Origin of the sequence: Sphingomonas sp. Ant H11, from assembly GCF_000797515.1 — a bacterium.
GTDB lineage: Bacteria > Pseudomonadota > Alphaproteobacteria > Sphingomonadales > Sphingomonadaceae > Sphingomonas.
Genome location: NZ_JSBN01000057.1, coordinates 1 through 45,095, shown reverse-complemented (window position 1 = coordinate 45,095; position 45,095 = coordinate 1). Strand labels below are relative to the sequence as shown.

Genomic DNA, 45,095 nt, shown 5'->3' with positions numbered 1-45,095 from the left:
GCGGTCCCGACCGCGGCGCCGGCGCCGAGCTGCGGACCGCCGGACACCAGCCCGTTGGCGATGCCGGGCCCGAAGATGCCGAGGCCGAGCAGCGACAGTGCGGCGAGCACGATGGCCATGGCCTCGTCGATGGTCGGATTGGCGCCGCCGAAACCGGCCGTGAACTCGGAGAACAGCGTCGAGCCGATGCCGATGATGACGGCGAGCACCAGGACCTTGATGCCCGACGAGATGACGTTGCCGAGCACCCGCTCGGCCATGAAGGCGCTCTTGCCGAACAGGCCGAAGGGGATAAGCACGAAGCCGGCGAGCGTCGTCAGCTTGAACTCGATCAAGGTGACGAAGAGCTGGATGGCGAGGATGAAGAAGGCGAGCAGCACCAGCGCCCAGGCGAGGAACATGCAGGCGATCTGGATGAAATTCTCGAAGAACGACCAGTAGCCCATCAGGCTGGAGATCGAGTCGAGCAGCGGTCGACCGGCATCCAGCCCGGTCTGCGCGACCTTGCCGGGGCGCAGCAGATCGGCGGTAGTGAAACCGGTGCCGGAGGCCTTCAGGCCGAGGCCGGCGAAGCTTTCGAAGACGATCCGCGCGAGGTTGTTCCAGTTGCCGATGATGTAGGCGAACACGCCGACGAACAGGGTCTTCTTGACCAGGCGCGCCATGATGTCGTCGTCGGCGCCCCAGCTCCAGAACAGGGCGGCGAGCGTTACGTCGATGACGATCAGCGTGGTCGCGATAAACGCGACCTCGCCCCCGAGCAGGCCGAACCCGCTGTCGATGTAGCGGGTGAAGACCTCGAGGAAATGGTCGATGACGCCGGTGCCGCCCATGATGCTATCGGGCCTCGTCCAGCTGCGGCGCCATTTCCTTGCGGATCGGATCATCCGGCATGGAGCGAATTCCAGCCGCGTCGGGCGGCGTCGGCGGAACCTCGGTGGCCGGGGTGGTGCGCACGCCCGGCCGCGCGCCGGGAGCAAGGAACCGCTCGCGGCTTTCCGCCCAGGCGGTGAGGCAGGCCGGATCGCGGGGACCGGCTTCGCCGAGGCGCTGGCACCGGATCAGCTCCGCGCGCAGTGGGTCGGTCGCCGCCGCGACGGCGGCGCGCGCGAACGTTGCCCCCGGTTCTTCCTCTTTCCGGGTCATCTCGATCGCCGTCGCGGTGATTGCGACCGCGACGAAGACGATGGCGCCCACCCGTGCGAAAAGCTTGCCGTCCATGAGCTCGCCCTCAGTTGCCGCTTGGGAACATCCGGGCGTTGCCGGGTTGATAGCCGACGCCGGGGGTCAGGAACCGTCGGCGCTGCTCGCGGCCCTGTTCGGCGGCCGCCGCGCGTTCGGCTTCCGAGAGCGATTGCGCGCGGCCGTTGGCGGCGACGACGGCGGTGAGATCGGCGAGCTGTTGCGCCTGGAGTGCGAGGAGCTGGTTTCCGGCCTGGGTCGCCTGCAACGCGCCGGTGGCGCCCTGGCTCTGGCCGACCAGCGCCGACATCTGCGTGCGGTTGGTGTCGATATTGCCGACGACGCCCGCCTGCACCCGCATTGCGTCCTGCAAACCGCCGACCGTGTTCTGCCAGCGCTCGCGGGCTTGCGCGACGAGCTGGGCGTCAGACGCGGAGAGTGAGGCGTTGCCGTAGGTCGACTGGAAGGCGCGGTCGACCTGCTGGACGTCGAAGGCGATGTTTTGCGCCTGATTCAGGAGCTGCTGGGTCCGCTGCACGGACTGTTGAAGCTGCTGCAACGAGGAGTAGGGGAGGCTGGCCAGATTGCGCGCCTGATTGATCAGCGATTGCGCTTCGTTCTGCAGTGAGGTGATCTGGTTGTTGATCTGCTGCAGCGCGCGCGCCGCCTGAAGGACGTTCTGGGCGTAGTTGGTCGGATCGTAGACCACCCACTGCGCAGCGGCCGGGGTGGTGAGGACCGGCGACAACGCGACGGGCACGGCGAAGATGCTGGCGGCCAAAAGGGCCGCGCGCGAGCGACGAAGGATCATGGTCGGGTCTCCAGGTTGGTGAGGCCGGGGATCAGGTCGGCGGCCCAGCCGACGCCGCGCAGGCGCAGCCATTCGGCGAGGAAGGCGTCGCGGCCGTGCTCGGCGAGGACGCGCTCGATGGCGGCCTGGTCGGTCTTGGAAGACGCGGCGCAGAGCGCCAGCGCGACCTCGCCGAGGCCGAGCTCGAACAGCCGGTTGCCGCGGCGGGACTGGCAGTAATAGTCGCGCTTGGGCATGGCCCGGGCGAGGATCTCGATCTGCCGGTCGTTGAGGCCGAAGCGCCGGTAGATCGCGGTGATCTGCGGCTCGATTGCCCGCTCGTTCGGCAGGAGCAGCCGGGTCTGGCAGCTCTCGATGATGGCGGGCGCGATGGCCGATCCATCGATGTCCGACAGCGACTGCGTGGCGAATACGACCGAGGCGTTCTTCTTCCGGAGCGTCTTCAGCCATTCCCGAAGCTGGCCGGCGAATCCCTTGTCATCGAGCGCCAGCCAGCCTTCGTCGACGATCAGCAAGGTCGGGCTGCCGTCGAGGCGGTCCTCGATGCGGTGGAACAGATAGGCGAGCACGGCCGGCGCCGCGCCGGTGCCGATCAGGCCTTCAGTCTCGAACGCCTGCACCGATGCTTGCCCGAGATGCTCGCTTTCGGCATCGAGCAGGCGACCATAGGCGCCGCCGATGCAGTAGGGTCGGAGCGCCTGCTTGAGGTCGTTCGATTGCAAGAGGACGGCGAGCCCGGTAAGCGTGCGCTCGACCACTGGCGCGCTCGCCAGCGAGGTCAAGGCCGTCCAGAGATGTTCCTTCACCTCGGGCGAGATGGTCACGCCCTCGCGCATCAGGATGGCGACGATCCAGTCGGCGGCCCAGGCGCGCTCGGGCACCTCGTGGATGCGGGCGAGCGGCTGCAACGACACGCTGTCGGCCGCGGCTTCGGTCAAGCTGCCTCCCAGATCGTGCCAGTCGCCACCACAAGCGAGCGCGGCCGCACGGATCGAGCCGCCGAAGTCGAAGGCGAAGACCTGCGAACCGGGGTATCGCCGGAACTGCAGCGCCATCAGCGCCAGCAGGACGGACTTGCCGGCTCCGGTCGGGCCGACCACCAGGGTGTGGCCGACGTCGCGACGTGAAGGGAAAACCGGAACGGGGTGGAGCCTTCGGTCTTGCCGAACAGCAAGGGGGGCGCACCGAAATGCTCATCCCGTTCCGGCCCCGCCCACACCGCTGACAGGGGGATCATGTGGGCAAGGTTGAGTGTCGAGATTGGCGGCTGCCGGACGTTGGCGTAGACGTGGCCCGGCAGGGAGCCGAGCCAGGCATCGACGGCGTTGACCGTCTCAGGCATCGCCGTGAAGTCGCGACCCTGAATGACCTTCTCGACCAGGCGCAGCTTCTCTGCCGCGACGCGCGGATCGGCGTCCCAGACGGCGACGGTCGCCGTCACATAGGCCTGGCCGGTGTAGTCGGCGCCGAGCTCCTGCAGCGCGAGATCGGCATCGGCCGCCTTGTTGGCGGCATCGGTGTCGACCAGCACGGAGGCCTCGTTGGTCATCACCTCCTTCAGGATCGCGGCGATCGACTTGCGCTTGGAGAACCATTGCCGCCGGATCTTTGTCAGCAGCTTGGTGGCGTCGGTCTTGTCGAGCAGCACCGCGCGCGTCGACCAGCGATAGGGGAAGGCGAGGCGGTTGAGATCGTCGAGCAGGCCGGGCGTCGTCGCGGTCGGGAAGCCGACGATGGTGAGCACGCGCAGATGGGCCTCGCCGAGTCGCGGCTCGAGGCCGCCGGTCAGCGGCTGGTCCGCCAGCAGCGCGTCGAGATACATCGGCGTCTCGGGCACGCGCACGCGGTGGCGTTTGGTCGAGACGGTCGAATGTAGGTAGGTGAGCGTCTCGCCATCATCGAGCCAGGCGCACTCGGGCATGAAGCTCTCGACGAGCTGGAGCACGCGGTTGGTGCGATCGACGAAGCCGCGCAACGCCTCCCAGGCGTCAACGCCCTTATCGGCCTTGCCTTCGTAGAGCCAGCTCTCGGCGCGCGCAGCGTCTTCGGCCGGGGGGCAGGAAGACGAAGGTGACGAAGTAGCTCGACTCGAAGTGCGAGGCGTCTTCCTCGAAGTCGGCCTGGCGCTCAGCGTCAACCAGCGCGGACGCGGCCTCGGGAAAGCGGCTTGCTGGATAGGCGCCGACGCCGTGCCGCTGCGCCTCGACGAAGATCGCCCAGCCGGAACCCAGCCGACGGAAGGCGTTGTTGAGCCGGCCGGCGACGGCGACCAGCTCGGCCGGCACCGCGGAGTCGAGATCGGGCCCGCGAAAGCGAGCGGTGCGCTGGAAGCTGCCGTCCTTGTTGAGGACAACGCCTTCGCCGACCAGCGCCGCCCAGGGCAGGAAATCGGCGAGGCGGGTCGAGGTCCGGCGATATTCGGCGAGGTTCATCATCGGCCGGCCTCAGACGTTCAGGAAAACGGGGAGGCGCAGGTGGCGGCGCACCACGTCGACGAACTGCGGATCGCGCTTGGCCGCCCAGACGGCGGCAAGGTGCCCTACCGCCCAGAGGCCCAAGCCCACCAGCCAGAGGCGCAATCCGAGGCCGAGCGCCGCCGCCAGCGTGCCATTGAGGATGGCGATCGAGCGCGGCGCGCCGCCAAGCAGGATGTGCTCCGTCAAGGCGCGGTGCACCGGGACGCTGAAGCCAGGCACTTCGCCGGCGCTGTCGGCAAGGCCCGTCATCAAACGAGCGCCCCGCCGCCGAAGGAGAAGAACGACAGGAAGAAGCTCGAGGCCGCGAACGCGATCGAGAGGCCGAAGACGATCTGGATCAGCCTGCGGAAGCCGCCGCTGGTGTCGCCGAACGCGAGCGTCAGGCCGGTGACGATGATGATGATCACCGCGATGATCTTGGCGACCGGTCCTTCGATGGACTGCAGGATCTGATTGAGCGGTTGCTCCCACGGCATGGACGAGCCGGAGGCGTGGGCGGCCGGCGCGAACGCAACGCTGAAAAGCGCGAGACTGACCGCCGTTGTGAGGCGGCGACGTAGGGCCAAGGACCGGCGGATCATGCGGGATCTCCTGAGGGGGGCTGGGTTGCGGGGGTTACGTGGTAGTCGCCGTCGGGACGGAGGCCCTCGATCCGGGCGAGTTCGGCCAGGCGGCGATTGGACCCGCGGCCGCTCAGCACCGCGACCAGATCGATCGTCTCGGCGATCAGGGCGCGCGGGACGGTGACGACGGCTTCCTGGATGAGCTGCTCGAGGCGGCGTAGCGCGCCTAGCGCGGTGCCGGCGTGGATTGTGCCGACGCCGCCAGGGTGGCCGGTGCCCCAGGCCTTCAAGAGGTCGAGCGCCTCGGACCCGCGCACCTCACCGATGGGGATACGGTCTGGGCGCAGGCGCAGCGACGAGCGGACCAGCTCAGAGAGGGTGGCGACGCCATCCTTGGTGCGCATCGCGACCAGGTTTGGGGCCGCGCATTGCAGCTCGCGCGTGTCCTCGATCAGGACGACGCGGTCGGCGGTCTTTGAGATCTCGGCGAGCAAGGCGTTGGTGAGCGTGGTCTTGCCGGTCGAGGTGCCGCCGGCCACGAGGATGTTGCGCCGATCGGCCACGGCGCGACGAAGGACGTCGGCCTGATCCGCCGACATGATCGCGGACGCGACGTAGTCCTGCAGCGTAAAGACCGCGACGGCGGGCTTGCGGATCGCGAAGGCCGGCGCCGCCACGACGGGCGGCAACAGCCCCTCGAACCGCTCTCCGGTTTCGGGCAGCTCGGCCGAGACGCGTGGTGCGCCGGCATGAACCTCGGCGCGACGTGATGCGCCACCAGGCGCACGATACGCTCGCCGTCGGCGGCGGACAGGCACTCTCCCGTATCAGACAGCCCCTCGGACAGGCGGTCGATCCAGAGCCGCCCGTCGGGGTTGAGCATCACCTCGACGACTGTGGGGTCTTCCAGGAATCCGGCGATGGCGGGGCCGAGCGCGGTGCGCAACATGCGCGCGCCGCGTAAGCTCGCCTCGGATCGCTGGTGAGAAGCCGCCATGTCGTCCCCGTTCGTGAAAGGACCGCGGACGAGCGGCCCTGGATCGGGGATGAGTAGAAGAGGCAGAAATGTGGGCGCGGCAACAAGGGAATGCGTTCGTAGAACCGTAGCGTAGAAATACAGGGAAAAGGCGGACCTGCGGAATAGCTTGCGATCCTTCGCCGGTCAGCGTGCCCAACTTTGGAAATCGTCCAATGGCGCTAAAGAGATATCTCGAATGTGCTGTAGCTCTCGAACCCCGTACTCGATCACTTCCGCGATCATATCGCAGAGAGCTTCTGGGCACTCTCATGGCCAGGATCGCTTGTAAGAAAGACCGTCTGCGATTGGGTGCGAATACGTCGGAATCGGATAGATCGCGCGCAGTACCACGCGACCTTACGTCGCGCGCGGACGCGCGTCGGACATCCTTCTCAATTTCGAAGTCGACGATGTTGACACCGTGCATGGCCAGGTTGTTGCCGACGGGATCCCTATTCTCCTGTCCTTGCGCGATGAGGACTTCGGCCAGCGCCACTTCATCACCAGCGACCCCAACGGGGTGCTGATCGACATCATCAAGCCGATCCCGGCCAGCGCGGAGTTCGCAGCTAGCTATGTTACTGGGGTTTCGCCGAGGTAGCGAAATCGACCGCGGACAAAGCCTTGCGCAGCTCCAGGCTGCCGGGAACGCGACGGAAGCCAATCGAGGCGTTGAGCCGAAGCGCCGCGGTATTGGCGTCGAGGTTCGTTGTCCGCATCGTCGTGATGCCCGACATTTGCGCCGCAGCGATCAGGCGCAGCTTGAGCGCGAGGCCGACATGCATGCTGCGCCAGTCGGGCAACACGCCAGTGAAGTAGGAATAGATCTCCTGGCCCAAAGCGTGACCGATGGTGAGGCCGACGGGTCTGCCGTTAAACCGGGCAACAACGACCCATTCCGGTCGCGAGGCCGGAGTCTCGCGCAGTACCGAAAAACAGCGCGCCAACGTCCATGACGGGAGGTCTCGCATGTCGGGCGCATCGGCGATGAGGGTCTGCAACAGCATCGCCACCGCCTTCCACTGCGCCTCGCTGGCTCCGGTCATGTCCGAGAGCGTCACCCCCGCGGGCACTGCCGACTGACGTCGAAGGTCCGAAGGTCGAGCAGACTGTCGCAACGCAGCGCGTGGCGCTGAAACCCGCGTGCCTCGGCCCAGGCCTGCGGACCGGATGCTGCCTCAGGTATCGTGGCGACAAGCCCCCGAAAACCGCGCCCGATGGCTTCGCTCTCCACAAGGCCGAGCATGGTGCTGCCTCTCCCCCGGCCGCGATGATCGGGATCGACAGCGACCTGCACGGCAAGATGATCAGATGGCGCATAGGGCGAGTTGGCGATCTGCCCGAAGGCAACGGCCCGGTCATTGTCGTAACCAAGCCAGCGCAGACGCAGATCGCCCGCCGGCCATCGTGCCTCGCGGTCCAGGAACTCGGGCAGGCTGATCGGCGTGAGCCGAAGCAGGTTCATCAGGCGCAATGCGTCTTCGGCGCGATCCATCGTGAAGGGCACGATCCTCACCTTGGCGTCTCCGCAGGTATCTCAACGCCATCGACGAAGATCCGTCCGCTTGGGGCAAGCGCCGCGCGAATTCGCGGCCAGGCGCGAGCGCCGGCCGCGGGATGACGGCCGTCGAGCGCGCCGACGCGGACCGCCACGACAAGATCGAACGGCGCCTCGCCGGGTCCCATCACGAAATCCTCGGCCGCCACCGTTCGGAATGACAGACGGCCGGCAGCGATCTGCTCCTTGGAGCCTGCGATGGCCTGCGCGACGGCCCGGTCTGACCGGTCGATCCCGAGCACATACCCGCTGCCGATCGCCGACGACATGGCGCGCGTCAGCGCTCCGGGACCGCATCCCACCTCGAGCACGCGTATACAGGGCGAGAGAGGCAGGGCTTCGAGGATCGCCTTCAGACGTTGGGACAGCCGTTCAGTCACTTTTCTCCTCCGGACAGGCTCGGGGGCTTCGACGGGTTTGGTGCGACGACGTCGTCCGTGTCGTTTGGTTTCATCATGACCTTCGCTCCGCCGGATGGAAGACACCTTTCCATATGGCTAGGTATCTTGACGAGCACTGTGCCAAGTCAATAGATAGCCATATGGCTAACCTTGATTCGATTTTCCACGGACTCGCTGATCCCACCCGCCGTGCGGTGATCGCCCGGCTGGCGGCCGGCCCCGCGCCTGTCTCTGAGCTGGCCGCGCCGCATGACATGGCGCTGCCGAGCTTCCTCAAACACCTGAAGGTGCTGGAGGCGGGCGGATGGATTGAATCCGACAAGGCCGGCCGCATCCGTACCTGTCGGCTCAAGGCTGAAACGGCGAAAGCCGCCGAAGGCTGGCTGGGCCAGCAGCGGTCTCTTTGGGAGGCGCGTCTCGACCGCCTCGATGCATTTCTAGCGAATCTACCCGGTGAAGGAGAAAACAATGACGCATGATGCCAAACTCGATCTCGTGCTGGAGCGGACGGTCAGCGCCGCACCCGCCCAGCTCTGGCGCGCGTGGACGGAGCCCGACCTGCTCAAGCAATGGTTCGCACCGAAACCCTGGACGGTAGCGCGCGTCGCGATCGACCCCCGCGCCGGGGCAATCTTCTCGGTCGTGATGGCGTCGCCGGACGGCGCCGAAATGGATGAAACGCCAGGCTGCGTGCTGCTGGCAGAGCCTCGGAAGCGTCTGGTATGGACCGATGCGGTCGGGCCCGAGTTCCGTCCGAATTCCGAAACCTTCATGACCGCCGACATCACGATGGAGGCGGTGGAAGGCGGCACCCGCTATCGGGCACTGGTGCGCCACAAGTCAGACGCAGACCGTCAGAAGCATGAGGAGATGGGCTTCCATGATGGCTGGGGCACGTGCCTCAGCCAGCTCGAAGCCTTGGCCGGAGGGCTCTGATGACGGGCAACCCGATCAAGCACGGAAGCTTCACCATCGAACGGAATTACTCTGCGCCGCCGGCCAAGGTTTTCGCGGCGTTCGCGCAGGCCGACGCGCGGCGCAAGTGGCTGGTCTTCGCCGACGGCTGGACCATCCATGAGTATCGGCCAGCCGAACCGACCGTGGCAGGCGCCGTCGAGTTCAGCCGGTTCAGCCCCCCGGGAGCGGACGTCGTCCTCACGAACGCCACGACCTGGCTGCACGTAGATGAGGGCAACACGCTCATCTACGCCTACCACATGACACTGGAGGGGACGCCGCTGTCCTCTTCGCTCGTCACCATCAGCTTCAATTCCGATGGCGCCGGTACGCGTTTGGAGCTGACCGAACAGGGCGCCTACTTCGACGGCGACATCGCTGGCCGGGAAGCAGGTACGAGAGCGCTCCTCGATGAAGTGGAGAAGGTGCTTTGAAAGGAGGATCGCTGAACAGCCCGACGCAATCAGCGAACGGAGTGGTCGAATGATGCGTGCCAGCGATGAGGTCACGCTGGCCGGGATCATGACCGAAGCGGCGCAGCGTAAGGGGCTGCCCTTGATCGTCGCGGTTGATGGCAGAAGCGGTGTCGGCAAATCGACGTTGGCGAGGACGCTCGCCGAGCGGGTCGAGGCCTGCGTGATCGAGGGCGACGACTTTTATGCGGGCGGGATCGAGCTTCGGGCGGATAGCGCCGTAGCGCGCGCAGCGGCCTGCATCGATTGGACGAGACAACGATCGGTGCTCGAAGGCCTTGCGGCCGGCCGGGAGGCATGTTGGCGCGCCTTCGACTGGGACGCTTTCGATGGACGGCTGCGCGATGAGCCGACGCGGATCGGCCCAAGGCCGATCGTGATCCTGGAAGGGGTCTATGCGGCGCGCCCGGAACTGGCCGACCTGCTCGATCTGCGCGTCGCGCTCTTGGCGCCGGACGATGTGCGCTTGGCGCGGTTGGCCGCTCGGGAAGGAGCGATCGGACCTTGGGAGCGGCAGTGGCATGAAGCTGAGGATTTCTACTTCAAGAGCGTGATGCCCCCTGACGCGTTTGACGTGGCCATTAATCTCACCCCCTGAGCCCGAGCGTCGCAAACCTGGTCGCGTAGCCGAGGTGGTCCCGGCACCGATCAATTGCCGCCTGCAGGAACGTCCTCCGAGATTTCCTGTCGCAGCTTCGGGCCCTTGGCGAGTCGCCGGCCGAGGGCCGCGACGAACGCATCGTAGCGCTCGCCGGCCTGTGCGCGGGCGGCGGCTTGGGCCGGCTCAGGCAAGGGTGGATTGGTCGTAAGCCAGAAGCGCACGAAGACCGCCAGTGTCTCGACCGAGATACCGAGGTCGCGTTCCATGCGCGTCATGCGCCGATCGAGTTGATCGAGCCGCTTGGTCGTGGCCGCCTCCTGCCGCTCGGCGGCGTCGGGAGACAGGAAGGACGCGATGGCCGCCTCCGCGACGAGAGAGCGCGAATGATCCCGGCGCGCGGCATAATCCGCCAGCGCCTTCATGACCTCCGGGTCGAGGTAGACGGACACGCGCTGTTTTTTCGAGCTTGATGCCATCGCCGCCTCTCACAGCTCCATGCCGTCGTTGGGATCAAGCGACACCTGCCGGGCCACGCCCTGCACGAGCCGGTTCATCCGGCTGATCCGGGCGCTGTCGTCTTCGGCGTCATCATCGAGATCTGCCGCAAACTCGTTCTCGATCGGGACCTTCTTCTCGACCGCCCGGGCGTGGCTCAATTCGGGCTGGTGGCGGCGCTCCGATCCCGTCGGATCCTCACCGTCAGTCCCGCCCTGCTCGACGGCTGGTTCGGTTTGCGGTGACGGCGGCAACGGCAAGGCGCTCCAATCGTCGGGATTTGCCTCAGGCGACTTCGCCAAAGAGGGCGGTGGCAGGATGCGCTCCTGGAAGCGCCGATCCTCGAAATAGCGCGCCTTTTTTGCGCGGATCGGCGGCGTCCCAGCCACCATGACGATCTCATCGGCCGGTGGGAGCTGCATCACCTCGCCGGGGGTGAGCAGCGGCCGCGCCGTCTCCGAGCGCGAGACCATAAGGTGGCCGAGCCAGGGCGAGAGGCGGTGCCCGGCATAGTTCTTCATCGCGCGCATCTCGGTCGCGGTTCCGAGCGCATCGGAAACCCGCTTGGCGGTACGCTCGTCGTTTGTCGCGAAGCTGACCCGGACATGACAGTTGTCGAGGATCGAGTTGTTCGGCCCGTAAGCCTTCTCGATCTGGTTCAGCGACTGCGCGATCAGGAAGCTCTTCAGGCCGTAGCCGGCCATGAAAGCCAAGGCGCTTTCGAAGAAGTCCAGGCGTCCGAGCGCGGGAAACTCATCGAGCATTAGGAGCAGCCGGTGGCGTCCGCCTTTGGCCTGCAGGTCCTCGGTCAGCCGTCGGCCGACCTGGTTGAGGATCAGGCGGATCAGCGGCTTGGTGCGCGCGATGTCGGAGGGCGGCACCACCAGATAAAGCGTGGTGGGTCGTTTCCCCCCAATGATATCCGTAATGCGCCAGTCGCAACGGCGCGTGACTGCGGCGACGACGGGATCGCGGTAGAGGCCGAGGAACGACATCGCGGTCGAGAGCACGCCTGACCGTTCGTTGTCCGATTTGTTGAGCAGCTCGCGCGCGGCGCTGGCGATGACCGGGTGGGGACCGGCCTCGCCGAGATGCGCGGTCTTCATCATGGCGGCCAGTGTCGATTCGATCGGTCGCTTCGGGTCGGAAAGGAAAGCGGCGACACCGGCCAGCGTCTTGTCGGCTTCGGCGTAGAGGACATGGAGGATGGCGCCGACGAGGAGCGCGTGGCTGGTCTTCTCCCAATGGTTCCGTTTCTCCAGGCTCCCTTCCGGATCGACCAGGATGTCGGCGATGTTCTGGACGTCGCGTACCTCCCACTCGCCGCGGCGGACCTCGAGCAGAGGATTGTAAGCGGCCGACTTCGCATTGGTGGGATCGAACAGCAGCACCCGGCCGTGCCGGGCGCGAAAGCCCGCAGTGAGCTGCCAGTTCTCACCCTTGATGTCGTGGACGATTGCGGAGCCCGGCCAGGTCAGAAGCGACGGAACGACGAGGCCGACGCCTTTGCCGGACCGAGTCGGAGCAAAGCAGAGCACATGCTCGGGTCCATCATGACGGAGATAGGCGCGGTCGAGCTTGCCGAGCACCACGCCATCGGGTCCGAGTAACCCGGCGGACCTCACCTCGTCCGGGCGTGCCCATCGCGCCGAGCCGTAGGTCTCGACGTTCTTGGCCTCGCGTGCCCGCCACACCGACATGCCGATCGCGACCGCTATCGAAATGAAGCCACCCGATGCGGCGATATAGGCGCCTTCGACGAAGATCGGCGGCGCATAGGCATCGTAGAAATACCACCACCAGAAGAGGGCCGGTGGGTAGTAGATGGGCCAGCCGAACAGCTCGAACCAGGGTGAGCCGAGCTGCGGCTGGAAGCCGAGCCGCCAAGCCGTCCATTGCGTCGCCGCCCATGTGGTCAGGAGCACGATCAGGAAGACGGTGAGGATCTGACCCCATAGGATTTTCGTGGCAGACAAGCAGATTTCCTCGACGGTGACTGCATCGACGTCAGTGCTTGGCCGGCCAGATTGCAAGACGCGTTTTTCGGGGATCGCATTGCCGGCAACCTTGGCGCGCGAATACAGGTCTTGGCGTAGAAAGTTTCATTGTCCGAGACCAGCGCCCGCATGACACCTGACTCCGTATTGCGCTGGGGCAGGCATTTCTCGCCATCGGCCGGTTCGCGATGATCGCCTGGGGCCGGACTTCTAGCCCGTGCCAAAGGCGGCGCTACGGATAGGCAGCTTTTGCCATATCGGCGACGGGAGGCTGACTGACTATTCGGGCAAACCCCAAGGTGAGCATTTGAACGGCGCGCTCAGCAGCCGACTCCCTGCGGAGTCCGGAATGTCGGCCTTTGCGACAAGAACCGATTGAACCGGAGGCTAGAAATAAGGCCCGTCGCTCAGGCGCTGCGAGACCCACCATATGTTGCCTGAGGGATCTCTGATGCCCCCCTGCCGATCTCCATACGGCATGTCGGCCGTATCCATGATCTTGTCGGCGCCAGCCCCCAATGCTTTGTCCATCGCTGCATTGGCATCGTCGACGTAAAGGTAAAAGGCAGCTGAGCTCGCTGGAAAACCCTCGGACGCTTCGCTGATCATGATCGTCGCGGTGTCGAATCTCATCTGGCAATTGGCGATGCGCCCGTCGGGAGCGATGCTTCTACCGATTTCGCGCGCGCCGAATGCGGCCTCGAGGAAGCGCACATATTCCTCGGCCCCATCTACAAAAATGTACGGCGTCACCACCGCGAAACCTTCTGGAACGGGCATGTCACTCTTCCTTTGGGTTCGGAGTACGATGCCCACCTCGGCCTTTGAGGTCAACGCGGAAGCCTACGTTTGGCGGAAACGTCATCACCGCGGTCGAACGCTGTCAGTGTGCCAGCCTGTCGCGACGCCATCCAGGTGGCGGCACGCTCGCCGGCCAGGCCAGGCTGGCCCCCTGTCAAGCGAGGAGGGTCTAGGCTTCCGGTAAGCACACCATCACCAACTCCAACTAGAGTCCGAGGCCCCGCTTGCGGCCGAAACTCCAGTCGACGCCGCCGTCGCCGCGCGACACGCCGGAGACATGCTGGCCGAGCTGCCTTTCCAGCGAGGGGGACCAAGGCACGAGTTGGAAGCCGAGCCCGTCGTCGATCATCGCGAACCGGCCCGACGCGAGCGTGAAGCGCTGCCGATAGGCCCCGGCGACATACTCGCCTGCCGCCGCGCGGGTCAGCGGGCGGCCGGTTTCGGTGGCCAACTGTTTCGCGATGGCGTCCAGCTCACGCTGGCGGAGCGTCTCGATCAGCCCGGGTCGGAAGCTGACGCCGCGGGCCTGGCGTTCGGCGAGGCCCTGCCCGATCAGATGTTCGCGCGGGCGTCCAGCGCTTGGCGAACCTCCGCGCCGAAGCCTCCACCGCCGAGCGCGACCGGCTCGCGCGCGATCGCCTGCCGGTCCAGCCAGGTGGCGCCGCTCGCGGTAATCTGCTGGTCGATCGCCAGGTCCGAGCGGACCGCGAGCGCGACGCGTCGCTGACCCCGCGCGTCGTCGAATTTGCGGAGTTCGACGATCGAGCCCGGCGCACTGTCGCCGGCGCGTCGAGGTCGGCGAGTCTGACGTGGTGGGTGCGGCCATCGACGCCGTCGATCACGGCGAAGGCTGTGCCCTTCAGCTCGTCGTCGAGGCCGCGGGCGACCAGCCGGCCGACGACGGGATCGTCGAGGCTCTCGCCGGCCAGGACGTAGCTCGCCGCGCCGCGCTCGATGCCGCGCTCCGAAAGCCCACGATGGATGCGCTTGATGATGTCGCCGCGCTCGCCGAGCTCGCGCAGCGTCGCCTCGGCCTTCTCTGACACGGACCACTGGCCGGGGCCGATCTGGTCGCGAGTCCCAGCGACTCCAGCTTGCGCAGCCGTCCGACCTTGAGGGCATGGAATTCATCGGGCTGGCGGTTTGGATGCGGCGCGAGGTCGATGACGCCGGTCCGGTTGCTGTCGCGCGCGAGCTGGCGATCGAGAGTGGTCCAGCGCTCCGCCGTGATCTGGCGTTCGAGCGTGCGGCGGATGTCCTGGTCGGTCCGGACTCCGAGCTCCTGGGTGATCAGGTCGCGCGCACGATCGCGCATGCCTTCCTTGATGTAGTCACGGGAGATGACGAGGTTTTCGCCGTCGTCGCGCACGCCGCGGACGATCAGGTGCACGTGCGGGTGTTCGGTATTCCAGTGGTCGACGCCGATCCACTCGAGCCTGGTCCCGAGATCCTTCTCCATCTGACCGACGAGCTCGCGGGTGAAGCCTCTGAGGTCGGACATCTCGACGGCGTCGTCGGGCGAGACGATGAAGCGGAAATGATGGCGGTCCTCCTCGCACCGTGCCGAGAAGGCCTTGGGATCGGCGTCGTCGCTTCCGGGCCCGAACAGCCGGGCCTTCTCTCCATCCCGGGTGACGCCCTCGCGGCGCAGATAGCCCAAGTGCGTGGCGAGCGGCGCACCGCGCCCGGCATGACGCACCACGCGCGCCTTGATCACGGCGCCCCGCGATCGGGCGGTGATAAAGCGATTGGCCTGGACCGAGGCGCGCTGACCGCGGCCGAAGCGCGAGCGATGGCCGGGTCCGATCGCGCCCTTGCGTGAGACCGATCCGCCGGCGCGCTGGGCGGCGGCCAGCGCCTGGGCGATGAAGGGTCGCGCCCGTTGCGCGCTGGTCGAGCGGATGCGGCCCGGCCGGATGCGGAACTCGTCCTCGCCGCTCATTGTGCCCAGCCCGCACATCGCGCGATCGCGCTGATTTGCTGAGGAGAATACCGAAGTCGCAGGCTGCGCCTCTCAGGCGCACATCGCGAATTTGCCGCATAAGTCCCTGAAAAAGCACGACCGACCCGAAGCGCACATCGCGCCCCTTTATCCTGCCATCGTGCGGTTGTGTTGCATGCTTCTCCTCCCGAAGGTCGCCAGAAAACGCCGGGGCACGCTAGACTGCGAGAACGGCTTGGTGCGGTCATCGCGGGCCTCGACCATCGGGTCGTGCGACGAACAGGCCGGACGACTGCGGCGCCGACGCGGACGCTTCGCGCACTGGAGCGGTCGCCAAAACCTCGGTCGGTCGGCTTTCGGTCCGCGCCGGATCGGCAGCCGTCGTGCTCCCGCTGTGCGCGATGAACAGCGGCGCCCGCGTCCATGCGAGCGGATCGGCGGCCGCGACATTGATGGGGCCGGCGATCTCTCCGCCGCCCACGACGGGCGCCAGCGCGGCGACATAGGCCCGAGTCTCAGCCGGCAAGGCTCGGCCGCTCGCGAGGTATTCGTCGTAGCGGCCGGGACCGGCATTGTAAGCCGCGAGGAAGCCGGGCGAGCCGTAGCGGTCGTGCATTTCGCGCAGATAGGCGGCCCCCGCCAGGATGTTGTCGCGGGGGTCGTAGGGGTCGCTCCCGAGCCGGTGACGGGTACGCAGATCGACCCAGGTCGTGGGCATGATCTGCATCAACCCCATCGCGCCCGCCGGAGAGATCGCGCGCACCTCGCCGGCGCTTTCGACGCGCATGACGGCGCGGATCCAGCTCTCCGGAACGCCGAAGCGCTGCGCCGCTTCGGTGACGAAGGCGGCAAACGGATCGGCTGGAACCGAGCGGACGATCTGCGGTGTCTGGCCGAGTGCGGCTGCGGGCGGGCCGAGCTGGATCAGCAGGCCGGAAACGAGAAGCGGGGAGAGACGCCGGGCGGCGCGTAACCGCCCGGTGTCCGTCGAGGGCTCATGCGAGCGGCGAAATCTCCACATCGGCTCAGTCCTGCTCGTTGCGCTTGGGCGGACGGCTCCAGTTCAGGCCCCAAGCCGATTTGTCGTCGCCCGACTGGAACAGGTTGGCGCGCATCGGGCGTGCCAGCGTGGGATCGTCGAGCAGCAGCGAGACATAGTCGCCGGCCTTCTCGCCGGTGCGTTTCCAGCCGGCGCCGACCTCCGGGCCGTCCTCATCGCCGAGATGGACGCGGAAGTCGGGCGCATTCTCGGCGTCGGACGGATCGGCCGGGAGGAGGACGAGTGCAGCATCCAGCGTGAGCGTTCGGATGTGGCCGGAATAGCCGGACTTGGTGCGGGTGAAATGACCGATCAGCGCCATGGAAAGGCTCCTTCTGCTGGTGGTGGGGAAGAGGATCGGCGCGCGGTCATCGTGTTGCGCGCGCCATTCGAAACGGCCGCTGCCGTCTTCGTCGGTCCACACCGGCATCGCGCGGCCGATGATCGTGCCCGTGGGAAGCGGACCGAAGTAGCGGCCGTCGAGGCTGTCCTCGACGGACCAGTTCATGAGGAAGATCTCGCCCGCCTCGATACGGCGGCAGCCCTGCCAGATCGGCAGTCGCGACCGAGCCGGTCGCGCGCCAGCGCGTCTCCCATCGGCACGCCGTCGACGCTGACCTGCGCGCCGGCGCGGCAAACCCGTTGCCCGGGAAGGCCGGCGACGCGCTTCAGGAGCGGCACGCCGCGGGGCAGATAGCCACGCCCGGCGAGGAAGGACGCGAGCGGTTCCGGGGCGTCCACGGCGACGAGGTCGGTGACCTCAAGGCGCGGCGAGCGCTCGATCGCATAGAGGCCGATCGGCGTGCTGGCGGAGGCATTCCAGATCAGCCTCGGCGCGATCGGCAGCGCCGAGAGCCCGCCGATCAAGATCACGGCCAAGACCGTTGTCACCACATAGTCGAAGCGCGTCATGGCGCGACGCTCACGCGCAGGCGGAACGCGCCGTGCCGCGCGGCGGTATAGGTCCGCGGCTCCAACCCGGCGGCGAGCCGGTTGTGGACATGTCGCCAGTAATCCGGCGCGGCGTCGGCAGGATCGAGGCCGCGGTGCTCGACGGCGTCGATGGTCTGCAGCACGCGCTCGACTTTCGGCCATCCATCCACCGTCAGCAGGATGTCCGCGCCAGGACGCACCGATGGCAGCGTCTGAAAGGCCTCGCCGCGCCCCACGGCCCAGGCAATGGAGATGTTGGAGAGGATCGTGCCGAAGTCGTTGGCCGCCCACCGGACCAGGGCAAACGTACTTCCGGGTGGGAAGCTGACGACCCGTCGGCGGCGATCGAGAATCTGTTCGCGCGCGTGGCGGCCGAACCGGATCCAGTCCTCCTGCCGCTTCTCGATCCAGGTCAGCTCGACGTGGGTGAGCGGGTCGGATGCGGCGTCGGCGGAGCTCTGGTCGCGCCTCGCGGGGCTGGCGTCGGGGGCGATCATTGATCACCTCCTGCGTTCTCGGGATACTCACGCGCGAGCAGCGCGCGCAGCATGTCGGCGACGGTTTGCGCACGCTGGAACGCGGCGATCTTGATCCGTCCGCGCAGCTCCGGCGTGACGTCGATGGTTAGCCGGGCCGTGAAGGCGGCGGCATCGCCGCTTCGCGGCCGTTGCGGGTCGCAGGCCTTGATCCAGCTGTCCGGATCAGCGGGACGCTTGGCGAAGGCACGCTTCGACGACCGCTCGGTCACCATGTGATCCTCCCGATTTCGGCGCAGAGGGCGGTGATCTCGCGCGCCGCTCGGCTGTGTCCGTCGACCTCCGAGACGAGCCGTCCGGATTGGGCGGTGTCGGCGAAGGCGACGCGCTGGCCGATGGTGGAAGCCAGCAGCGGCGGATCGTGGTCGGCGAGCGTCTCGGCGGTGTCGCGGGCGATGACGGTGCGCGCGGCGCAGCGGTTGAGCACGAAGCGTGCGGCGAGATGCGGGCGGTAGATGCGCGCCTCGCCGAGCAGCGACAGCATCTCGGCGGACGCCCAGCGTCGAACGGCGACGGTTGTACCGGGATCAGGATCAGATCGGCGGCGAGCAAGGCCGATCGCATCAGCCCGGCGACGCGCGGCGGGCCGTCGATGACGATGTGATCGGCGTCCCGCGCCAGCTCGGGTGCTTCACGGTGGAGGGTGTCTCGCGCCAGACCGACGACGCCGAACAGGCGCGGCAGGCGTTCACGGGCGCGCTGCTGCGACCAATCGAGCGCGGAGCCTTGCGGGTCCGCGTCGATCAGGGTGACGCGCAGGCCGTGGCGTGCCCATTCGCCGGCGAGATGCAAAGCGAGCGTTGTCTTGCCGACGCCGCCCTTCTGGTTGAGGAGCGCGACGATCATGACGCGCTCCGGAGCAGGGCCTGGTGGTTATCCGCAGGCGTGCAAAACGGCGGCCGCGTTAGAAAGATTCCGAAGGAATCTAGGTTAGGTAAGTTACGGGCCCCAAGCTGCTGAATCGAAACCTGGAATCGGCGATTCCGGTCCCCGATAGCACGAGAATCGGGTCCCCGATGGCACGATAGGGGCGGTCCCCGATAGCACGAGACGATTCACAGCTTATCCCCTGATCGAATTGGCGACCGGCGGTGACGCCGCGGTGTCCCGAGCGCGTCGGGATCGGTGGTGACGAAGGACAGGATTTCAGGGCCGCCGGCGCACGGCTCGATGCGCAAGCGATAGCCGGGCAGCGGCTGGCGGCGGACGATGTCGCGCAGGTCGTAGGCGAAGTGCTTGAGCGGCGAGAGGCTGCCCGACTTGGCGTGGAGGTGCGCGAAGTCGAAGCGCCAGCCGTGCTCCTGGCGACCGCCATGCTTGCGGACGAGCCGATAGAGCCAGCGCTCAAGGCCCCCGGTGAGGTCGAAATAGGCGCGGTCGATGGTCAGCACGAGCGCGTCGTCGAGCACCGCGGCGTAGAACCAGTCGGGCACGATCAGTTCGAGGCCGTGCGGCCGGCCGCGCGCGTCGGCCTTCTCCTTCCACTCGTTGATCCAGGAGAAGCGGTGCATCCGCCGCTCATTGGGCTGGCGGATCGAAGTCGCGATCGTGGTCGATTGCAGCCGGTCGAGCGCCGCCTTCAGGCGGTCATAGTCGCGTAGAGACACGCCGCGACCGATGAAGTTCAGGATCTCGTAGGGCGTCGTCCCCATCAGCCGCGACGGGCGCAGGCCGGCATCACGCGCCTCGACGATCTGGCTCGCGGCCCAGATCAGCACGTCGGCGTCCCAGATGGTCGCCATGCCGTGCTCCGGCACGGCTTCGACCCGGATGACGACCGGACCCGCCTTGAAGGCGATCGGCGCGAGGCGCTTCGATTTGGCGAGCGAGAAGAACGGATAGGCCATGAGATCCTGCGCATCCCTGGGCGCCAGGCCGCCGGGCAGCGCTCGGAAGAGATCGAGCTGCTCGCGTTCGTGGCGTGGGCGAGGCGGTGACATCCGGGGACGTCTCAACGGGCCTGGCGGCCGGCGCGGACCGGCGCCGCAGGTTCATGGCGCTTGGCGGGAAGGACGCTCCCGCGCGGGTCGGAGGTGGAGGTGACCGCGCCGCGATCGGCCCAGGCCTGCAGGTCGTCGACGGCGTAGACGACACGGCCGCCGAGCTTGCGATAGGCGGGACCAGTGCCATAGGTCCTGTGTTTTTCCAGGGTGCGGCCGGACAGACCGAGGAAACGTGCGGCTTCGGGTGTGCGGAGATAGCGCGGCGGCAAGCCGGCTGCGTTGGCGGACATGATCGGGCCTCCGGGGCGTTCGGTGAGGCCGCTGGCGATTAGCGGCGAGCGAAGGCCATGGTGGCGAAGAGCTGCCGCGCGGGGGGATGGCGAAGATGGGTGGGCTTAAATCGCACCCCTTTGGGCGTTCAGGTACGGCGTCGGCTGCGCAGCAGCTTGCGATAGCCGCCGGCGATCAGCGCTGCGCCGTCCTTGACGAGGTCGATGGTGCTGTCTCGAAGCGCGGAGGTCTTCCACGCGGCCTCGCCGACCCGTGAAGCACCGTAGATCGCGGCGGCGATCTCGCGATAACTTGCGCCGTTCATGTGCCCGTCAACCGCTTGCAGCATGTAACGCAGCCGGCGTCGCTGCTGGGCGGTGAGACGGCCGTCCGGCGGTACGGACCGCTTGTTGAGGGCGCGCCATAGCCGTGTCACAGCTTCGATCCGGTCGAGCCCGTCTGCGCCGAGGGGGACGAGCGCCGCGAGGGGCTGGGTGGGAACGGCAGCGTCGACAAGAAGGAGGCGGACGGCTTTCGGTCCGCGTCCGTAGACCATGCTGAGCCCGTCGACGCCTGCACGGGCGTCGCCAAGCTCTCGGCCAGAAGACAATCCGCCGTCCAAACCCGGGATCGGCGGAACCGCTGCTACAATGACGCTGCCTGGATCAATCTCCGGCGCCCAGAACACCGTCGTCTCAGTTGCGTTGAGGATCGGTGGGACGGGGAAATCGCAACCCCCATCGCAGGCGCACTCCCTCGGTGATGATCTGCAGGCTGGTGGCGGGCCGCTCGGTGTCAGCGTAATCGCGTTGATAATCGCGGTTGCGGCGCAGACATTCCCAGGCGAGGTCCGGGGCAATGAGTTGGTCGAGGAAATCGTAGCCGGGTGAAGTGCGCCACCCGGACGTGTCGGGCGTCATCGGTATCCTCCTGGTCGCACGCGTGCGGGACGGGGAAGAGACGATCCACGGTTGAGCGAGGCGCGGGAAGTCAGCGCGTCGGCAATGGGTGATGCCGCGGCGGCATCGCGCTTAGTGATGGCCTTCACGGACGAGCTGGCGGTAGCCGTGCTCGGTCATCCAGCGCGCGCGCGCCAGGTGGCTGTGGTGAACGCGTTGGGCCCGTTCGGGCTCGCGGTCCGGATCGATGCCGAACAGCAACGCGACCGCCTCTCGCCAGTCGGCTCCATCGGTGTCGGCGTCGAGCAGGCGCAAATAGAGCTTCACATGCGTGCGGTCGTAGGCGGTCAGCGCCGGGCTCTCCGGCGGCTGATCAAGGAATTCTTGCTGGGTCATGCGTTCCCCCCGCCGTGATGAGCGCCGCTGAATCAGCGGTTAACCATATCCAGAATTCTGCGACATGCGAGGGGCGATGGGGGACATCACCCGATGAACGCGCGGCATCACCGCCGGGTCGCCAGGTAGGGCGCACCTCAAGTTGCTGAGCCGATCTTCGCACGGACAAGCATGACTCCTTCACCCTGGTCGGAGGTGAGGAGGACGATGCCGCTTCGTTCCAGGGCCCGACGGACCTGATCGCGCGTGCTTTCGAACACCTCGAGACCGTTGACGGATTCGAGGCGTTTGAGCGCGGTCAAAGAAACCTGGGCCTTGTCAGCGAGCGTCTCCTGGTTCCAACCGAGCAGCGCGCGTGCGGCCCGCGACTGTCGGGCGGTGATCATGCATGATCACCTCCCACCGACACGAACGTGCACGCCAGAACTACGACTATAATAGTCGTCCTGGTGCCAGAGCCGCCAGTGTTTTTCCGTTTCGGGGCACCTTTTCCGGGTGGAGCGGCCGACCTGATTCGGTCGCCTGATCCGTTGCTGATGTCTGGCCCAGTGGATCAGATGAGCCGTATCGTCAGACCCCTAGGTATGAGCGCAAATCGACTGTTCTCGGAGGGGGATCGAGCCGTCCGCCTCCACAAGCCCAAGGAGGATTCAGCGCACCAGAATGGCGGTGGGCGCGCGCCGAATTGCCGGTCGCCGCCGCGCCGGCGCTTGCGGATCTGCTTAGTTCACGACATAGGTTAGACCCTGGCGTCGGGCGTAGGCGACCGCGGATTCGAGAGTCGGAAACCGGAGCTCGACCTGCGTCAGCGGATCGTCACCACCCGTCCAACCCATCAAAGGCTCGATGAAGGGTGGGGTTCGCCGTTCGAAGCGGAGAATCCAATGCTTCGTGCGCGCCTTGCCCGAGGTCATGACCGAGCGTGAGGGGCGAAAGATCCGAGCGACGGCATCGGGAGGAAACACCGAGTCCGGGTCGTGCGCACGCGGCGCCCGGCGGCCGAGGTCGGTGCGACTTGTCTCGGGCAGGGGCTGCGCGGGTTCTATTTCTCTCCAAACATAGCTCACGACCTGTCCCTCCCGCGAACGGCGAAGGAAAGGCCGGGGGGGACCCGGCTGGGTCTGCCCCCTGGCCTCGTCAGGCTTACTGCGCCTGGGCGCCGCCGTTGATGGCGATGCGCTTGGCTTTGGACTGAGCCCTTTCGGACTTCGGCAGGGTGACGGTCAGCACGCCGTTCTTGAAGTCGGCAGCGACCTTCTCCTCCTCGACGTCGAAGCCGAGCCCGATGCGGCGCTCGAAGCGGCCATAGGTCCGCTCGCTGAACTGCCGCGCCGCGTCTTCGGTGTGGGAGCGCTTTTCGCCGCGGAGCGTCAGGACGCCGTCCTCGATCAGGACCTCGACGTCCTTCTCCTCCAGGCCGGGGAGTTCTGCGGCGATACGCACGTCCTTCTCGGTCTCCGTCACCTCGACGCTTGGCCACGCCGGGGTGCGGCCGAAAAGACCGGGCGCGCCGAAGTCGCGGAAGGCCTCATCGAACAGGCGGTTCATGTCGCGATGGAGCGACAAGAACGGGCTCGGGGTCCCGCTCCGATAGGCGGTCGGGGTCTGATCGGTTTCCCGACCCCAGTGGATCAGATCACGCACGTTCATCGTCATGTCCTTTCTCAAAGCAACATGGTTGAATGAGGTGCGCCCGGAGCGCGGACGCCCCTCGGAGCCGGACCTCAATCGAGCGTCCGGCGCGCCAGAAATTTGGGAATGGGGCGGCCGGAGGTCAAGAACCACACGGTCGTGGTTGGGCAACTTTTCGATGAAGAAACAGCTTCGTCGGGCTGATCGCGACCTTTGGGCGACGCGCAGTCCCAGACATCTGCAAGATCAGGCAAGCTTGTTTGAACCAAACCGGCTTTGTAAAGTTACAGGCTGCGATGGAGTCTTGCGCCAAAGGGGCTGGCCTTGTGACGAACTGAGGTCGTGCGACCCGGCCGCGCGCTCCAAGCGCGTTTGCACCGGGGGAGCGTCGACCGTGGAAGACCGACCGCAACTGGATCGCTTGGCCGCGAGTGGCATCGCCGGTTTCGATTCCGTCGTGCATGGCGGGTTGGCGCGCGAACATATGTACCTGGTCGAGGGCACCCCGGGCTCCGGCAAGACCACGCTCGCGCTGCAGTTCCTCCTGGAAGGCGTCCGGTCGGGCGAGCGATGCCTCTACATCACGCTGTCGGAAACCGAGCGCGAGCTGCGCGCCACCGCACTTAGCCACAGCCTCGACCTGAATGGCTTGACCATCCTGGAGGTCGCGCCGCTGGAAGCCGACCTGGAGCAGCAGCAGGGCATCATCCACGCCGCCGAGGTCGAGCTCGACCACACCGTCGGTCTGATCATCGACAAGGTGAAAGCGCTCCGGCCGGACCGCCTGGTCATCGATGCCCTGACCGAATTGCGTCTCCTCGCGCTCGACTCTTTAAGCTACCGCCGCCAGCTGCTGACCTTGAAGCGTTTCTTCGCCGATCAGCAATGCACCGTCCTGGCGCTCGATGATCTCACCGACAACGCGCAAGGTCTTCAGTTGCACAGCATCGTCCATGGCGTCGTCACCCTCGAGCAGCGGCGGATGCAATACGGCGTGTTTCGCCGCCGCATGTGCGTCGCCAAGCTGCGCGGTGTCGATTACCGCACCGGCTATCATGACTATGCAATCTGCAAGGGCGGTATTTTGGTGTACCCGAGCCTGATCGCGGCCGAGCATCGGACCGAGTTCACGGCAGATGTGCTGCGGAGCGATGTCGGGCCGCTCGATGAGATGCTCGGCGGAGGGCTTCAGCGCGGGACCAGTACGCTCCTGCTCGGTCCGTCGGGGGTCGGCAAGTCGTCGCTCGCGCTGCAGTACACGATGGCGGCGGCGCGCCAGGAGCAGCGGGTGGCGATCTTCGCTTTCGACGAGAACTACCGCACCGCCGAGGCGCGAGCCGCAGGGCTCGGCATGGAGATCGAGGCGGCGAGAGAGAGCGGAACGCTTGTCTGGGAGCAGATCAACCCGGTGACGCTGTCACCGGGCGAGTTCGTCGACAAGGTGAAGCGCAACGTCGAGGCGGGCGCGAAGCTGGTCGTGATCGACAGCCTCAACAGCTATATGGCGTCGATGCCGGAGGAGCAGGCGCTCATCCTGCATATGCACGAGCTGCTGGCGTATCTCGGGAATCAAGGGGTGGTCACCATCCTGATCATGGCCCAGCACGGCATGGTCGGCGACGTGGCGGCGCCGATTGATCTCAGCTTCCTCGCCGACGGCATCGTCCTGCTGCGTTACTTCGAGGCTGAAGGCGAGGTACGCAAGGCGATATCGGTCTTGAAGAGCCGCAGCGGCCGGCACGAGACGACGATTCGCGAATATCGTCTGATATCTGGCGAGGGCGTCAGCGTCGGTCCGCCAATTCGTTCATTCCGTGGGGTCCTGTCGGGCGCGCCCACCCTCGTTGATAGCAAGCAGGCCATGCCGGACGCCCGTGATGACGCAAATCCCGGGCGCTGAAGAACGTGATGAGCGCGTCCTGATCTTGGCGCCGTCGCGTCGGGACGGTCCCACCGTCGCGGCGATCTTGGAGCGAGCAGGACTTGGGACGCAAACCGTCGCCACGCTCGCCGAGCTCTGCCGGGCGATGGAAGAAGGGGTTGCGCCGCGATCGTCGTCGAGGAGGCGGTATCACCGCCGCCGGCCATGGCCATGCTTCAAGCCTGTCTTGAGCGGCTGCCGGCGTGGTCGGAACCACCGATCCTCGTGGTCACCGCCAGCGGCTCGCGCGGCAGCGCCGGGTTCGGACGCGGCAGTGAACACTTCGCAGGCTTCGGCAATCTGGTGCTGCTGGAGCGGCCGCTTCGCTCTGTAACGCTGGTAAGCACCCTGCATTCGGCGCTCCGGGCGCGACGGCGGCAATATCAGGTGCGCGACCATTTGCGCGAGCGTGAGCGTGCTGAGGCGCGGTTGCGCGCGCAGGAGCAGGACCTGCGCGATCTCAATGAGACGCTCGAAGAACGGGTTCGCGAACGCACCGCAGAGCTTGAGGCGACGAACCGCAGGCTGGCCGTCGAGATGGAACAGCGGCAGGAGGCCGAGCGGGCGCTCCGCCAGGCGCAGAAGATGGAGGCGATCGGCCAGCTCACAGGCGGCGTCGCCCACGACTTCAACAACCTCCTGATGGTGGTCTCTGGCGGGCTGGACATGTTGGGGCGGGCGCCGACCCGGAGCGCCGCGAGCGGATCGTCTCCGGCATGCGCCAGGCCGTCACGCGGGGTGCGTCGCTGACGCGCCAACTGCTTGCCTTCTCCCGACGCATGTCATTGGCGCCCGAGGCGATCGATTTGCGTGCCCGCTTCGACGATATGCGCATCCTGATGACAGGCGCTCTGCGCGAGGATATCGCGCTCGAGGTCGAGCTTGCGGAAGACCTCTGGCCGGTGATGGCGGACCAGACGCAGCTCGAGCTTGCCATCCTCAACACGGTCGTCAACGCGCGGGATGCCATGCCGCAGGGCGGGACCGTGACGATCTTCGCTGGCAATGCGCGACTGGACGGCCGTGGCGAAAGTCGTCTCACCGGTGATTTCGTGCGGATCGAAGTTCGTGACACCGGCACCGGAATAGCACCCGACGTCTTGGATCGGATCTTCGATCCCTTCTTCACGACCAAAGAGGTCGGAAGCGGCACCGGTCTCGGCCTCAGCCAGGTCTATGGCTTCGCCAAGCAGTCGGGGGGACATGTGAAGGTGCGAAGCCGTGTCGGGGAGGGGACGAGGATCATCCTTCACCTGCCGCGCGCCAACAGCCTTCCGCTCGCGGCGGCTGTCGAGGCGAGTCCACCCGCGATTCCGGTACCAGGCCCGAAGGGCGAGCGCCGGATTCTCCTGGTTGAAGACAATGACGAGGTCGCGGAGCTGGCCGGCCAGATGCTGGAGGGGCTCGGCTTCACGGTTCGCCGGGCGGAGAGCGCGCCAGCCGCGCTCGCGCAATTGGAGAACGGCCACGCCGCCGATCTGGTGTTCTCCGACGTGGTGATGCCGGGCGGCATGAGCGGCATTGAACTCGCCCGCGAACTCGCGCGCCGCCGTCCGGGCCTGCCCGTCGTGCTCACGAGCGGGTTTAGCGACGGCCAGCGGGATGGCGACGCAGACGGCTTGAAATTGTTGCGCAAGCCCTATCGGCTCGACGAGTTGGAAGCGGCTCTCGCGGCCGCCTTGGGAGCGCATCTCTCTTCCGGCTGAAACGACCGGGGCGGCACGCCAAACCTGCCCGAGAGCTGAAAAGACGCCCCGCCCGGGTTGCCGGGCGGGCGCTTGCGGGGCGTCTCAGTCGCCGTTGCGGCGGCTGGGGCGGGACCAGATGAGGCTGAAGCCGTCGCCTTCCTCGTCGTCGAAGAGATTGGCGTAGATCGGAGCGGTGAAGCTCGGATCGTCCAGCTTGAGGCCGAGATAGTTGCGGCCCTCGTTGGAGCGCTTCGACCAGGCGGCCCCGATCTCGGCGCGGCCGACGAAGACGCGGTGGCTGGGGGCGTTCTCGCCGCTGGTCCGGGCTTCGGGGACGATGCGGACGTTCTTGGTCTGGACGCTGAGGGTAACGATTTCGCCGGTGTACTCGTTCGAGCCGGTCTTCTTGAAGGTGCCGATGGTGGCCATGGGAAATCTCCTTGAGCTTGTCTGTCGAGCCCGCACCATTGCGGCCTCGATGGTGATCGCCCGGCCGGAGGCGATCGACGGCGCACCCGAAGGGCGTCAGACAGCAAAGGAGGGACTTTCTTGGTGCGCGAGGAATGCCGGCGGCCCGGGGCCCCTACGCGACCTGTCGCGTGGGGTGGGTTCCGGCAGGGGAAGAAAATCTTGACGGTGCTGTTGCGCCTTAGGCGATCGAGGCGAAGCCGTCCTTCGGCCAGATACACCCATCGAAGAGGCCGTGTCGGTGCGCTCGCAACAGGCAATGGGTCAACGGAGACCTGGCGATCTGTCGCCGCTCGCAAAGCCCGGCTCCGGACAGATGGCGATCGTCATCAACTTGCGTCCGTATAGGCTCGTGCGGTCCCGCACGGTTCTCGGCAGGGACGCTGCTGCTCACGTCTTCATCGATCGCGCGCGACTGCCGAGCTCCGTCGAAGCGCTCGAACGGCGCGGCTCTCGGCTGGATTTGACGGCTGCGAGCCTCCTGATCCCCGACCGTCCTACCGCCGAAGACGTGAGTTGCGCCAGCGCCTCGTCCCGCAGCTGCCGTCGCCCAGGTGGGTGTTACGCCCCCGCGAACCTCTCGCTCGATCGGGCGGGAGCGGCGGCAGCGATCCGGGTCCATGCCGTGATGCCGACCGCGACAGCGCCGACGATGGAGAACAGCGTCTGCCAGGTTTCCGAGGGCACCGCGTGCTTCGCGATCCCATGGACGGCGTGGTAGCCGGCCAGCGCCGCGGGCGCTGCAAACACCAGCCGACGGCCAGCCGCAGCCAGGCCGGACGGGTGAGGGTGAAGAGGAACTGGCCGAGCCCGAGCGTCAGCCCGGCGGTTATAAGGCCGGCCAGGATGCCGCCGGGCCAGCCTGCGCCCATCTCATAGGCCCAGCTGCCGGCGGCGACGCCGGCGAACAGGGGCAGCGCGTAGATGGCGAGCGTGAAGAGCAGCCAGCACAAGATGCCGATGGCCGTGATGCTGATGAGGATGCCAATAACCATGGTGGTGCTCCATGCGAATAGTCTATGGGTCGCGCCTTCCACCACCGCCACGGCGCAGATCGAAGTATAGCCGAAAGAGAGCATGCGCGGGAGCGGAAATCCGGCAGGATCTCCGCTCGACTGAGCCCTTCGTGCTTAGGGCGCGAAGGGATCCACTTCGTGGACGATAGCCGCGGCGTCGCCGTCATATTCGTTGGCGGGAACGACCGAGAGGCTGCCGTCACCGGCCTCGAAGATCACGATGGTGACCATCAGCGTCGTGGCGAGGCTGAAGGCGAAGGCGTGCGCTTGGTTGAGGGACATCGTTCCGGCTCCTGTCTGGAGGCGGGGGACCAACCCCCGCGTGACTGGCGCCCGATGTGTCCGGCCGAGGGCCGCAATCACCGCGCAGGCGAAGCCGCAGCGGCGGCATGCGCGCATAGCCGACCCTTTATGGGTTGATGGCGTTAGGGCCTCGGCCGGACCAAGGATTAGCGCAAGGACAAGGGGGCTGGTCGGACGTCCGGACCGGAGGCTTGACTGGATTCTCCATTACGACGCGCGCCGATCTTGATCGGTTGGTCACGACACAGCCTCGCTGATCGCTATTCGGCCGGCACCTGTCTTTCGACCCGTGACGGAGGGGCACGGCTACCCCCCGTCAGAAGCGGAGTTGAGGCTGGGCGCCAACGCTCAGGGTCCCAGCCGCGGGCAGGCGGCTTGACGCTCGATATGCACCGATATACATATGTATCATGATGCAACAAAGCGTTTTCCAGACATTGGCCGACCCGACGCGGCTTCGTATCGTGGAAGCGCTGGCAGCCGGGGAACAGGCGGTGGGCGACCTCGTTCGTGCCGTGGACATCGATCAGTCCGGCGTTTCGCGGCACCTGAGAATCCTCGGGGAAGCGGGATTCGTCGTCATGAGGCCCGATGGGGCAAGGCGCCTCTACTCGCTCCGACCTGAGCCGTTCCATGCGATCGACGACTGGGTTCGAAGCTATCGCAGGCTTTGGGAGGGCCGGCTCGATCGTTTCGATGCAGCTCTGGCGCGACGGGCGAGCGCGCGGCAATCCGAGGGTGAGAAGTGATGGCGCAGGCCAGCGAGCGGGCCGCGGGTCCGATCAGGTTCGAGCGGGTCTATGACGCATCGATCGAGGACGTCTGGGCGCTATGGACCACGAAAGAAGGGCTGGAGGAGTGGTTCGCACCCGAGGGAATGCGCGTCGAGATGACGGCCCTTCAGCTGCGGGTCGGCGGCGCCTTTGATTATGTGATGACCGCGGTGGGTGCCGAGCAGGTCGCCTATCTGGCGAACCTCGACATGCGGCAGACCGCGAGGGTGAGCGGTCGGCTCGTGGAGATGGTGCGCCACCGGCGGCTGCGCATCCGCTTCGACATGGACTTCGTCCCCGGCGTCGAGCCGTATCCGTATGACATGCTGGTTGAGATGAGCGTCGAAGCCGGGCGTGTTCGGATGGTCCTTACCGCGGATCGTCATCCGGACCCCGAGATGACAAGCGGCGCAATCCTTGGATTGACCAGCCAGCTGCAAAAATTCGACCTGGCTATCTCAGCAAGAGCAACAAAGGAGCAACGTCCATAATGCGACCCCTTCTCTACTCCATCAACGTGACGATCGACGGTTGTGTCGACCATAGCGCCGGCTCTACGGACGCGGTGCTTCTGGAGGAGGCGCTGCGTGCAACACATCGCCATGCCATAGCGAGCATGGGCCGCGCCGATGCGCTGCTCTTTGGTCGCGTCACCTACCAGATGATGGAGGAAGCGTGGCGGCTGGAGACGCGGACCTTGACAATGCCCGAGTGGACGGACCCGTTCGCACGGACCATTGATGCGATGAAGAAGTACGTCGTTTCCAGCACGCTCGGCGAGGTCGATTGGAACGCGGAGCTGGTCCGTGGCGATTTGGCCGAGGCCGTCCAGGCGCTTAAACAAGAACCCGGGAAGGCGCTGTTCACCGGTGGCGTCAGGCTCCCAATGGCGTTGGCGGAGATGGATCTGATCGACGAGTATGAGTTCGTGGTCCAGCCCATTATTGTGGGGCGTGGCCCCAGCTTGTTCGCCGGCCTCTCAAAGGTCATCGACTTGAAACTCGTCGACCGGATTGAGCTGAGCTCCGGCGCCGTGGCTCTGCGCTATGAGCCAAGAAGGTAGGTTGGACGCAGCTCGCAGGCCCCTTTGCTTCCAATCACATGCACAACAGGGACAAATCGGAGTCTTGCGACCAATGGCTTAGGTGCTAGCTCGTTTGACGAGTGGCCATTACATGGCTCCCCGACCGGGTTGTCGCGGCAGGCACCCAAGGGGGCGTTCGTGTTGCTACCTGGCTTTGTCGTAGCAAGCTGTAAGGAGGCGCTGCATGGCTTACGAAGGCAGCTGTCACTGTGGGAAAGTAGCATTCCGAGTCAACGAAGACCCTCCAGTGAATGCGGTCAGGTGTAACTGTTCGCACTGTCGAAGGAAGGGGTTTTTGCTATCCTTTGTGCCGTCAGGCAGTCTAATGATCCTTCAGGGAGAAGAGGTGCTTACAGATTATTTCTTCAATAAACATGCCATTGCTCACCGGTTCTGTTCGACATGCGGTTGTGAGGCGTTTGGTTATGGCAAGGGTCCAGATGGTGCTGATATAGCGTTCATTAACCTACGGTGCGTGCCGTCGATCGATCTCGATGGCCTGGCAATTCAAGACGTGGACGGTGCTAATCTTTAGATATGCCTGATCGCACCGTTCCCGTGGATGAGTCGAATGCTGAGACGCGGGCTGTTCCAAATATTATCGGTTGATGGCGTCAAGCGATCGGTCGGACCAAGGATCAGCGCAGCAAAGCGGGAGATGGTGGCCGGCGATGGGTGGTTCGATGGTTGTTCTGGATACGGGCCGGACTTCGCCCTTGTCGTGAGCCCGCAGGGGAATGCAACAGTGCGCGGCCTGAAACGGAACGGTCCTACGGCACCGAATTGAGACGCTCAGCCAGACGATCCAAGCCGCCGCGAATCATGCTCGCATACGGCGTGTCGGGCAGATCTGCGGTGGCGGCCATTCCAGCCGCGAGATGGCGCTGGCAACCCGCTCTGTCTCCTAGGCGCAAATAGTCGTCGCCGAGGTTGAGATGTAACGACGGCATGAAAGCCGCAATAGATAGGCTGTCGTGATGCCCTTTAGCTTCGGCGTCGGTGCAGCGCAGCGCTGCAGCTAGCGCTCGCTGGTCCCATGCCAGCTCATCCTGCAGGTCGTCCTGCGCATCGGCCATGAAGTGCGCCAGTGTGCACTCATGGAGGGGTCTTGGATCGAGCTCAATTTTAACCCAGATATCCACGAATGCTTGGCGCGCTTCGGCTCGTGCACCACTTTGTAAGGTCGTGATGGCTGCTTGGATTTCTGTCATGATAGGATCGTCGGACATTGGCAAATCCTAACAAAATAGTTGGTGTTGCGGAAGTCCGGGGCTAACTCGCCCCGGCTCCAAAGTGCCAAACCGGGATGCCGAGCTTTTTGGCTTTGTCGGCGAGGTTGTCCTGAATGCCGGTGCCGGGGAAATGCAGGACCCCGATCGGCAGCACGTCCAGCATCTGATCGTTGCGCTTGAAGGGCGCGGCCTTGGCGTGCCTGGTCCAGTCGGGCTTGAACGCCACCTGCGGCACCTTGCGATGGTCCGCCCAACGGGATGCGATGCGTTCGGCGCCCTTCGGCGAACCGCCGTGGAGCAACACCATGTCAGGATACTTGGCGTGGACCTGATCGAGCTTGGCCCAGATCAGACGGTGGTCGTTGAAGTCCAGCCCGCCGGTGAAGGCGATTTTCGGGCCAGCCGGGAGCATGACCTGCGTCTCGGCCCGCTTCTTCGCCGCGAGGAAATCACGGCTGTCGATCATCGCCGAGGTCAGGTGGCGGTGGTTGACCATCGATCCGCTGCGGGGTCTCCACGATGAGCGGGTTTGGCGCTCGAACTGCTCGGCGGCCTGGTCGCGCATCAGTTCGAAGGCGTCGCGCCGCTCGATCAGCGTCTGCCCTTCGGCAGTGAGGCGTTCCAACTCGACCGACTTGACCTCGCTGCCGTCCTGCTCGCGCTGCGAGCGGCGCTGCGCCTGCTCGTTGTCGTCCAGTTCGCGCTCGATCCGCTCGGTGGCGCGGTGGAAGAGGTTGACCGTCGACCAGAGGAGGTCGTCGAGGTCCGGCTCGAGGCGGGTGTCTCCGAGCGTCGAGATCAGGGCGTCGAAGATGTCCGCGATGGCGCCTGCACATGTTTGCCATCGGGCAGCTCCCTCGGGTCGGGGTCGTCCGCGAAGGGACGGTAGCCATAGAGCTGAAGTTCGCTGAGGACATGGTCGGTGGGAGATGCGGCGTGGTCCGGTTCGTGGTCGTGATGCTCGCTCATGGGATGCTCCGTCGGTCGTGACCGCGACCCTCGCGGCCTTCATGGCGACGAAAGCTGGCGAGCGGACCGGACCTGCACCCGCAGCGAAGCGCAGGGCCGAAGCGTCAGCGGAGGATGGCGGAGGCCGGCTATTTTGTTTCGCGATGGAAAGCGGCCCACGGGGCCGCGCCGGAAAATAGTCGGCTGCAGACATTGCCGGTCCGGCCCGGTTGCCGGCCGATCGCCCTCTCGAAGGCCGGGGCGCGGTCCTCCCCGACACGGGAAAGCATCTGAGCGAGGCGGAGACCGGATTGCCTGCCACATCCATTCTCGGCCTATGCCGCCAGCTCCATGAAACGCGCGACGTCGTGCGGCGCGATCTGCGCCCGCAAAGCGGCCCGAAGGCGATTCTGACCCAGGATGCGCAGATCCTCGTTGAAGTCCTCTAGGCTTGGCGACAGCACGATCGCCTCGATGCCGGCCGCGTCCGCTCGGTCGATCAAGGTCGCCATCGCCCGGTCGCCTGCCGGATCGTCGTCGCGCGCGATGTAGAGCCGGCGCAGTGTGTCGGGGAAGAGGATGGCAGCGAGGTGCGCAGCGGAGAGCGCCGCGGCCGCCGGCATTGCAGGCAGCGCTTGGCGTAGCGACAGCATGGTCTCAATGCCTTCGCCGGCCGCCATCACCTCGTGCGCCACACCGAAGCGCACGGCATGTCCGAGAAGCTCGCCCATCGCCCGCCTTGGTGTTTCGATCGGCGCCTTGCCGTCTGTCGTAGAATCCATGCCAGGGGGCGCAAGATAGGTGCGGTGCGCCCCGGTGATCCTGCCGTTGAGGTCGGTGACGACCGCGATCATTGCCGGCCACGTCTGGGTCGGAGAATGCTGGTCGGGGCGATAGTAGCAGCGAGGGTGGAAGCGCAGCGACCCGCTTGCGTGCAAAGCCGTAATGCCGCGTTTGCGCAGATACGTTTCAGCGATAGTGCCCGTAATCGGCTGCGACATGGCGATTAGACGCCGTGCCGCCTCCGGCGACCCTGTCGGAGCGGCGGCCTGGTGGGACGAACGCTTACAGGGCGTCGGCTCGGGATGCGGCAGGCTGAGGAAGCGGCGCGCCTCGTCGGCGACGTCCTTGAAACCGTGGAGGCCGCAGCTTTCGCGGATCACATCGAGTAGGTCGCCATGTTCGCCCGTCGCGGCATCGGTCCATTTGCCGGCAGCGCCCTTGCCGGATTCGGAGCCCTGCAGCCGGACGAACATCGACCGGCCGGTCGCGTTGCGCGCGTCGCCGACCAGCCAGTAGCGGCCCTCGCGGCGTCCGGCGGAAAGGTAATGGCGGCAGACCGCTTCGGCCTGACGGCCGAGACGTTGCGCGAGGTCTGATGCGGTGTTCGGCATGAGCGACCCCAGAAAAGAAGGCCCGCCATCGCCGGCGGGCCTGAGGTGGAGACGGGTTTGTTGACGGACGTTATTCGGCCGCGACGGCGTGGGGGACGTTGGCCTCGGCTTCTTCATCATCGTCGACGGGCTCGAACTCGCCCATAGCCGTTTCGCCGCCGTCCTCCGCCGTCTCTTCGACGACCTCGGTGTCGGCGGGCTCGACCGGGGCCGGCGCCGCGATCCCCCCATCGGCGGTCGTCTCCGCAGCGGCGGTGACGATCGCCCGCCCAGGCGTGCGCAGCGGCTCCGGCAGCCAGCCCGAGCCAGCGAGGATCTGCGCGGCAGTCTCCGCCATGTCGCCCTTCTTCATGTGCTCGATGCGGTCACCGGCCCGGTCGCCCTTCGCCTCGCGCACGGCGGCGAGGATGCGCGCCTTAGTGACCCGGCCGAGGAACCCGTCAACGGTCGGGGTCCAGCCGGCGCCTGCCATGTCGAGATCGACCGCCTGGGCGAGTCGGTCGGCATGGAGGATCGCCCGCGGCCGGCGATTGTAGGGCTCGATCACGGCGTTGACCGACAGCGCGACGCAGTGCGCGAACAGCGCCTGCCGGCTGTCCGCATCGAAGCCGTCGAGCGCGTCCCAGAGCTCTTCCGGCTCCTTGGGAAGGGTGTTGGCCCAGGCCTGATGCCGCACATCGAGCGCGCGGGCCGACGGCGTATCGGCGAGCCCCGGCGCCTGAGCGGCGAAGCCGGCGCTCTTCAGGTCGAGCTCCAGGCAGGTGTCGAGCGCGTAGCGGTAGAACACGCGGATGCAGAGCGCGTGCAGCGCCGCCAGGAACGCCACGTCCGGGTTCTCGCCGAGCGCATGGCGCAGCGCGATCGTGCGATGCGCCGTGAGTTCCGCCATCAGCCGGTCGGGAATGGGCTTCAGGCCCTCATCCTCCTCCGGCTCCTCGACGTGTCCGACCTGAACGGTCGTGCCATCGTCGTCGACCTGAGCCGCGACGGTCCGCGTCTCCTCGCCATCGCCGGTCAGTTCGCCGGTGGCGCTGTCCTCCTCCGGCTCGATCGGCAGCTCGTCCTCCGACCGGACGAACCCGCGCTCGATCCGCACACTGCCGCCGGCGTCGATGCTCACGAAGGCGCCGGCGCGCCCGATCTCGTCGACGTCGAACCGTACCGGCCGCTGATCGAGGGCCTCCAGCGCGGTCTCGATCTCGCCCAGGCGTGCGTCCACCTCTTCGGGCAGCTCGTCCGCCTCGGCGTATTCGGCCTCCAGTCCATCGAGCTCGGCCTGGAGCGCGGCACGCGCGGCTTCCTCCTGCTCGGTAAGGGGGACCTCCTCGCCGCGCAGCTGACGAAGGCCAAACACATGGCCGTAGGGGAACGAAGTCGCGACCTCGGTCCACTTCCAGCCCTCGGCCTGTACCTCGGCCGCAGCTTCCCGGAGCTTCTCCGTCACCATCATTTCGAGCAGGCTGACATCCTGCAGCCAGCCGCCATCGTCGGCCTGGAACAGGTCGCGCAGGATCGTGCCGCCGGCCTCGACATAGGCGTCGATCCCGACGAACTGCGCCCGCTTGTCGGAGGCGCGGACGGCGTGCTCGGTCAGCATGCGCCGGATCACGTAGGGCTGCTTGTCGTAGCCTTGCGTCAGTCGTTCGAACACCTGCTCCTGGCGCTCATGATCGCCCGAGACGGTGAAGGCCATCAGCTGGTCCAGCGTCAAGCCGTCCTCGGCATAGACGTCGAGCAGGCGCGGCGACACCGAGGCGAGCTTCAACCGCTGCTTGACGACCGCGACCGGCACGAAGAACGCCGCCGCGATATCCTCCTCGGACTGGCCCTTTTCGCGCAACGCCTGGAAGGCCCGGAACTGGTCGAGTGGGTGGAGCGGCGCGCGCTGGACGTTCTCGGCGAGGCTGTCTTCCTCGGCGATGCCGTCGTCGCGCACGACGCAGGGCACGGGGGCAGTCTTGGCAAGGCGCTTCTGCTTGACCAAAAGCTCCAGCGCCCGGAACCGCCGACCGCCGGCCGGAATCTCGTAGATGCCAGTCTCGGTCCCGTCCTCGCCGACGATGGCGCGAACCGACAGGCCCTGCAGCAGGCCGCGCCGGGCGATGTCCTCGGCGAGCTCCTCGATCGAGACGCCGGCCTTGACGCGCCGGACGTTCGACTGGGAGAGCACGAGCTTGTTGAGGGGGATGTCGCGCGAGGACGACAGGGTAATCTTCTTCGATGCCGCTTGGGCCATGGTCTTCACTCCACGACGGGCGGCCGGGAGCCTCTCTCTCGGCCTCCTACCCGTCACGAAGCGCAGCGCCGCCCTCTTCCTCTGAAGAGAGCGACGCCGCAGAAACGTAGATCAGGAAAAGCGCAGAGCCGGAGAGCCGCGAACCGGCAAAGCCGATTCCACGGCTCGGCAGGAGTCAGGCCGCGCGGTCGAGGAGCTTCTTTGCCCGGGCTTCGAGATCCAGCCGCGCGTCCTGGTGCGGCTTGTCGCGGGCGACAGCGGTGATGCCCTGGACGAAGTCGAAGACGCTGGTCGGCGCGCGGCCCTCCTCGACGAGCACCGCCTCGATGATCTTGGCGGTTTCGGCCTTACCGAATCCACGCTTGCGCAGGAAGTCGGTCCGGTCCTCGTCCGTGCGGGCGACGATCTGCGCCCGGGCGGCCTTGATGCCATTGATGAAAGGCGCCGGTGAAGAGTTCGCGAAGCGCGTCAGCGCCGGCGCCGCCTCGTGAGCGAAACGGGAAGCGGCATATTTGGAGTGCCGGATCGTGATCTCCTCGAAGTCTTCGACGCCGTCGGGTAGGGGCGAGGGTTCCCAAAGGGATGATCCTCTACCCCTCCCACGAAACCGGACGTGATGGTTTCCCATCATCCGGCTTCTACGCTTGCACCATGCGATCCAGTCGTTCCTGCAATCGCCCGGCATGATGCGCGACGTGGCAGTCGTGGCAAAGCACCGTGCGCTTGCGCGTCCGGGCCGCCTTGACGCGGGTCCACAAGGTGGTCCCAGCCATATCACTCATCTTACGGACGTGATGCACCTCCACCGGCACATCTTCCGTACCGCACGCCTGACATGCCCTTGCTCGCAAGCGGTCGACGATGTCGTTCCGTCCTGCGAAGTGGATATGTGCAAGCGTTTGGCGGTCGACGCGCGCGGATGCCGGGGTTGACCGAACATCCTTGAGGCGGAACATCGGCATGAAGCGCCGCTGGTGGCGGCCCTCATACCACAGGCCGAGGCTATCCCCATTCCGGAGCCTCTCTGCCGTCTTCCGAACCGAGCATTTGTGCTTCCGCGAGATGGTCTTCATGAAGCTCCACCACCAGAGGTGATGCAGCCGTCCGACTTCATCTTTCCAGAGCGTGCCGAGCTTATAATACTCGGCCAGCCCGCGCATCAGCGCATTATATCCGGTCAGGATCGCGACATCGGAGTTGTTGATCAGTTCGCAGCGTGCCTCGCCCCGGTTGGTATATATATTGCCGAGACGTTGCCGTTCTGCGAACCGGGCTAGCCTGTCCACCGGCACGTGAAGCTGCATACGATCTCCGGGCAAGCGCATGGTGACGGCACGGCCGCCCTTGATCATGCGCCTGGTTCGCCCATCGCCATATGTTTTCAGCTGATAGCCGAGGAACATGGCACCCTCGTCCGCCTTCCTGATCCCGCTCTTCTCCTCAGACACCTCGAGCTTCAGACCGTTGGCGAGGAACGTCCTCACCTCGGCCATGATGCCGCGGGCGTCTTCCTTGCTGCCGATCACGCTATGACGAAGTCGTCGGCATAACGGCAGTAGCGGAGTCGGCGGTAGTTGGGGTCGAACGGGTCGAGAGCCGGCTCTTCGAGCCGTCGCCGCTCCCATTCCCTGATCTCTTCGACGAGCGCCGGGATTTCCTCCTCTTGGCCATTGGCCCGCCGCCGTTCGATCTTTCTGCGTCGGATCTGGATCTGCTTGGAGATTTCGAGATAGGCATCGCTGCGCCGTCTCGTCTGCCCCTTGTCGAACCGCGCTTTCACCTCCGCCATGAACCTATCGAGTTCATGGAGGTAGATGTTGGCGAGGACCGGCGAGATCACGCCGCCTTGCGGAGCGCCGCTGAACGTTCGGTGGAACGTCCAGTCTTCGAGGTAGCCAGCCTTGAGCATACGCCCGATCAACCGTATCAAACGCTCGTCATCGATGCGCCTGCGTAGAAGACCCAGCAGGATGTCATGGTCGATGTTGTCGTAATAGCCGACTATATCGACCTCGATCAGCCACTTCACGCCATGCCATGTACGCCTGATTTCAGTCAGGGCGCTGTGACATGACCGCCCCCGGCGGAAGCCATGCGATTGATCGGCAAAGACCGGCTCATAGACATGTTCGAGCAAAATCTTCACCGCCGCCTGCACCAGCTTGTCGTCGGCAGTAGGAATGCCCAACGGGCGTTTCTTCCCATTGGGTTTGGGGATGTATTGCCTGCGGGCCGGAGAGAAGCGATACGAGCGTCCAGCACGGCGGTCATGATCCGTTCCATCCTTTCGAGCGAGAAGCCGTCGAGGGTGTTGTCGGGATCGATGCCGGGCGTGAGCGCCCCCTTGTTGGGAGCGACCTGCCCATAGGCCCGTTCCCAAAGGAGCGGACAGCCGAGCAGCCGGAACAGACCGTTGATACGCTTTCCCTGGCGTGACAGGTCGATGATTGAGTCAAGTCTCTTCTCTACGGTGAGCGGTTGCATCAGCAGACCTCCGTTATGAAGTTGAAAGACCCAGCAAGCGCGCCGCCCTTCACCCGCGCAGAGGAGATTCCCCTTCCGGTTGCCCGGCCGGTTTCACTCATGCCCGTCCATCCGTGGATGGCTGTCCCGGTCATTACCCCGGGCGTTTGGCTAATATGGCGGCTCCGTCGCCTTACGGGACACCGGAGAGGTGCCCGCTTAGGCGATCCCATGTTTACACGATCAGTGAGATGCGACGTGGGTAGGTGGCCCGTTCGATCGTTGGCCTCTCGACGAGAGGTGGACCGTGCGACCAAGTTTAGGAGGACGCTATGGGGTAGTCCTCCCTTCGCACGGCATGACGCGTCAACCATTGCTGCGTCACGACCCGAATAAAGTTCCTGAATCTGGGCTTCACGCAATCCAGCATTCACCATGCACGTCTTGCCCTGACGTCCCGATAGCCTACAATGGTTTCGGCCCGGAGGACGCCTTGTCCCAACATGCTGTTGTCCCCCGCCGGTTTCCCGGTCGCAACCATTGCTGGTCGAGGTAAGTTGGGTGGGCATCAGGCTTTCCTTGGTTTCCTGAGAAGTCATCCTTCACTCAATTGATCGCGCCACCATGGCGCACCCAGAGATTGCGGTTCTGGCAAACGGCGCGGAGATAGAAGCTGGCCATCCCGAGCGTCTTCGCGCGACCTCCGAGTTCCAGCAGTAGAAGCCCCGGAAGTAGAGGTCGGGCGAGCCATCGGGCAGGCGCCCCGCTTCGATCGGGTTGAGGTCGTCGACTAGGAAGAGGAACACGTCTCGGTCGCTGGCGTAGAGCGTCGTCGTGTCCTGGGTGATGTCCACTCGCGGATTGTAGAAGCCGGTCGACCAATCGAGCACGCCTGGCACCTTCCAGCGGGTGTCGCCGGTGCCGTTGCCCGCGATCCGCTGCACCGCGGCGACCAACTCGTGATCATAGATGCGGCCATAGTCTGGACCGGTAACGGCGCACAGTTCGACGCGCCCGTCATCCGTCTCGAGGGTCTTGACCTGCTCGGCGCGGTGCGAGGTGAGGCCGTACTGCAGGTTGATGCCCGCCACCGGCGCCGGAAGTTGGCGCAGATAGGCGGCCGGCGCGCCGACCAGCGCGGCGAGTTGGCCGAAGCTCCAGTGCGTGGGTGCGACCAGGCCCCCGGAGCCGGGCAGCACCAGGTCGAGCCGCTCTGAATTGTCGCGGCTGGCTTCGACGCGAACGGCCGCGCTCTCGACGGTGCGGGTGCGGCTGCGCTCAGCCCGACCCTTTACCGACGCCATCAGCTCTGACAGTGATAGGTAGCGTTCGTCGGCCGGTCGGTTGAACCACTCGGACGACACGCGGCCGATTCGCTCACCTCGACTGACATCGACCTTGTAGCCGCCGCGCGCATCGGGGCGGGTATCCAGGACTTCAACTTCGGTCATGACTCATCTCCATGACGAGCCGGCCGGGAGCCTCTCTCTCGACCCTCAACCCGTCACGGCGATAGCCGCTGCCCTCTTCCTCTTATGGGCGCTTGCGGGGCAGGATGCGCGGAATACGCGGCGCTCTAGCCCGTCATAGGCCTCGGCCAAAACAGCCAGAGCAGCAGGATCGCGGCCGCGATCCAGAGGATGACGATGGACGCGGCTGCCACCCGGCTGACAGGACGGTCCGCTCGCGAGTCGGCCTCCGCGCGAAACTCGGCCATGAGTTGAGGTGGGACCAGGCGCACAGCAAGGAGGATCGCCAGCGGCAACAGGACCATCTCGTCCAGATAACCGAGCACGGGGATGAAGTCGGGGATCAGGTCGATGGGTGAAAGCGCATACGCTGCGATCGCGGCGCAGACCGCCTTGGCATACCAAGCACGCGAGGGTCACGCGCCGCAATCCAGAGCGCCTCGACGTCCCGCTTGATCCGTCGCGCCCAGCGTTTGATGCTTGTTAGTATACCTTCGCTCTCATCAGACAAATCTCTCTCCTGACTCGGCACCCTTGTGTCCAGTGAACCAAAGTAGGGTTGGGCAGCGCCAAAGTCGTGTCTTGCAGGGCGCGTCGCCGTGCCTCGCTCCGACGCGGAGTTTCAGCACTGCCTCCGGGTGCCGCCCGCACATGGGGTTCGGTGAGAGCACGGGCTGGCCCGGGGAAATGCTTCATCCCTCGCCGCCCTGCACCCAAAAGCCGCTGTCGAGTGCTTTTCGAAGGCGGGTGCTCACCGTGATCGCGTCCGCCGCAGTCCAGCCGGCGGCGCCCGCCTCCACGAACTCGGCCACACGATGGACACGCGAAAAAGGGCTGAGGGCTTGCAGGAAGGCGCGAATCTCGGGGTCGATACCCTCGAGCCCCTCCCGCTCGCACGCGGCGAGCGCCTTGCCGGGATCGTGTCGGACATCTGCGATGCAGCGCGCATCCGACCACCCGCGATGGTGAAGGTAGGCCTTCAGCAGCAGTTCCAATCCCCAATGGAGATTTTGGAACACATGCTCGTCGGTGCGGCCCCCGTCAGTCCCGTCGAATCGTTCTGCCGATGCGCAGAAATTTTCGCCCATGCTGCGGAGGTGTCGCACGAGAGTTTCCTGCATTTGCCTGCCCCACCCCGATCACTCCTACCGGTCACGCGCTCCGTCGGCCAGTCCGTCCTTTTTGTGCGCCGAGGCGCGCTACGGCGCCCGGCTCGTGCCGCTCCAGGAACCTGGGATCAGCTTGGGCATTGTGTCGGAAAGGGGGTGAGATGATCCTGCCTGCATCCGACTCGGAAGAAGAACGCACGTCGATACTCGTCGTTGAAGACGAGATCTTGGTAAGGTATGTCATATGCGACTACCTGAGAGACTGTGGCTTCCATGTCATCGAGGCTGGTACAGCCGACGAAGCTTTGGAATGCCTGCGGTCACATAAGGACGTAGGAGTGGTCTTCTCGGATGTGCGCATGCCAGGGTCGCTGGATGGCATAGGCCTTTCCCAGCGGGTGCGGCTTCTCTACCCGCATATCCCGGTAATCCTGACGTCTGGGCATCTGCTGCCGGGCGAGACCGACGGAACGCCGCTGATGACGAAGCCCTATGTACTCGGCGAGGTCGCTCAGAAGATCCGTGCCATTCTGGGCGGCGCGGGGGACGGTTCCACGTCGAACAGTGAAGCGGTATGACTAATCCCCATATTCTGTTGGTGGAGAGCGACGTGCTCGTGCGGAAGCCGCTCGCTGAATATTTGCGTGACTGCGGCTATAAGGTGGTCGAAGCCCTGAATACCGATGAAGCGGTTGAGGTGCTGACGACGGTCAACGCTGCCATCGGCATCGTGTTGGCCGACGTGAGCAGCCCCGGCAAGATCGATGGCTTCGGTCTTGCGAATTGGATGCGGTCGAACGGTATCGAGGCAAAGATCATTCTCGCCGGCACCGTCCAGAAAGCGGCCGCCAAGGCACAGGACCTCTGCGAGGACGGCCCGCTGTTGTCGAAGCCCTACGATCACTCGCTTCTGCTCAATCGCATCAAAAGCGAAGTGGCGGCGCGAGCGCGAAATGGAACGCCGGAGCCTGGCATCTGAGGTCGGCGTTGAGCGCGAAGAGCAAACGATGGACTGCGAAGAAAAGGCGCGGCTGGTTGGTGACTAGGAGGAGAAAACCGCGCGGTTTTCGCGCGCCGTGACGGTTCTCCAAAACAAGATGGCGACGTCTCCAAAGGAGGAATACGACCGTCTGCAACGGATTGTCGATGAGGCGCGGGTTGAATCGGAGGGCGCCCGGCTCACGCTGGAACCCCATATTTCTGAGCATGGTTGTTAGTGCGAGCCGATGGAACGAGCCCCTCTAGATGCCTTCTCCCAGAAGCGACTTCAGGTTGCGAAGGACAGTTAGGGCCATTTGGTCCGCCGTCGTGCTGCGCGTTCGCGCCAGACTGAGAACTGCCGACCGAACATCCTCCGGTCGGGTCGGCCTACCTTCGACGCGGGTGAACGGCCCATCGGTCTCGGTGAGCAATCGGTCGATGGGTATTGCTCGGTTTGTGGCATCCCGTTTGGGATTGGCCAGCATGTCGGAGTTGACGGAGAAGTAGCACCCCAACTGTGTCGCGCGTTTGACCTCGGCCGGGGTGCCGGTGAACCAATGCAACACGACACGGCCGCGATCTCGTGGGAGATGTTGCTCGACCATATCTAGGACGATCTTGGTGGCGCGAACGCTATGGACCGTCAGGATTTTACCCCGCGCCGCCGCACAAGTGCGCAGGATCTCGCCGAACACGCTCTTCTGTCGGTCGAAGGACTTATAGAATCGTGGGCCGGCGTCGAGCCCGACCTCACCTACGTAGCGGGTCCGGGGGAGGAGTTCCTTCCAGAGCGCCAGTTCATGCTCCCGCTCGCCGACCAATTGAGGGTGAAGACCGAGCGCCGCGCGGACATGCCGGGTCGGGGCCGCCAGTTCATGGTTTCGGGCCCAGGCGAGTGGCGTCGTTGTCACGGTAAGGGTGAATACGCCCGCTTCCTCGGCACGCCGCACCGCCTCGACATGGTCCGGATAGAGATCGAGATGACAATGGAAATCGACGAGCGAGGCGGTCATGGCCCCTCCTAGCTGGGCGCGGTGCGCACGCCAGCCAATAAACGGCCGACTTCATCGAGACCTCGCCGGTAGACGTCGGCGAGTGCGTCGTTCCTTTCGGGCTTGTCGTAGAGTGGCCCAGGCTTGTGGATCAGGATCCTCGCGAGATCGGGGCGTGCCGCCAGGCGCGCGATCGCGAGCTGGAAGGAGCGGACCTGCTGCCCTTCTGCGCGCTTGGTGTCGAGCGCCGCGGCGGTGAGGTCGGACAAGCCGTAAGCCGTCGAATCCTGTCCGCGCAGCGAGGCACGTCGGATCAGGCAGGGCAGGCAATAGCCGCAGTGGCCCTGCGGCTTCTTCGCCCATCGCGCAGACGCCGGCGAGGAGCAGGACAGTGATGACGCCGCGAGGGAGTTCAGGAGCGCCGGATTTGCACAGTTCGCCACCATATCGCCCTTGGTCTCGTCCCAGTAGGGATTGTCGACCTCGCCCGGGATGCCCAGCGCAGCGAGAAACTCGTTCCAACGCGCGATATAGAACGGATGCGTGGTGCGGGTGCTCAGCGCGCCCAGGCGGAGCCGATCGAGCGGAACGTTCAGCGCGATCAAGCCGTTCTCGGGAACCTTCAGTGTGAAAGGACCGCCGAGCGCGGTCCCGGCCGCGGCGCCGAGCGAGAAGAACAAGAAGGAGCGACCCCGCGTGGTGTCCTCGGACCCGACATCCTGAATCAATCCGCCCTCAAAGCTCATCCACACGCGCAGACGGTTGAAGGCCGAAGCCTTGTAGGTCGATTTCAAGCCGGCGAAACAGCTTCCTGCGACGCACTGACGAGACCCTCACCGGCGTGGCTGACCAGCAGCGGCGTCCCACCGGCCTCCAGGGTGTCGATGGCGCCGATGAGGCTGTCGAGCCCACCTGAAAACAAGCTGATCCCGTCGAAGGGGGGCGGGAGGAGTGACGGCGGAAGTGACGGAGCGAGCGAAAGATAAGGCCTGGGTCGCTTGCGGAACCCCACCTGCCAACGGTCGCCTGTTAGGAAGTTGAGGGCTCGCACGAGGATCGGCGCGGCGCCCGTCCAAAGATTGGGGTCGCTCACCGGGACCACGAGCCGGATTTCGCGTGTCCATGCGTCTTGTGCCTCGGTCGCGCGCGCGATCCTCGTATCGGCGGCGTGGACATGAGCCGCCACGACGAGCAGATCGACGCCCAGTTCGCTGGGCGAAAGGGACAATGCCTTCAGGTCGCTCAATGCGCGGCCGATACCATGGTCGAGCCGCTTGCCGGCGAGGAGCTGCAAAGGTGACATGACCTCATCGCGCGCTTTGGGGATGCGCGTACGGTCCTCTTCGCCGAAGCGGCCTATGATCAGATGGCGTCTCACGCGGCAGCCTCCCCGTCGCCCATCGTCTGCAAAATCTCGAAGGCGGATTGGTAGACGTCATTGACGAAACCGGTGACGGCGTCTGGCGTCAGCGATTGGATATTGACGCCTGCGGCATTGACGGCGTCGCTGACCCCGCGCTGGATGAATTCGCGCAACTGTGCTTCCACTCGTTCGGCGGCCCGCGGGTCGGCGGGCAAGGTCACCGCCTTCGTGCCTATGTCGTTGCAGATGCGGGCTTCTATGGCGTGCGTCGCGTAGAGCTCGAACACGGTCTGGATCTGAGCGGGGGTCAGTCCATCGACATCGGTGATGCCCGCAGCGGCGAGATCGGCGATCGTCTCGATGAAGGCGTCGCGGGCGATGCCTTCGTCGATGGTCCCGCCTTCCGGGCAGATATAGTCGGCGAGGCCGGCGAATACCTCCTCGATCGGGCGACCCGCGAGGCCTTCCAGGTTGAGTGTCCGAAGGGCCTCGCGAACACCGTTGGCGCTCGCGTCATTGAGGAAACGGACAAGGCCGGCCCCCGCGCCCCGTGACGAGCCCATCCGTTGAGCCGCGCGCGCGGAGCCGCCCGCGGACTTCGAGACGTAGCCGGAGACGGCTCGGCCGAGGCTTCGCCGATCGCTGCCGCCGGAGCTGGCGAAGCGCGAAAAATTGCTCCTGGGCGCAGTGAACCGGTCGGACGCGCCCGGCATAGGGTTTACTGTGCGCGG

At 65.7% G+C, this 45,095-nt stretch carries 52 protein-coding genes and 8 pseudogenes; 14 read left to right on the top strand and 46 right to left on the bottom strand.

Annotation, left to right across the window (positions count from 1 at the left end; translation table 11 throughout):
- From trbL to trbB, 7 genes and pseudogenes are all read right to left on the bottom strand, one after another.
- The coding region (trbL, locus tag NW75_RS11625) for a P-type conjugative transfer protein TrbL (protein WP_033965395.1) at nucleotides 1-833 on the bottom strand (833 nt) is incomplete at its 3' end.
- 4 nt (nucleotides 834-837) lie between these two features.
- Nucleotides 838-1,221, bottom strand: coding sequence for a putative entry exclusion protein TrbK-alt (trbK-alt, locus tag NW75_RS11620; RefSeq protein WP_033965394.1), 384 nt, complete (start codon nucleotides 1,219-1,221; stop codon nucleotides 838-840).
- 10 nt (nucleotides 1,222-1,231) lie between these two features.
- Nucleotides 1,232-1,993: a P-type conjugative transfer protein TrbJ gene (gene trbJ, locus NW75_RS11615; RefSeq protein ID WP_033965393.1), complete on the bottom strand. Its 762-nt coding sequence runs from the start codon at nucleotides 1,991-1,993 to the stop codon at nucleotides 1,232-1,234.
- Nucleotides 1,990-4,428, bottom strand: a pseudogene (trbE, locus tag NW75_RS11610) (conjugal transfer protein TrbE). The gene trbJ and the pseudogene trbE overlap by 4 nt, the downstream one beginning before the upstream one ends.
- Nucleotides 4,429-4,437: 9 nt before the next feature.
- The gene (locus NW75_RS11605; RefSeq protein WP_033965392.1) at nucleotides 4,438-4,719 is read right to left on the bottom strand and encodes a VirB3 family type IV secretion system protein; all 282 of its coding nucleotides are present in this window, start codon (nucleotides 4,717-4,719) and stop codon (nucleotides 4,438-4,440) included.
- Nucleotides 4,719-5,051: a TrbC/VirB2 family protein gene (locus NW75_RS11600; protein WP_033965391.1), complete on the bottom strand. Its 333-nt coding sequence runs from the start codon at nucleotides 5,049-5,051 to the stop codon at nucleotides 4,719-4,721. Before NW75_RS11600 ends, NW75_RS11605 begins: the two co-directional genes overlap by 1 nt.
- Nucleotides 5,048-6,030: pseudogene (gene trbB / locus NW75_RS11595) on the bottom strand (P-type conjugative transfer ATPase TrbB). Before trbB ends, NW75_RS11600 begins: the two are co-directional and overlap by 4 nt.
- A gap of 355 nt (nucleotides 6,031-6,385) precedes the next feature.
- On the opposite strand from trbB, the gene NW75_RS11590 reads away from it, so the two are divergent.
- Entirely contained in the window at nucleotides 6,386-6,652 is a 267-nt protein-coding gene (locus NW75_RS11590; RefSeq protein ID WP_331386108.1) for a VOC family protein, read from the top strand.
- Here NW75_RS11590 and NW75_RS11585 read toward each other — a convergent pair.
- From NW75_RS11585 to NW75_RS11575, 3 genes are read right to left on the bottom strand one after another with little or no spacing between them, the layout of a single operon-like run.
- Nucleotides 6,630-7,097 (bottom strand): GNAT family N-acetyltransferase, encoded by a 468-nt coding sequence (locus tag NW75_RS11585; RefSeq protein WP_156143026.1) that lies wholly within the window; start codon nucleotides 7,095-7,097, stop codon nucleotides 6,630-6,632. The genes NW75_RS11590 and NW75_RS11585 overlap by 23 nt on opposite strands.
- Before the next feature lie 11 nt (nucleotides 7,098-7,108).
- A complete protein-coding gene (locus NW75_RS11580; RefSeq protein ID WP_033965388.1) occupies nucleotides 7,109-7,567 on the bottom strand; it encodes a GNAT family N-acetyltransferase in 459 nt (152 codons plus the stop codon).
- Nucleotides 7,564-7,989, bottom strand: a complete 426-nt coding sequence (locus tag NW75_RS11575) for an SAM-dependent methyltransferase (RefSeq protein WP_033965387.1) — start codon at nucleotides 7,987-7,989, stop codon at nucleotides 7,564-7,566. The genes NW75_RS11580 and NW75_RS11575 overlap by 4 nt, the downstream gene beginning before the upstream one ends.
- 161 nt (nucleotides 7,990-8,150) lie before the next feature.
- Here NW75_RS11575 and NW75_RS11570 point away from each other — a divergent pair, with 161 nt between their 5' ends.
- The 4 genes from NW75_RS11570 to NW75_RS22930 are packed head-to-tail and all read left to right on the top strand — an operon-like array spanning nucleotide 8,151 to nucleotide 10,038.
- The gene (locus NW75_RS11570; protein WP_033965386.1) at nucleotides 8,151-8,489 is read left to right on the top strand and encodes an ArsR/SmtB family transcription factor; all 339 of its coding nucleotides are present in this window, start codon (nucleotides 8,151-8,153) and stop codon (nucleotides 8,487-8,489) included.
- Complete coding sequence (locus tag NW75_RS11565; protein WP_033965385.1) at nucleotides 8,479-8,946, top strand: SRPBCC family protein; 468 nt, start codon at nucleotides 8,479-8,481, stop codon at nucleotides 8,944-8,946. Before NW75_RS11570 ends, NW75_RS11565 begins: the two co-directional genes overlap by 11 nt.
- Nucleotides 8,946-9,401, top strand: coding sequence for an SRPBCC domain-containing protein (locus NW75_RS11560; protein WP_033965384.1), 456 nt, complete (start codon nucleotides 8,946-8,948; stop codon nucleotides 9,399-9,401). Before NW75_RS11565 ends, NW75_RS11560 begins: the two co-directional genes overlap by 1 nt.
- A gap of 49 nt (nucleotides 9,402-9,450) precedes the next feature.
- Nucleotides 9,451-10,038, top strand: a complete 588-nt coding sequence (locus tag NW75_RS22930) for a uridine kinase family protein (protein ID WP_052192375.1) — start codon at nucleotides 9,451-9,453, stop codon at nucleotides 10,036-10,038.
- A 50-nt stretch (nucleotides 10,039-10,088) separates the two neighbouring features.
- Here NW75_RS22930 and NW75_RS11550 read toward each other — a convergent pair whose 3' ends face one another.
- The 18 genes and pseudogenes from NW75_RS11550 to NW75_RS11465 form a co-directional block, all read right to left on the bottom strand.
- The gene (locus NW75_RS11550) at nucleotides 10,089-10,517 is read right to left on the bottom strand and encodes a ribbon-helix-helix protein, CopG family (protein ID WP_033965383.1); all 429 of its coding nucleotides are present in this window, start codon (nucleotides 10,515-10,517) and stop codon (nucleotides 10,089-10,091) included.
- A gap of 9 nt (nucleotides 10,518-10,526) precedes the next feature.
- A complete protein-coding gene (locus tag NW75_RS11545; protein WP_033965409.1) occupies nucleotides 10,527-12,512 on the bottom strand; it encodes a conjugal transfer protein TraG in 1,986 nt (661 codons plus the stop codon).
- 408 nt (nucleotides 12,513-12,920) lie between these two features.
- On the bottom strand, nucleotides 12,921-13,313 hold the full coding sequence (locus NW75_RS11540) for a VOC family protein (RefSeq protein WP_033965381.1): 393 nt from the start codon (nucleotides 13,311-13,313) through the stop codon (nucleotides 12,921-12,923).
- 226 nt (nucleotides 13,314-13,539) lie between these two features.
- Nucleotides 13,540-15,276 (bottom strand): annotated as a pseudogene (locus NW75_RS11535) (relaxase/mobilization nuclease domain-containing protein).
- A 244-nt stretch (nucleotides 15,277-15,520) separates the two neighbouring features.
- Nucleotides 15,521-16,297: a lytic transglycosylase domain-containing protein gene (locus NW75_RS11530; RefSeq protein WP_052192374.1), complete on the bottom strand. Its 777-nt coding sequence runs from the start codon at nucleotides 16,295-16,297 to the stop codon at nucleotides 15,521-15,523.
- A gap of 4 nt (nucleotides 16,298-16,301) precedes the next feature.
- Entirely contained in the window at nucleotides 16,302-16,637 is a 336-nt protein-coding gene (locus NW75_RS11525) for a DUF736 domain-containing protein (RefSeq protein WP_033965406.1), read from the bottom strand.
- A 156-nt stretch (nucleotides 16,638-16,793) separates the two neighbouring features.
- Nucleotides 16,794-17,227: pseudogene (locus NW75_RS11520) on the bottom strand (S26 family signal peptidase); the annotation flags it as partial.
- On the bottom strand, nucleotides 17,224-17,745 hold the full coding sequence (locus NW75_RS11515; RefSeq protein ID WP_033965380.1) for a DUF2840 domain-containing protein: 522 nt from the start codon (nucleotides 17,743-17,745) through the stop codon (nucleotides 17,224-17,226). The gene NW75_RS11515 and the pseudogene NW75_RS11520, both read right to left, overlap by 4 nt.
- On the bottom strand, nucleotides 17,742-17,996 hold the full coding sequence (locus NW75_RS11510; protein WP_033965404.1) for a hypothetical protein: 255 nt from the start codon (nucleotides 17,994-17,996) through the stop codon (nucleotides 17,742-17,744). Before NW75_RS11510 ends, NW75_RS11515 begins: the two co-directional genes overlap by 4 nt.
- A pseudogene (parA, locus tag NW75_RS11505) lies at nucleotides 17,993-18,630 on the bottom strand (ParA family partition ATPase). Before parA ends, NW75_RS11510 begins: the two are co-directional and overlap by 4 nt.
- Before the next feature lie 209 nt (nucleotides 18,631-18,839).
- Nucleotides 18,840-19,724: a replication initiator protein A gene (locus NW75_RS11500; protein ID WP_033965379.1), complete on the bottom strand. Its 885-nt coding sequence runs from the start codon at nucleotides 19,722-19,724 to the stop codon at nucleotides 18,840-18,842.
- A gap of 11 nt (nucleotides 19,725-19,735) precedes the next feature.
- A complete protein-coding gene (locus tag NW75_RS11495; RefSeq protein WP_033965377.1) occupies nucleotides 19,736-20,017 on the bottom strand; it encodes a helix-turn-helix transcriptional regulator in 282 nt (93 codons plus the stop codon).
- 128 nt (nucleotides 20,018-20,145) lie between these two features.
- Complete coding sequence (locus NW75_RS11490; RefSeq protein WP_033965375.1) at nucleotides 20,146-20,685, bottom strand: DUF2285 domain-containing protein; 540 nt, start codon at nucleotides 20,683-20,685, stop codon at nucleotides 20,146-20,148.
- A gap of 7 nt (nucleotides 20,686-20,692) precedes the next feature.
- A complete protein-coding gene (locus NW75_RS11485) occupies nucleotides 20,693-20,917 on the bottom strand; it encodes a transcriptional regulator domain-containing protein (RefSeq protein WP_033965374.1) in 225 nt (74 codons plus the stop codon).
- Between the two features lie 111 nt (nucleotides 20,918-21,028).
- Nucleotides 21,029-21,292, bottom strand: coding sequence for a DNA -binding domain-containing protein (locus NW75_RS11480; RefSeq protein WP_033965373.1), 264 nt, complete (start codon nucleotides 21,290-21,292; stop codon nucleotides 21,029-21,031).
- Between the two features lie 137 nt (nucleotides 21,293-21,429).
- The gene (locus NW75_RS11475) at nucleotides 21,430-21,678 is read right to left on the bottom strand and encodes a helix-turn-helix domain-containing protein (RefSeq protein ID WP_033965369.1); all 249 of its coding nucleotides are present in this window, start codon (nucleotides 21,676-21,678) and stop codon (nucleotides 21,430-21,432) included.
- A gap of 336 nt (nucleotides 21,679-22,014) precedes the next feature.
- Nucleotides 22,015-22,359 (bottom strand): ETC complex I subunit, encoded by a 345-nt coding sequence (locus NW75_RS26460; RefSeq protein ID WP_231565150.1) that lies wholly within the window; start codon nucleotides 22,357-22,359, stop codon nucleotides 22,015-22,017.
- Nucleotides 22,360-22,435: 76 nt separating this feature from the next.
- Nucleotides 22,436-22,942, bottom strand: coding sequence for an Hsp20/alpha crystallin family protein (locus NW75_RS11465; protein ID WP_033965401.1), 507 nt, complete (start codon nucleotides 22,940-22,942; stop codon nucleotides 22,436-22,438).
- Between the two features lie 376 nt (nucleotides 22,943-23,318).
- Between NW75_RS11465 and NW75_RS11460 the strand changes: the two genes are divergently transcribed.
- The 3 genes from NW75_RS11460 to NW75_RS25165 all read left to right on the top strand — a co-directional run bounded on the left by NW75_RS11460 (nucleotide 23,319) and on the right by NW75_RS25165 (nucleotide 26,551).
- Nucleotides 23,319-24,824, top strand: coding sequence for an ATPase domain-containing protein (locus tag NW75_RS11460; protein ID WP_033965366.1), 1,506 nt, complete (start codon nucleotides 23,319-23,321; stop codon nucleotides 24,822-24,824).
- A 186-nt stretch (nucleotides 24,825-25,010) separates the two neighbouring features.
- On the top strand, nucleotides 25,011-25,595 hold the full coding sequence (locus NW75_RS25170; protein WP_052192373.1) for a hypothetical protein: 585 nt from the start codon (nucleotides 25,011-25,013) through the stop codon (nucleotides 25,593-25,595).
- Nucleotides 25,562-26,551: an ATP-binding protein gene (locus tag NW75_RS25165; protein WP_052192372.1), complete on the top strand. Its 990-nt coding sequence runs from the start codon at nucleotides 25,562-25,564 to the stop codon at nucleotides 26,549-26,551. The genes NW75_RS25170 and NW75_RS25165 overlap by 34 nt, the downstream gene beginning before the upstream one ends.
- Before the next feature lie 84 nt (nucleotides 26,552-26,635).
- On the opposite strand, the gene NW75_RS11450 is transcribed toward NW75_RS25165, so the two are convergent.
- The 3 genes from NW75_RS11450 to NW75_RS25160 form a co-directional block, all read right to left on the bottom strand.
- Complete coding sequence (locus tag NW75_RS11450; protein ID WP_033965364.1) at nucleotides 26,636-26,962, bottom strand: DUF736 domain-containing protein; 327 nt, start codon at nucleotides 26,960-26,962, stop codon at nucleotides 26,636-26,638.
- 536 nt (nucleotides 26,963-27,498) lie between these two features.
- On the bottom strand, nucleotides 27,499-28,080 hold the full coding sequence (locus NW75_RS11445; protein WP_331386100.1) for a hypothetical protein: 582 nt from the start codon (nucleotides 28,078-28,080) through the stop codon (nucleotides 27,499-27,501).
- 51 nt (nucleotides 28,081-28,131) lie between these two features.
- Nucleotides 28,132-28,299 (bottom strand): hypothetical protein, encoded by a 168-nt coding sequence (locus NW75_RS25160; protein WP_171010564.1) that lies wholly within the window; start codon nucleotides 28,297-28,299, stop codon nucleotides 28,132-28,134.
- Between the two features lie 431 nt (nucleotides 28,300-28,730).
- Between NW75_RS25160 and NW75_RS11440 the strand changes: the two genes are divergently transcribed.
- The 4 genes from NW75_RS11440 (at nucleotide 28,731) to NW75_RS23770 (ending at nucleotide 30,712) form a co-directional block, all read left to right on the top strand.
- Entirely contained in the window at nucleotides 28,731-29,069 is a 339-nt protein-coding gene (locus tag NW75_RS11440; RefSeq protein ID WP_137903025.1) for an ArsR/SmtB family transcription factor, read from the top strand.
- A complete protein-coding gene (locus tag NW75_RS11435; protein WP_033965362.1) occupies nucleotides 29,069-29,584 on the top strand; it encodes an SRPBCC family protein in 516 nt (171 codons plus the stop codon). The genes NW75_RS11440 and NW75_RS11435 overlap by 1 nt, the downstream gene beginning before the upstream one ends.
- The gene (locus NW75_RS11430) at nucleotides 29,584-30,156 is read left to right on the top strand and encodes a dihydrofolate reductase family protein (protein ID WP_033965361.1); all 573 of its coding nucleotides are present in this window, start codon (nucleotides 29,584-29,586) and stop codon (nucleotides 30,154-30,156) included. The genes NW75_RS11435 and NW75_RS11430 overlap by 1 nt, the downstream gene beginning before the upstream one ends.
- Before the next feature lie 205 nt (nucleotides 30,157-30,361).
- Complete coding sequence (locus tag NW75_RS23770; RefSeq protein WP_081988738.1) at nucleotides 30,362-30,712, top strand: GFA family protein; 351 nt, start codon at nucleotides 30,362-30,364, stop codon at nucleotides 30,710-30,712.
- A 235-nt stretch (nucleotides 30,713-30,947) separates the two neighbouring features.
- Here the strand turns inward: NW75_RS23770 and NW75_RS11425 are convergent, their stop codons facing one another.
- The 11 genes and pseudogenes from NW75_RS11425 to NW75_RS11385 all read right to left on the bottom strand — a co-directional run bounded on the left by NW75_RS11425 (nucleotide 30,948) and on the right by NW75_RS11385 (nucleotide 41,007).
- Nucleotides 30,948-31,406 (bottom strand): hypothetical protein, encoded by a 459-nt coding sequence (locus NW75_RS11425; protein WP_033965359.1) that lies wholly within the window; start codon nucleotides 31,404-31,406, stop codon nucleotides 30,948-30,950.
- Between the two features lie 43 nt (nucleotides 31,407-31,449).
- Nucleotides 31,450-32,378, bottom strand: a pseudogene (locus NW75_RS11420) (DUF2493 domain-containing protein).
- Between the two features lie 314 nt (nucleotides 32,379-32,692).
- On the bottom strand, nucleotides 32,693-33,751 hold the full coding sequence (locus tag NW75_RS11415) for a DUF7146 domain-containing protein (protein ID WP_033965358.1): 1,059 nt from the start codon (nucleotides 33,749-33,751) through the stop codon (nucleotides 32,693-32,695).
- 70 nt (nucleotides 33,752-33,821) lie between these two features.
- Nucleotides 33,822-35,987, bottom strand: coding sequence for a ParB/RepB/Spo0J family partition protein (locus NW75_RS11410; protein WP_033965398.1), 2,166 nt, complete (start codon nucleotides 35,985-35,987; stop codon nucleotides 33,822-33,824).
- A 175-nt stretch (nucleotides 35,988-36,162) separates the two neighbouring features.
- A pseudogene (locus tag NW75_RS11405) lies at nucleotides 36,163-36,540 on the bottom strand (DUF932 domain-containing protein); the annotation flags it as partial.
- An 85-nt stretch (nucleotides 36,541-36,625) separates the two neighbouring features.
- Nucleotides 36,626-37,513 (bottom strand): HNH endonuclease, encoded by an 888-nt coding sequence (locus NW75_RS22915; protein ID WP_052192371.1) that lies wholly within the window; start codon nucleotides 37,511-37,513, stop codon nucleotides 36,626-36,628.
- Entirely contained in the window at nucleotides 37,510-38,175 is a 666-nt protein-coding gene (locus NW75_RS22910) for a reverse transcriptase/maturase family protein (protein WP_197057795.1), read from the bottom strand. The genes NW75_RS22915 and NW75_RS22910 overlap by 4 nt, the downstream gene beginning before the upstream one ends.
- Nucleotides 38,130-38,471 carry a hypothetical protein gene (locus NW75_RS25155; protein WP_197057794.1) on the bottom strand — a complete coding sequence of 114 codons (342 nt, stop codon included), beginning with the start codon at nucleotides 38,469-38,471 and terminating at the stop codon, nucleotides 38,130-38,132. Before NW75_RS25155 ends, NW75_RS22910 begins: the two co-directional genes overlap by 46 nt.
- A gap of 612 nt (nucleotides 38,472-39,083) precedes the next feature.
- A pseudogene (locus NW75_RS26455) lies at nucleotides 39,084-39,901 on the bottom strand (DUF932 domain-containing protein); the annotation flags it as partial.
- 125 nt (nucleotides 39,902-40,026) lie between these two features.
- Nucleotides 40,027-40,245, bottom strand: coding sequence for a hypothetical protein (locus tag NW75_RS26450; RefSeq protein WP_231565149.1), 219 nt, complete (start codon nucleotides 40,243-40,245; stop codon nucleotides 40,027-40,029).
- Nucleotides 40,246-40,611: 366 nt separating this feature from the next.
- Nucleotides 40,612-41,007: a hypothetical protein gene (locus tag NW75_RS11385; protein WP_156143025.1), complete on the bottom strand. Its 396-nt coding sequence runs from the start codon at nucleotides 41,005-41,007 to the stop codon at nucleotides 40,612-40,614.
- A 182-nt stretch (nucleotides 41,008-41,189) separates the two neighbouring features.
- Between NW75_RS11385 and NW75_RS11380 the strand changes: the two genes are divergently transcribed.
- Nucleotides 41,190-41,606 (top strand): response regulator, encoded by a 417-nt coding sequence (locus tag NW75_RS11380; RefSeq protein WP_052192370.1) that lies wholly within the window; start codon nucleotides 41,190-41,192, stop codon nucleotides 41,604-41,606.
- Between the two features lie 20 nt (nucleotides 41,607-41,626).
- Nucleotides 41,627-42,007 (top strand): response regulator, encoded by a 381-nt coding sequence (locus tag NW75_RS11375; protein WP_231565152.1) that lies wholly within the window; start codon nucleotides 41,627-41,629, stop codon nucleotides 42,005-42,007.
- Nucleotides 42,008-42,269: 262 nt separating this feature from the next.
- Here NW75_RS11375 and qatD read toward each other — a convergent pair whose 3' ends face one another.
- From qatD to qatB, 4 genes are all read right to left on the bottom strand, one after another.
- Nucleotides 42,270-43,022 carry a Qat anti-phage system TatD family nuclease QatD gene (gene qatD, locus NW75_RS11370; RefSeq protein ID WP_033965352.1) on the bottom strand — a complete coding sequence of 251 codons (753 nt, stop codon included), beginning with the start codon at nucleotides 43,020-43,022 and terminating at the stop codon, nucleotides 42,270-42,272.
- Nucleotides 43,023-43,030: 8 nt separating this feature from the next.
- Nucleotides 43,031-43,795 carry a Qat anti-phage system QueC-like protein QatC gene (qatC, locus tag NW75_RS26440; RefSeq protein ID WP_231565148.1) on the bottom strand — a complete coding sequence of 255 codons (765 nt, stop codon included), beginning with the start codon at nucleotides 43,793-43,795 and terminating at the stop codon, nucleotides 43,031-43,033.
- Nucleotides 43,792-44,379: a hypothetical protein gene (locus NW75_RS26435; RefSeq protein ID WP_231565147.1), complete on the bottom strand. Its 588-nt coding sequence runs from the start codon at nucleotides 44,377-44,379 to the stop codon at nucleotides 43,792-43,794. Before NW75_RS26435 ends, qatC begins: the two co-directional genes overlap by 4 nt.
- Nucleotides 44,376-45,095: Qat anti-phage system associated protein QatB (gene qatB, locus NW75_RS11360; RefSeq protein WP_033965396.1), on the bottom strand; the 720-nt coding region annotated here is incomplete at its 5' end. The genes NW75_RS26435 and qatB, both read right to left, overlap by 4 nt.

Coding starts and splice junctions, on each gene's coding strand:
- trbK-alt (WP_033965394.1), bottom strand. CDS start 1,221: ATGGACGGCAAGCTTTTCGCACGGGTGGGCGCCATCGTCTTCGTCGCG.
- trbJ (WP_033965393.1), bottom strand. CDS start 1,993: ATGATCCTTCGTCGCTCGCGCGCGGCCCTTTTGGCCGCCAGCATCTTC.
- NW75_RS11605 (WP_033965392.1), bottom strand. CDS start 4,719: ATGACGGGCCTTGCCGACAGCGCCGGCGAAGTGCCTGGCTTCAGCGTC.
- NW75_RS11600 (WP_033965391.1), bottom strand. CDS start 5,051: ATGATCCGCCGGTCCTTGGCCCTACGTCGCCGCCTCACAACGGCGGTC.
- NW75_RS11585 (WP_156143026.1), bottom strand. CDS start 7,097: ATGACCGGAGCCAGCGAGGCGCAGTGGAAGGCGGTGGCGATGCTGTTG.
- NW75_RS11570 (WP_033965386.1), top strand. CDS start 8,151: ATGGCTAACCTTGATTCGATTTTCCACGGACTCGCTGATCCCACCCGC.
- NW75_RS11565 (WP_033965385.1), top strand. CDS start 8,479: ATGACGCATGATGCCAAACTCGATCTCGTGCTGGAGCGGACGGTCAGC.
- NW75_RS11560 (WP_033965384.1), top strand. CDS start 8,946: ATGACGGGCAACCCGATCAAGCACGGAAGCTTCACCATCGAACGGAAT.
- NW75_RS22930 (WP_052192375.1), top strand. CDS start 9,451: ATGATGCGTGCCAGCGATGAGGTCACGCTGGCCGGGATCATGACCGAA.
- NW75_RS11550 (WP_033965383.1), bottom strand. CDS start 10,517: ATGGCATCAAGCTCGAAAAAACAGCGCGTGTCCGTCTACCTCGACCCG.
- NW75_RS11540 (WP_033965381.1), bottom strand. CDS start 13,313: ATGCCCGTTCCAGAAGGTTTCGCGGTGGTGACGCCGTACATTTTTGTA.
- NW75_RS11530 (WP_052192374.1), bottom strand. CDS start 16,297: ATGTGGAGATTTCGCCGCTCGCATGAGCCCTCGACGGACACCGGGCGG.
- NW75_RS11525 (WP_033965406.1), bottom strand. CDS start 16,637: ATGGCGCTGATCGGTCATTTCACCCGCACCAAGTCCGGCTATTCCGGC.
- NW75_RS11515 (WP_033965380.1), bottom strand. CDS start 17,745: ATGATCGCCCCCGACGCCAGCCCCGCGAGGCGCGACCAGAGCTCCGCC.
- NW75_RS11500 (WP_033965379.1), bottom strand. CDS start 19,724: ATGTCACCGCCTCGCCCACGCCACGAACGCGAGCAGCTCGATCTCTTC.
- NW75_RS11495 (WP_033965377.1), bottom strand. CDS start 20,017: ATGTCCGCCAACGCAGCCGGCTTGCCGCCGCGCTATCTCCGCACACCC.
- NW75_RS11485 (WP_033965374.1), bottom strand. CDS start 20,917: ATGACGCCCGACACGTCCGGGTGGCGCACTTCACCCGGCTACGATTTC.
- NW75_RS11480 (WP_033965373.1), bottom strand. CDS start 21,292: ATGACCCAGCAAGAATTCCTTGATCAGCCGCCGGAGAGCCCGGCGCTG.
- NW75_RS11475 (WP_033965369.1), bottom strand. CDS start 21,678: ATGATCACCGCCCGACAGTCGCGGGCCGCACGCGCGCTGCTCGGTTGG.
- NW75_RS11465 (WP_033965401.1), bottom strand. CDS start 22,942: ATGAACGTGCGTGATCTGATCCACTGGGGTCGGGAAACCGATCAGACC.
- NW75_RS25170 (WP_052192373.1), top strand. CDS start 25,011: ATGGCCATGCTTCAAGCCTGTCTTGAGCGGCTGCCGGCGTGGTCGGAA.
- NW75_RS25165 (WP_052192372.1), top strand. CDS start 25,562: ATGCGCCAGGCCGTCACGCGGGGTGCGTCGCTGACGCGCCAACTGCTT.
- NW75_RS11450 (WP_033965364.1), bottom strand. CDS start 26,962: ATGGCCACCATCGGCACCTTCAAGAAGACCGGCTCGAACGAGTACACC.
- NW75_RS11445 (WP_331386100.1), bottom strand. CDS start 28,080: ATGCTCTCTTTCGGCTATACTTCGATCTGCGCCGTGGCGGTGGTGGAA.
- NW75_RS25160 (WP_171010564.1), bottom strand. CDS start 28,299: ATGTCCCTCAACCAAGCGCACGCCTTCGCCTTCAGCCTCGCCACGACG.
- NW75_RS11440 (WP_137903025.1), top strand. CDS start 28,731: ATGATGCAACAAAGCGTTTTCCAGACATTGGCCGACCCGACGCGGCTT.
- NW75_RS11435 (WP_033965362.1), top strand. CDS start 29,069: ATGGCGCAGGCCAGCGAGCGGGCCGCGGGTCCGATCAGGTTCGAGCGG.
- NW75_RS11430 (WP_033965361.1), top strand. CDS start 29,584: ATGCGACCCCTTCTCTACTCCATCAACGTGACGATCGACGGTTGTGTC.
- NW75_RS23770 (WP_081988738.1), top strand. CDS start 30,362: ATGGCTTACGAAGGCAGCTGTCACTGTGGGAAAGTAGCATTCCGAGTC.
- NW75_RS11425 (WP_033965359.1), bottom strand. CDS start 31,406: ATGTCCGACGATCCTATCATGACAGAAATCCAAGCAGCCATCACGACC.
- NW75_RS11415 (WP_033965358.1), bottom strand. CDS start 33,751: ATGCCGAACACCGCATCAGACCTCGCGCAACGTCTCGGCCGTCAGGCC.
- NW75_RS11410 (WP_033965398.1), bottom strand. CDS start 35,987: ATGGCCCAAGCGGCATCGAAGAAGATTACCCTGTCGTCCTCGCGCGAC.
- NW75_RS25155 (WP_197057794.1), bottom strand. CDS start 38,471: ATGCAACCGCTCACCGTAGAGAAGAGACTTGACTCAATCATCGACCTG.
- NW75_RS11385 (WP_156143025.1), bottom strand. CDS start 41,007: ATGGGCGAAAATTTCTGCGCATCGGCAGAACGATTCGACGGGACTGAC.
- NW75_RS11380 (WP_052192370.1), top strand. CDS start 41,190: ATGATCCTGCCTGCATCCGACTCGGAAGAAGAACGCACGTCGATACTC.
- qatD (WP_033965352.1), bottom strand. CDS start 43,022: ATGACCGCCTCGCTCGTCGATTTCCATTGTCATCTCGATCTCTATCCG.